Raw genomic sequence first — 57671 nt, 5'->3', positions numbered from 1 at the left:
ATTGGTGATGGACTTCTCCGATGGAATTCGCTCAAATGCAGATCCTCCGATATACCCCATTAAGTTCTCATTATTACTATACATATACTGAACATCAATTGGAGTTTTCACCGGACCACCATACACTAACTTAATCAGATCCGGCTTCAACTCATTGCATCTTTTAAATATCTTGTCCGCTTTAATCTTGGCAGCTTCTAGGGAAAATACTTTCTTGGCTCCTAATAATCCGCCTTCTGTTAAGCCTAAATGCGCGCATATAATATCAGCTCCCGCCTCGATCATCTGAGCCGCTTGAATTTCGTCAAACACAAAGGCCACGGTAAAGAGATCCTTCTCATGGGCTATTCTTATGGCTTCTACTTCAAGTAAATAATGATTCCCGTCTTCTTGAAGCGCCTCGCTAAATCGGCCGTCTATGAGTCCAACCGTAGGATAGTTATTTATACCGGAGAATCCCTTAGCCTTTATTTCACTTATGTAAGTTTCCATATCCTTTGTCGGATCGGTTGCGTTCAGACCAAATATAATAGGCATATCTCTTACTAAAGGGATGATCTCTCTAGATGCAAAGTCCATGACCATATCATTGCTATTACAAAATGGCAAAAAACCAGCGAGTGAACTTCTCCCCATCTGCCGAAATTTACCGGAGTTTAATGTCAGAATGAAATCCGCTCCACCCTGCTTCGCATACTTTGCTGTTATTCCAGCACCTGTACCAACTCCAATAATATGATTACCCATTTCTAATTGTGATTTGAGATTGTCTAGGATCTGATCTCTGTTCATACTTACGGAACCCCCTATCCCTAATAGTGAGTAGGCTACGATAGTGAAATGTTCTTAGGATCAACTTATATAGTTCAGTTCACAAATTATTATTATTGTAATAGATAGATTACTATACTTCGACTAACTAATATAAGGATAACCGATAACAACACTACTAATCCTGTATTGCTGTGAGTTTAGACAAACAATACCCCTGTTCCATTGTTGTTGTAGGGTAAAACCAACGATGCTTCTATTGTACTCCTTTGATTTTGGGCATACAAAAAAACTCATTCCTAACTCATGGTTCAAGTTGAAATAAGCTATGAGAAAATGAACATAACAAAAAACAGCTCAATCATGGCGGTATCTGACCATAATCGACCTGTTAAATGTAACTGTATAGTGTTATTAAGATATACTATTCAAGCATTTATGTGCGTACAAACGAAATAACTAAATCTTTATACGAGTATTATATCGGTTAAGTGTGTGATTGGTTGAATGATTGGTTCATTTGGCAACGCGTAATCCCCACAAAATTTATAAATTAAGCAGATAATTAACAGCAAATGAAATCAATAAACTTAGAGTCTCTCGAAGGTCTGAATCAGTTTATTGGATTATTATTTCTTTTACAGCTTTCAATTCTTTTCTATTGTACTTTCCATCTTCAAGAGGTTCGTATACCGAAATTAAAATTTTTATTTCATATTCTCCTTTGGATAGCTCCGTTTCATCATAATCAGCCACATTAATAATCATATACTTTGGAGTGTTTTCTGATATTGTATAGGTATACTTAGGCAGGCTTAATGTAGAAACAATAAATGAACCAAAAGTTGCCTCACCATCTTTATATAACATAATTTCTTTATAATCTATTTTATCAGAAATAATTCCTTCTGTTTCAGATGTTATTTCTAAAACAACTGGAATTGATTTTTCAGAAGCCCTATATACGAAACTTTCTAGCAAATGTATCTTTAGCTCCATTAACTATTGCCCCCTAAAGAAGTCATAATATTGTTGAAACCATTGAAGATCCTCGAAAGAAAGACCTAACCTTTTTCCTTGCCAAATATTTGTGGACGTTGCATATATCTCCGCTTGTTCAACTGGTAATGCCATAAATTCTTTACTCCCTAGCTTTACTGATTGTCTAAGGTGTTTTACCTCATGCAAAATAGTATTAGCCATCATTTTTGCATTACCAAAGTTTTTATTCAAATCCAAGATTGGCTCACCTTTTGGATTAAACTTAAACATTCCTAAAGTATCACCAGTTTGAGTAAATCCACGGTTTGTAGACTCATAAAGTTTTTTAATTTCATCTGCATATTTCTTACCAAATGCATTTTCAATCTCCTTAAATGCTAGTTCAACTTTTTTCATATTCCCCAAACCTGCAAAACTTTCATCAAATGTACCTGCAAAATCAGATGGGTTAAGTGGCTTTTTAGCATACCAAGCACCTTCACCCGTCCCATCAATAACATCATTCACCTTACTACCCAAAGAGTTTTTTAAAGTTCCTCCTCCTGGCTTTACCAATGATTTATATCCTCCAGTAAACATAGCTGCTAAATTAAAACTATTTAGCCAGTGTTCTTTAGAAAAGGCCTCTTCAGGAGCGAATGCACCTTTCACCATATCTGGAATACCTGCTATCCCCCCTGGGATACCTATGGCTAACCAATTAATAAAGTCATAAGGAGAATTCAACATCTTATTTGATCGATCACTTGCTGCTGTAATGATTCCACCCGATATTCCACTTGTTAAGTAATTGAAGAAGTCATACGTCGAATCCCACTTCTTATCTTCCAGTTCAACTGCTATATTATTGATATCTTGTACGATCTCCTTAAAGCTGTCAAACGATTTTTCAAATGGATTCTGTGTGTCTGGAACAACACACACTCCTAGTGGCTCTACCAATGCTGTTTGTTCTAACTTTTGTGCAAAATCATCGTAGTTCTCCTTCGCCCATTCCCTGTATTCCCTATCTCCCATGCTAAGTCGGATCATCGTGAGAAGTCGATTGTCTGTGGGTAGGATCGAATAATCATGCTTCAATGGGTTGTACAGACAGGCAGATAACGGCGTTCCGGTGTATTCAGATGTTAATTTTACATTCGCATCATAGAAGGTTTTACTGACTCCGAGCTCAGACAACAAGGCCCTTGCTTTCTCCGCCTCCCCATGTGCGACTTCCATATACGAGGTTCGTCCAAACTGCCTATAGATCTCATAGGCGGCTTGGCATCGTCCCACTTCGATTAGTGTATCACTGATCTTATCTAATTTCTGCTCGGCCTCCATCTGCTCTTGTATCGAACCATGCTGCATCATCTCCAGCAAGGCTGCAATTTCTGCATCCCCTTTATACTTTAGCATGCGATCGATTAATGTCTTTCTTTCCAGTTGCAATGTAAGACCGCGAAAGGTACCGAACAAAAAGGGCGGGATCGGCGTTGTTGTATACCATTTGGGCGAATCCTTCAATAACTGATTAGAAAAGCTGCCCCAGCTATTCCACGTATCCCGTTCGATCATAGGAAGAGCTTTCTCTTGGGGTGGTTTTCCCCATGACTCTACCCTCGCGCTCCCTTTCATGAGCGCTATCGCATCGGCCACATTTTGTAGCTCTGCTCCTTGGATTTTGGTGATGGCGAGTCGGACAAAATTTTTCAATTGCTCCGAATCATCCGCTAGGCGATTGATCTGAGATTGCGCAAGCTGAGCTTGTCCTGACACGCGGGAATACAATTCCCCATCCATTTGGGCAAGGAAACCACTCATCTTTGTACGCAAATAATTCGTATCGTCAGATATTTCTTGCAAATCCTTCTGTAATTTCCCCATCCGGCCCTCTTGAAACATCGATTTCTGAGCCACCTATTTGCTCCTTTCTTGCTCAGATGAATCACTCTCGTTGTGGCATAGAGCTCCGAATCTATTCGAAGCTCTTGTCTTAGGTGGAATGGATTACATCTTTCGTGTTTATTGCAGCACGGACGTCTGCCTTCGCCAATTCTTAAACGCGTCATTACTTTTATGTATTCTTTATCACCGATGGCATTATTGCTTTGAGCTACTTGAATATATGCTGTATACTTAGACCCTCTTTTTGTTATAATGCAAAACCGGTTACACTCACATCCATTTTGATAAACTCTGTACGACTTACGACTGATTTGATTTAAACGTCTGATCTACATGACCGCGTACATTTTCTATACTAAATGTTTCAAATACCATAATATTACATATTATCTTCGTAATATATCACTTTTTCACATTTCCCGTTGTCGAAATTTGTATTATAAAAAATTTTTTTAAGAAAATATCTCCTTAAAAGAGGTATGCACCTTTCATTTTCAGCCCCAACCCGAGATTTTTATAAATTCCGGACTATATTAGAGGGCAAAGCGGCTAGCCTTACAACGTTGCTTTAACTTTATATGTTGACTAGCACGTTACCGGATTTATATTCCAAAATTATATAATCGATGTAAGAAATCAGTCTGTGTTATTTGAACTGGTATCATGTATTATCTGAAATATTCCACTAGTTATATAAAAATAAAATCCATTCAATCTCCTTAATAAAATGTAGGAAAAGCGTAGAAAACAAAAAAACAGGTAATCATGGCGGTAACACATAATGAACTGCACCCCAATTGTTAGACACTATCAACAATTGGAGGTGCAGTTTTTTATGGCCAAATTTACAAACGAACAAAAAGTTGATGCAGTTATTAGATATCAGAGTCAGTTGGAAAGTGTAAAGGAAATTGCTAGTTCAATAGGGGCGAACCACGAAGTTGTACGGATGTGGATTAAACAAGCTGAATATCACGGATTAACCGTCTTTGAAAAATCCTATACATCCTACACTATGCAGTTAAAAAAGGACGAACTTAACTATATGAACGAAATTGGGATATCTCCTAACGAAGCGGCGGTAATCTATAACATTTCCTCTCCGGCATTGATTCGAACATGGAGGATACAGCTGAATGCTGTTGGGTTAGATGCGCTCATTTCAAAGAAAAAGGGGCGTCCATCCATGAGCAAAAAATTGAATAAACAAACAAAACAAGTACTAGCTGAAGGCTCCACAGAAGCACTCCAAGCAGAAATCGAACGTTTACGTATGGAAAATGAGTACTTAAAAAAGTTGAATGCCTTAGTTTAAAACAAAGAAAAATCACCAAGGAAGACAAAGTAAAGATCATCTATGAATTAAGGCATAAGTACCCGGTAAAGGCGCTTGTGGCATTCGCACAAATCCCACGTAGCACGTATTACAATTTAATAAAGAAGATGAATCGTCTAGATCCAGATCCTGATTTAAAAGTGGCGATTAAAGCGATCTACGATGAACATGAAGGTCTTTATGGCTATCGTCGCATTCGTGATGAGCTAGCGAATCGTGAGCAAATAGTGAATCATAAGAAGATTCAGCGCATTATGAAAGAGTTAGGTTTAAAGTGCTTAGTACGCATGAAAAAATATAAATCGTATAAAGGTACGGTTGGTAAGATTGCATCAAACATTTTAGATAGAAACTTTACAGCCGAAGTACCTGATGAGAAGTGGGTAACCGATATTACTGAGTTTAAATTATTCGGTGAGAAGCTCTATTTATCACCTGTATGCTTAGCGCATTTCAAACTAGAACAAAATTGATGACAACGCTCACTACTCAACTGGAGAAGACTACTTTAAATTTTTGTAGCAAAATGCAATAGTGTACATCAATTTCGATTATCAATATAACAATTCGTAAATCGTGGTTGCCGAAGTGGGGAAATCGCAAGAAAGAAAGGGAGTTATACGAAAGCGGCTCTGACGAATAACGAATAGCCCCCTTGGACCTGAACTGTGACCCGTAAGATGGAAACTTTGAAAAAAGTGACCCTCTTACGGGTCATTTGTGTTTTAATCGAACTATTGAAACAAAACCGTGGAAGAACTCATCAATAAAACGAGAGGTGATTTAAAGATGTTCAACGAAAATGAGATTAAACAGCTAGAGGGGAATCCAAATGTCGAGAACGTGACGGAGAAGAGTATTACGTATTCACCTACGTTTAAACTTGCAGCAGTTAAGGCCTATAAAGAGGGACAAACCCCGATGGAGATTTTCCTCAAAGCCGGATTTAATATGGATATTATCGGTCGTAAGAAACCCAAGCATTGCCTAAACCGTTGGCGTAATTCTTACCAGGCTCATGGAGAAGATGGACTGCTTGAGAATCATCGGGGAAAAGGATCTACGGGCAGAAGACCTGCAGGAGAACTCTCCACCGAAGAAAAACTAAAACGTGCGGAAGCACGAATCAAGCTACTTGAGATGGAGAATGACTTTTTAAAAAAGCTCGAGGCGCTCGAAAAGCAGAAAATGCTGAGGAAACGTTGACACCCTCCGAGCGCTTCCAGATCATTAACCACACCATCCGCAAGCACGGCCTACAGCGTATGACGCGCTACCTATGCAAGTTGGCCCATGTGAGTTTAAGCGGTTATTACCGCTGGCTTGCGGCTGAGGAATCCAGACAGTTACGAGAGGAAGCAGATGAGCGTGACGCTTTCCTTATCCAAAAGCACTTTGACGATTTGAATGGTAAAGCTGGAGCCTTAGTAGTGAAGATGAGACTTGAACGGAAGAGCAGCGTTGTCATGAACCACAAGAAGATTCGAAGATTAATGCGAAAATATAACCTTATTGCTACGATTCGGCAAGCCAATCCCTATCGTAAGATGGCGAAAGCTACAAAAGAGCACCAAACATGTCCAAATCTACTAAAGCGTGAGTTTGACCAAGGAGAGCCTGAGAAGGTACTGCTGACGGATATAACCTATATGCACTATGGGCATGGACAATGTGCCTATCTGTCCGTGGTGAAGGATGGATCGACGAGACAAGTTTTGGCTCATTATCTCTCCTCCTCTTTGGCCCTATCGCTAGTGGAACGGACTATGGAAAGGTTGCTGGATCGACTGGATAGCAATATTCATCCTGAGGCCATTTTACACTCTGACCAAGGGATGCATTATACTCACCCAAAGTTTCATCTTCTCGTCAATAAGGCTGGCATTAAGCAGTCCATGTCCCGCAAAGGGAATTGCTGGGATAATGCCTCGATGGAGACATTCTTCGGTCATATGAAGGATGAGCTAGAGTATAAATCGTGTACGACCATTCAGGAATTACGAGTTCGAGTAAATGACTATATGGAATATTACAATACGGAGCGTTACCAGTGGACATTAAAACAGATGACTCCTGATGAATTCAGAAGTCATCTGTTGACTGCCTAACGAAAGGCTCTTTTTCAGAACTGTCTACAAATAAGGTCACAGTTCAACCTTCCAAAAGGGCTGTTCCTCTTGCGGTTACGGTGATTCGCCTGTCGTGGCAGCTGGCGTCATTAAGCCTTGAACGGCGCCGACAAACGGGCGGATTGACTTGATCATGCCGTACCCCATCTTCATGACCGGGAGAAACCGTTGAATCATGCCGAACAGCCGTATGCCGCCGCCCAACGCACCTCCGAGCGATCCTGTTGCAGCGCCGCCAAGCCCGCCAAGCCCACCTAATCCCCCGAACAGCGAACCTATCATCGGTAGCAAGGCCGATACCTGGGCGTCCGGCTTATGGGAGCGGGGACGGACCGAAGACTTGCGCGATCGGGAACGGATGGATGGCTTGCGCGAGCCGCTTCGACGACTGCCGGATCGGCTGCCCGAGGCACGGGAGCCGGCTCTGTCCTGCATAGACCGCCGGGAGTTTTGCTTCCCGGATGAGGTGCTCGGCTGAGCTCCGGCGCTAGCCAGCGTCAAGACGCTACTGTTGACATCGGTAATGTAGCCGACGTAGGTCTTTCCGCTGTGCAGAGTAATGCATACCGGTCGACCTTGCAGCTGCTTGGCCCGTGCGAACACCTCTTTGGATTGTGCCATTGAAGTTCACCTCGCCTCACTGGTTTTAGTTCATTGTACGCCAGGGGCGGGCTGCCTGCTTGTGCGAATGCAGGATGAGCACAAGCCCTCTTCCAAGCCCTCTTCGCTGCTCCAACGTCGATTCCAGGGGCCCTGTGCGTAAAACCACTCTCCCAATCAGCGCCATTCTTAACGTGCAAACTTTAACCGCCATCTGGGGCGGTTTTTACGTGCATCGTCTGAATTTCACCATTACTTGTGATAAGGTTCCCCGTAACATTCCAACGGCGAAACTTTCTAGCATTTGCATCTCTGCAAAACTCCATAGAGGCATTCCTCCCTTCGGGGGACCCTAACAGATACCAGTCTCTGTCATTGGATTCTTCCTCCTTTTACCCTATAATAGAGTTGTCGAATATTGTCGAATTATTAGATTAATACTAATCAAATATCAACATTAAGCTACTTCCATGAAGAGATCTTATTCGCATTATCTTTTTTATTTGTAAATAATAAAATGAATTTTAGATACAGGAGAGACATCTTATGCAACGCATTCCTTTTAGTAACACTTTGACAATCGGATTCATGCTTTTTGCCTTGTTCTTCGGAGCAGGAAATCTCGTATTCCCCGCGATGATGGGTCAGAACGCAGGTGATCAGTATTGGCAAGCCAATTTAGGCTTCCTGATCACGGGCGTCGGCCTGCCCTTGCTTGGAACGTTGGCGCTCGGATTTTCCGGCTCGAAAAATTTGCTCGCATTGATTAATCGCGTGCATCCTTGGTTTGCCTTCGGCTTCACAACTTTGCTTTACTTAACGATCGGACCGTTGTTTGCCATGCCGAGAACCGGTAGCGTTTCGTACGAAATCGCTGTTAAGCCATATATCGAAGCGGAGCATGGTCCGCTAGCAATGGCGGTCTTCACTGTATTATTTTTTGGAGTGACCTTGCTCCTTTCCATTAACCCCGCAAAAACGGTTAATATCATAGGAAAGATACTAACTCCTATTTTGATCGCCTGCATCTCATTGTTGGCCATAACTTCCTTTGTGGCACCTCTGGGCGAGCCTCAAAAACCAGAATCCGGTTATGCCTCCCAAGCCTTCTTTAAAGGATTTCAAGAGGGGTATTTGACGATGGATGCGCTCGCGGCATTGGTATTCGGCATTATCGTCATAAACGCTATTCAAGCGAAAGGGGTCTACGAACGTAAAAGCATTCTGAAAGTCTGCTTCCAAGCGTCCTTGATTGCAGCGGCAATGCTCGCCGTTATTTACACATCCCTGACTTATATCGGAGCAAGTAGCGTATCCACCTTCGGTATTCTGGCCAATGGTGGCGAGGTGTTGAACCTAGTGACTAGCCAATACTTCGGCACGTTCGGAGGATTTGTACTCGGAATCATTGTGCTGCTTGCCTGCCTGACGACAAGCATCGGTCTGACCACCGCTTGTAGCAGCTATTTTCAAAAGATCATTCCAGGCATCTCGTATAGAAGTTTCTGCGTCGTCTTGAGTGTTATCAGCGCCCTACTTGCCAATATCGGTCTAGAGCAATTAATCCACTTTTCCGTGCCTGTTCTGACGATACTGTACCCGCTAGCTATCGTGCTCATCTTACTCACATTCTTTCATGATTTGTTCAAAGGTAAGCGCACCGTATACGGTGTTAGCTTATTGCTGACTTTTCTCGTCAGTCTGGTCGACGGTCTTAAAGATACGCCGCTAAATATTGAGCTACTCCATGACTGGTTTACTCAGTACTTACCTTTGTATAGTTTCGGATTGGGCTGGCTTATTCCAGCTTGTGTGGGATTGCTGATTGGACTTCTGCTGCCGGAGCGACAAAAGGGACATCAATCTTCTAGACTCTTGGAAGACTGATGATTCGGCTAAGCCGCTTCTCCTAATAGAGAGGCGGCTTTAGCTTTATACAATATCACTAATTTGTTTCATCTAAGCAACGGTACGGCTCACCTTATAAGTTGATCACACAATAATCACACTCAGATTTCGCCCTACTTGTGATACGGTTCTCCGTACCAATAAATAGGGCGAAATTTAAAAGGCACTCATCTGAGTGCCTTAATGGGGGGCTGATTTGGTGCATAAGATACGGATTGCAGTGTTACAACAAAACGATTAGTCTAGTTACGCGATCGAGACTACAAGCTTATCACCCACAGCTTGATCGGACACTTGAATCAGAAGCTCGTCAGTAGACGGGTTATGCGTCCACCCTTCCGCTCCGGCAACTAGCTGTTCTGCCGTAAGGCGTTGTAACCCCTCTACACGACCGACTGTAAAGTCAGGGCGACGGAATGAGAACTGAAGCAGCTTGCGCTCAGGCTTAAATCCTCTAGCTTCATTATATCTCCATTGAATCTCGACAGTTCCCGCACCTCCAACCACATTCAAAGATAGCTCGGAGTACCCCCCCTGACGATAATCGAAACTGACGCCATCATCTTCATATAATGTATAAGCGGATTCGAAACCTGTTGATGCAGAAGCTCCATAAATGTTGAACGTTATCGACTCATCCGATGCGTCATCTGCGCTTTGTTTAAGCGGCCCCTCGGCAATGATGGCCCCTGCCCGAATGTACATCGGCATAATTTCCAGCGGTGCATGCGCTAGAATAGGTCGACCTCCAACAAGTGCCTCACCAGTCCAGTAGTCTATCCATGTTCCGGCAGGTAAATAGACGGAGCGGTGATCAGTATCCGGACGATAGACAGGCGCGATCAAGATATTTTCCCCGAGCAGAAACTGATCGCACATGTTAGTCACGTTCGGATCAGACGGGTATTCCAGCAGCAGAGGACGAACAATCGGTAAGCCATCAGTCGCCGCACCGTGAAACAATTGATATAAGTGTGGCATAAAGCGATAGCGTAGCCCGATGTAGTTGCGTACGATTTCCTCGGTCTTTTCGCCGAACGACCATGGCTCCTGACGAATGGTTCCGATAGCGGAATGGTTTCGGCAATAGGGGAAGAATGCGCCCATCTGCGTCCAACGAGCTAACAATTCTCCCGTGGCATTGTGTCCGAAACCGCCGATATCCGGACCGGCGAACGGAATACCGGACAATCCCATATTGAGAACCATCGGCATCGCGAGTGCCATATGCTCCCAGAAGCTGCGGTTATCGCCTGTCCACACTGCAGCATAACGCTGAATCCCAGCATAGCCGGCACGCGTAAGAACAAATGGCCGTTGCCCGTCCAATTGACGGCTAAGTCCTTCATAAGTTGCCTTTGACATCAACATTCCATACAGGTTGTGTAGCTCTTCATGGGTCTGTGGCTTGCCATTATTCCCGTGCATCGCGTCGAGATCCATCGTCTTGCTCTCGTTGAACAAAGCCGGCTCGTTCATATCGTTCCATATACCTTGAATACCAAGATCTGTATAATAACGATGCTGCTCCCCCCACCATTCCGATGTGCGATCCTCCGTGAAATCCGGGAAAGCACTTATGCCCGGCCATACTTCTCCAAGGAAGATATCTCCTTCCAATTTCTTAATGAAGTGATTCTCCCGAACACCCTCTTGATAAACTGTATATTTCGGGTCCTTCTTCACACCCGGATCGACAATAGGGATAATTCGAATGCCAAGTGACTTTAACTCCTCCATCATCCCCTCAGGATCAGGGAACCGAACCGGATCGAAGGTAAATACGCGATACTCGTCCATATAATGAATATCCAAATAGATGACATCGCATGGGATTTGTTTCGTACGGAATGTCCGGGCTAGCTCAAGAACCTCTTGCTGATTCATATAGCTATAACGAGATTGGTGATACCCGATTGCCCATTTCGGAGGAAGGTCAATCCGTCCGGTCAACGCCGTATACCTAGAGACAACATCCTTTAACCCAGGACCATTAATAAAGTAAATATCATATGCTCCTGTAGCACAGGAAATCGAGAAGGTCGTTTCCGCTGAACGCATATCGAAATCCGACCGACCAGGGTTATCGAGGAATAATCCGTAGCTCCGCTCTTCAAACATATGAATTAATAGTGGAATCGATTGATAGATAGCTTCAATCTCAGGTACATGCGGAGCATAGACATCCGTATTCCAGTTCGTATAGTGCTCTCCGCGCTTGTCCAAAAAACCGGTCTTCTCGCCAAAGCCGTAGAAGTGGGATTCCGCTGGCATATCATAATCAGCACTATGCTCTCCGCGCGCATTCCAGCCTACCGGATTCTGCCGCGCGATCAAATGGCCTTCATGATCCTCGATCGAGAAGCTGCAGTTGCTCTTGTCTACAATCAGCCGAATCGTTGTCGTAGCGAAGATGAATTGACTCTCGTTCTCCAAAGTCTTAACTTCTACCTCGCTTACTTGAGGTAATACTCCAACTGTCGTGGAGAGATCCACGTCAGCTCCCTGGTATATTTTAATCCGGAACACATCGTCCGTTAGAAATACAATTGCTGCATTCCCCTTGTCTCCATGGCAAATGTAAGTATTGCCAACTCCACTATTCTCTACCGTCTTAAAGAACCCTATGTGTTTACGTAATGCTTGTTCATCTGATAGCCCGAATTTATCCGGGCGTATCGCTACGCTTCCTTCCATTTCTGTTACCTCCGTATCATTATGAAAAAGGCGTCTACCGAGTCCCTCAGAGACAACCTCTTTCATGTTTTCTATGTTGAGTATGACTCTTTACTTCGTTTTTAAGCTATCCCATGCTTTTTGTAATTGTTCAAGCAACTCGTTCGGATCGGATTTGCCCGCAACATAGGCTTGGATTTGGCTTCCGAATTCATTCATACCACCATCAGGGAACTTGTTGAAGTTCCAACTTAGCGCTTTACCCGTTTGGCTGTATTTCACAACTTCAGCACCTAGATCACCTAAGTCCTCACTCGTCGCTTCGATGTTCTTAAAGGCAGGAATGAATTTAAATTCCTTCGCAATATACTTCTTGCCGGCATCCGAAGAGACAAGCCAGTTCAAGAATTCTTTCGCTTCTGCTTTTACCGTAGAATTCTTATTCACTACCCAGTTATTCGGAACGCCAACGTACAATTTATCATTAGCTTCTGCATCTTCATTAATTGGCATTGGCAAGAGGCCAATATTCAAATCTGGGTTAATGCCATCGATTTGGACTTGTGTCCAGTTCCCTTGTTGCGTCATCGCAGCTTCACCGTTAGCGAACATCGTCATTTCGGTATTATAGTCAGTCGTCAGCGGATTCTTGTTCCCATATTTCAACGTCAAGTCGACCAGCTTAGTCCACTCTAAGAAGCTTGCGTTGCCTGGAATTTTCTCCGTGCCCTCATTCAGCCCTTTAACGAAGGCGTCCGGGTCATTCTGGTGCGCGAACGCAACGTTTACGGTGTGGTTTCCAAGGATCCACAGTTCTTGATATCCATTCGCAAATGGGGTTACGCCGATTGCTTCCAACTTCTTCGCTGCTTCTTCCAGTTGGGACAGTGTTTTTGGAGTTTCCGTAATCCCAGCTTTAGTGAATAGATCTTTGTTATACACAAATCCATAACCTTCGAGGTTCATTGGTTGACCGTATATTTTACCGTCTTTCGTCATTGGCTCTTTCGCTACGTCAACGGCATCAGCGACCCATGGCTGATCGGACAAATCTTCGAGTCTATCAAACCATGTCTCCAGATCTCTGTAACCGCCGTTATTGAAGATATCCGGTTCTTCGCCGGAAGCGAATTTCGCTTTTAGCGCCGCGCCGTAATCCGTGCCGCCGCCTACTGTCTTAATATCTAGCTTGATGCCTGGATGCGTGCTCTCGTACTCTGCTTTAAGTCTATTCAGCGCTTCAGCAATCTCGACTTTAAATTGGAAGATCTTGATCGTCTTCGTTTCCCCTGTACTGCCAGTCTCTGCAGTGTTACCTTTGTTGTTCTCAGCTTCTTTCGATCCGCAAGCGGCTAAAATAATTGAGAACGCGAGCATCATCACTAGTGTAAACTTGGTGTACCTTTTCATAGTAGAGCCTCCCTATTGATCTGTTTTTGTGTAATTATCTGAAATCGTTTACATGTCTATTGTAGTGAGTCTAAATCCGTTATTATAGGCAGGATATTGATCAAACAGGTAGACGAATGTGATCTCATCTCAACCCTTTACAGCGCCTGCAGTAATGCCTTCAATAATGTATCTTTGCATAAATAAGAAGAAGATAATGATCGGTAGAACTCCCATGACAAGGGCCGGTAGAGCTAGATCCCACTGCTTAGTATATTGCCCAAAGAAAGCAAAAGTGGCAATCGGAATCGTGCTAAGATGATCCGACTGCAGAATGAGCGACGGCAACAAATAATCGTTCCAAATCCAAAGCGTGTTTAGGATGAACACCGTTACGAGCATTGGTTTCAAGAGTGGGAATACCACGCGATAGAATACGCCATAAACATTCGAGCCATCGACCGTTGCCGCTTCCTCAATCTCAAGCGGAATAGACTTGACGAATCCATGAAACAAGAAGACGGACATCGGTACACCGAATCCCAGATAACAGATAATCAATCCTGGGATACTGTCCATAAGCCCCAACTTACTCGTCACCTTCACAAGTGGAATCATGATCGATTGAAATGGGACGACCATCGCGGCTACGAATATAATGTACAGTAAACGGTTGAATCGGTTGTTATTCCGCACCATGTAATACGCGGCCATTGCGCAAATGATAACTAACAACACATTGCTACCGACCGTAATGAGAAGGGAATTCCCAAGCGCGGTGGGAAAATTAGTGATATCAAAAGCGCGGGCGTAGTTGCCCCATTCAATGGTTTTCGGTAGAGAGGCTGCGTTTGTGAGTAGATCTCCAAAGGTTTTCACCGAATTCACGAACAGAAAGTAGAAAGGGACCAGAAAAAGGATTCCCAGCAAGATCATGATGATTTCCGTCACGATCGTTCCAACGCGATATTGTTTCTTGATGTCCACTAGGCTTCAACCTCCTTGCTCTTCGTAAACTTCACTTGAAGGCTCGTAACGATAGCCACGATTACGAAGAAAATGATCGCTTTCGCCGTTCCCAGACCATATCTGTTCTTCGAGAAGGCTTCATTATAGATGTTCATCGCAACCGATTCGGTAGAGCCGAAAGGTCCGCCCTTGGTAAGGGACAAGTTCAGATCAAACATCTTGAACGACCAGGAGATAGCTAGGAACAGACAGACTGTGGCGGCTGGCATGATAAGCGGAATAATGATCGAGCGCAGCACCTGCATTCGGCTAGCACCGTCAATTTCAGCAGCCTCTAGAATATCTTTGGGCACATTATTGAGGGACGAGATATAGATCACCATCAGATAACCGGCCGTCTGCCAGACGAAGACGATGACAATCGCCCAAAAGGCCGTATTCTCCGTTCCTAGCCAAGGGAGATTAAAGAAAGATATTCCCGTTGCACTGCCGAGTGCGGAGAAGCCTTTGACGAAAATAAACTGCCAGATAAAACCGAGCAACAATCCACCAATTACGTTCGGCATGAAGAAAATAGTTCGTAATAAGTTTCGGGTCTTGAGCGGTTTCGTTAGAAAATACGCCAAGAAGAAGCCCGCTACGTTCGTAATCACGACGCTAAGAACAGTAAACCTGGCCGTAAACCAGAACGAGTCGCGAAACGAGCTATCTTCCATAAAAATTTGCTTATAATTATCGAATCCGACCCCCGCCGCCTTACCCGATACCCCGTCCCAATTCGTAAAGGAATAATATAATCCCAATACGAATGGGATTGCGATAATCAGGATGAAGAATAGGATAGCTGGACCCACGAACACAATCTGGTTCGTAAGTCGTGAAGTTTTTTTGCGATTCATCCTGTTTTCCCCCCTTGCCCATTTTGTTTTTTTGCTTATAATAAATATACTTGTAAGCGTATCAACAAAAAACGGACGATTTTGAACCAGTAGGAGCACGATATTGATATCTATACGCCACAGACTGATCAAATTTATGCTAATCATTACGATTATTCCTTTAGTCCTTTCCTTGGTCATTACGCTAATCCATACCCGCGAATCCGTTAAGGAGCAGTCCATAAACGAGAATACCCGGCTTATTTTCCAAGGGAAAACCAATCTCGTCAATTATCTGAACAACATTAGCCGCGCCTCTATCATTGTCTACTCGGACCCGCATTTCCTTAATAATTTATCAAAGAGCACGGACGACTACCAAGCCATTGCCGAGATCTATACGACGCTGCAGAATCTGCAAGGGTCGCTCCCGGACATCCAGCAGGTGTACTTGCATTCCAGTCAGACGAATCAGTCTACGCTTATTACGAACAGCATTCCAAGTCGGGGATATCGTGATGCCCCTTATGAAAGCACGCTCAAATACGCCACATCGACAACAAGCATCGAGCCGCCGCATCCGGCTCATAGCTATGGATTTCCACCATCTCCGAACGATTATACGGACAGACAGGTGTTTACTTTCTATCGTCCGGTTGTACGCATTCCATCCTCAACTCAGCTAGCGATTATGGCTATCGACGTGAATCTGGACAGTATCGTGGCGATCTGTAACCAGCTCTACGAGGCTGATGATGAACAACTGTACCTGTTGAATGAAGACGGGATCGTCATCTACAGCGGGATCCCCGAAGAGATCGGCAAACCGCTCGCGAGCGGCGATATCACTATCCGAGCAACGAATGATCATACGGGATACGCGGATGGTGACAACGCGATACAAGTGTATGAGAAGCTTGATGTTCCCTTTGCAGACTGGACATTAGTTAAGCAGATTCCCCATAGCGTTCTCTACCGCAAATCGACTGAGTTAATCACGATTAACGCTATCATTGCCGCACTTGCGCTTCTTGCGGTTATTTTAGGCACACTATTCATTTCCTTCCGAATTACGAAACCCATTAAGCAGCTCGCAAGCTACATGAACCAAATTCAGACAGGGAACTTGGATATCGATATCGAGGTCAACAGCCAGGATGAGATTGGCTTTCTGTCGCGGAGATTCCGCCAAATGATGGATACGATCAACAATCTGATCCTGCGTAAATACAAGCTGGAATTAGCAAACAAGAACAATCAGCTTCGGGCTTTGCAAGCGCAAATCGATCCGCATTTCCTATATAACACCCTGCAATCGATCGGTACGGTGGCGCTCCAGCATGACGGAGTTCGCGTCTACAGCCTTCTCACTTCTCTCTCAGATATGATGCGTTACAAAATGCGTAGTGACGAAGCGATGGTAACCCTGCAGGAGGAGATAGACCATCTCAAGCTCTACCTGGATTTGCAAAAGGAACGATTCGACGAGCAGTTTGATTTCACATGGGATCTGGATCCGAATAGCTTGTCCGCGACGTTGCCAAAAATGACGTTGCAGCCGCTAATCGAGAACTATTTCAAGCATGGACTGAACCCGAAGCTCGGTAAAGGGCAACTGTCGATACGCAGCCGAGTTACTTCTTCGAAACGGCTCGTTATTGAGATCGAGAATAATGGGACTTCCATTCCGGAGCATGAGCTTCGGCAATTGCAGGAAGAGTTGGCTATGCTGAAAGAGGAGAATGAGGAAACCGGTATTCAGAAACACGCCTCAATCGGCATGTATAATGTGCTTATGCGACTGCAGCTAAACTCCATGGACACGGCTAGCCTCATCATTGAGAACGTAGAACCACACGGCGTGAAAATCACCATAGAATACACTTGGGAATGGAGTGATCCAGCATGAAAGTATTAATTGTGGACGATGAGAAGCATGTACGCAATGCCATTAATCTGCTTGCAGATTGGACAAGTTACGGCATTACCGAAATATTGGAGGCATCGGACGGCGAAGATGCGGTAGCCCTCATTCAGGAACAAGCACCGCAGATTGTCCTTACCGATATGCGAATGCCCCGCAAAGATGGAGCGGAGCTGTTAACATGGTTACATACTTATACGCCGGACATTAAAGTCATTGTCATTAGTGGATATGACGACTTTGAATTGGTTCGGCACGCGGTTCGCAATGGCGGGATGGACTACATCTTGAAACCCGTTAAGGCCGATGCCTTAAACGAAGCCTTGGACAAAGCATCAGCATGCTGGCGCAAAGAGGAGGACGGTCGGCAACGGTTCACGCAGAAGAGCATCGAAGTAAACGAAATGAAACCGCACTATGCGGATAAACTGTTGACCAATTTCATTTCGGGACATGGCCGCAGAGAACTTCTCAATCAACTGCGCGAAGAATTCAAGTTTCCTTTATCCCTTTCTTCCTGCTCTGTTGCCGTGCTCTCCGTTTCGCAGTTCGACCGCAAGCTGCTCGCCAAGTTCAGCAGTCAAGTTCAACTGATTTTCTTTACGCTGTGCAATATATGCAATGAAATATTGAAGATGAAGGGAATCTCCTTCCGCCATCTGAACAGCCCAGGACAAATCGTCATCCTATTCTGGGATGAGCGAGGTTCGTTCAGTTCCATGCTAGAGGAAATCAATAAGGGGATCTACATGACGCTGCATCGTCATGTTCATTTCGGCATCTCCATGAAACGGGCATTTCCGGGTGACTTGCCGCGAGCCTATTTCGAAGCTTCTAAAGCTTTATGGAACCGCAATTTGCTAGATTCCAAGCAACAGCATCTTTTCCTTGAAGAGGGAAGTCCATCGATCCCCCCTATCCATCTTACTGCAATAGAAGAGCAACTTCGCCTCACTGCTCTCAGCGGTAACCGTGAGAAGATCGAAGACTTCACCAAACAGTGGTTAGATGGCGTAAAACAGACTGGATCAGTTACACCGGAGCAGCTCATTCAATGGAATAAAGAATGGGATTGGATGCAGACACGTTGGATTGAAGGTGATCACGAGGCGGAGGGAATTCTCGAGGAGAACGAAGAACCCTATGCAGAGTTGTCCATACGTTTGCCCTTAACAGAAAAGGGACTGCTCGCCTGGGATGATCTTAGAGTCGAGATCGAACACCGCTTGGGAGTAGTCTCCAAGCATCTCATCCAGCAACATTCCAAAGATCAGTTCTTTATTCTTGACATTGCGAAGTACATCGAATCCCATTACCATGAGGAGATATCACTTCAGGATATTGCGGCGCGCTTCTTCTTAAGCCGGGAATATATTGCGCGTAAGTTCAAGCAAGAATACGGAGTCACTTTGCTCGACTATCTAAGTCGGATACGGATCGATAAAGCTAAGCTCCTACTACATAATCCCCATCTTCGGATTGCGCAGGTGTCGGAGATGGTCGGTTACCATGACGAGAAATATTTCAGCCGGGTGTTCAAGAGGCTGGAAGGGATCAATCCCGGAGAGTATCGCAAAGAGCAGACGATGGGGTAGGAGTTACTAGTACCCTCTCTTTGAAGAGCGACAACCAAATAGATAACAAGCGCTAAAACATCAGAAGACCCCGTGAGGGGTCTTTCACTTTTTCCGGGAGAGAATGGGAAAGTTGAAAATGACTCATAATGGGTATTGTTACAGACTCAAATTGAAATGCAATCGTAGGACTGATCACACGAACCAGGAGATATTAATAATCTAGTAGACGTCCATTATCGTTCCATTGACCGTACATTTTATTTTCTCTCGTGTTTGTTATGAATTTGTCTAATCTGCTCTTAAACAATTCTGGCTGATTCTTATTGCTTTGTATCGTGTCGATCCGAACTCTTGTATAAAGATCTGGAAATGCCATGAAATTCTCATATACTTGCTTTTCCTCTTTTAACCTTTGCTCTATAACTCTATCTATTCTGAAAGCATCGTGATCCATATCAGGAAGAACCTTTCTTCCTTCGTCTCTCATGAACCCCAACTTTTCGAGGCGGCGGACACGTTCTTTATTTAATTCAGTCCATGAACTTTTTTTGCTTCTAGGAGATAGTCTCTGAGCCAGCTCCGTTTCAGAAATCTTCTTTTTGACTCCATCGATCCATCCAAAGCACAAAGCTTCCTCGACCGCGTCCAAATATAACAACATATCAGGGGTGGGCGTCATACTAACCAAGATCCAGCAAGACTTTTCAGTCTTACAATTGTTCTGCAGCCAAGTCCTTAAATCTTCTCTTGATTTTACTGGAATTAATTTTTCAATATCCATAGATAAAATACATTATCCCTTCTAAAAGAAATATTAAAAAAATGGCCTTTAATTACAAGACCATTTTTTTAAATGAGTTACTGTTTGTTGGAAATGACTCTATCCAGGAACTTATCAGCGTCGCTATTAAATTTCCAGGAAACTCCGAACTTATCAACTAGCATTCCAAAGCACGAAGACCAAGGAGTATTGGATAACGGCATCGTAACTTTACCACCAACAGACAAATGATTAAAATATTCTTCCAGTGTTTGTTTATCATCAATGACTAGACTAATAAGTACATTATTTCCCTTCATCAACTCACCTGTTACCGCCTTCATTGAAAGCAAAATATCCGACATCATTATTTTTCCACCTGCGAATTCTATTGAAGACTCCATGATCATATTTAATTCACTTTCTGGCAATGGATAGTTTGGATCTTGTGGAAGATCCTTAAATTTTACTTTTTTTACTTCATGTGCGTTTAAAGCTTCCGAATAAAATTCAATCACTTGTTCTGCGATTCCATCAAAGTTTAAATATACAATAGCTGACATAAAGTCATACCTCCTTCTTCTGATAGATGTAGTATAATTTATAAAAGGTGACAGATGTATGTCACCTTTTATAAATAAAGCACAAAAAAGAGGGAAGATATGGAGAAGGCTGAGCGATTAATATCTATAATCATGATATTGCTGAAAAAGGATATCGTTTCAACAACCGAGTTCTCACAATTATTTAACGTGTCTAAAAGAACGATTCTTCGCGATATGGAAACACTGAGCTTATCCAACATCCCGATCTACTCTATCAATGGAGTTCATGGTGGCTACGGCATTATGGATGAATACAAGTTTGATAAACGTCTTTTAAGTAGCTCCGACTTAGAGAATATATTGACTGCGCTTGGCGGATTGAAACAAATTCTAATTAGCGAAGAAGTTGCAGCGACTATTAAAAAAATAGAAGCCATGGTTAGCCCATTGTCTCTGAAAGGTTCAATCCAACTGTCATTTTATGATTGGGAGGGTCGGTCTGAGATTCTTCAAACCTTGAAGGCATGCCAAGAATCCATATTAAAGAGAAAGTTAATTTCATTTGATTATATTGATAAAAATGGCACTACAACAAATAGAATTGTCGAACCATATCAGCTTCATTTTAGCGAAACGAGTTGGTATTTGAAGGGATTCTGTTTACACCGTCAGAGATATAGAACATTTAAATTATCTAGGATCGATAATCTTAATGTGGATGAAACAACATTTAACCCTAGAGATTATTTATTAGAACAAGAACATGAAGCAAGTTATCAACCGCAACTAGTCGCTATTAAGGTGATGATTTCACCTAGCATAAAAGATCAATTCATTGAAAGGTACGGCCTGAAGAGTATTGAAAACTATAGTTCTGAATATTTCTTAGCAACCATCTATGTTCCTCAAAACAGTATTGGATTTCAATTCTTAGCAAGTTTCGGTACAAACCTAAAAATCGTAGAACCCAAAACATATGTTGAAGAATTTCGAAGTTATTTAATTAAAATGTTGGAGAAATATTCTTAAACCATGATCGGAACCCGTGCGATCCCGGCGGGGCGTCGTGTCTCTAATCAAAAATCAAAAAGCCCCTGAAACTTAAAGTCTCAGAGGCAATAAATCTTTACTATCACATAAGTCGCAAGGGTTATGTCGTAAAACTAGGTCCGTATGCCTCAAACTCATAAATCCTTGCTGCGGGGTTTCTGGTCTGTGTAGGCGTCGTTACGTTCAGCTTAATATATCGAGCCTTTACTTCAGTTATTTTGTCTACGGTAATGCCGCTCGTATTGTTGATTATGTTGACCACCGTGTTCCAGTTCGTACCATCGACGCTGACTTGGATATTGTAAGCCTTCGTGTTGTAGGAGGCGGTCTCTCCACCTTCCGATGCGTGCTTGATGACAAATTGGTTTACTTGCTCCACGGACCCGAGATCGATCTGCAGCCAACGGTTACTGGATTTTGAGCACCATTTGCTATCATCGACAACTACGCCGTCCACGGCTTTGACCGCGGTTTGCGAGGCGTTGCACGTACTGTCAACCGTCGCAGGTTTATTTAATGCCACATTTGGAGGTCCGTAAACCTCGAACTCATAGATTCTTGCTGCAAGGTTGGTGGTTTGCGTAGGCGCCGTAACGTTCAACTTGATGTATCGAGCCGGTACAGTAGTTATATTGTCTACCGTAATGCCGCTTAAGTTATTGGTTACGTTTACGACCTTATTCCACTTCAGACCATCCGTGCTAACCTGGATATTATAAGCCTTCGTGTTGTAGGAGGCCGTCTCTCCACCTTCCGATGCGTGCTTAATGACGAATTGGTTCACTTGCTTCACGGAGCCAAGATCGATCTGCAGCCAACGGTTACTGGATTTGGAGCACCATTTGCTATCATTGACAACTACTCCGTCCACGGCTTTGGTCGCGGTTTGAGAAGTATTGCATGTACTATCAACCGTCGCGGGTTTATTTAATGCCAAATTGGGTGGGCCGAATACCTGAAACTCGTAGATTCTTGCTACAGGATCTGTGGTTTGCGTAGGCGTCGTAACGTTCAACTTGATATACCTTGCTGATAATGCAGTGATATTGTCTACCGTCGCACTATTTTTATTATCGGTTACGTCGACTGCCGTTTTCCAGTTCGTACCATCTGTGCTGACCTGAATATTATACGCCTTCGTGTTAAGGGAGGTTGGCTCTCCGCCTTCCGATGCGTGCTTGATGACAAATTGGTTCACTTGCTCAACAGCGCCGAGATCGATCTGCAGCCAACGGTTGCCGGATAATGAGCACCATTTGTCGTTATTGGTTACGCTGCCGTCCACGGCTTTGGCCGCTGTCTCCGAGGCGTTGCACGCACTGTCCGCCTTCGCGAATTTATTTAACGCTAAGTTCGGAGAACTCACCGTTATCGTGTACGTCACCTTATTCGTACCGGTTTGCGCGGTTACGATGATCTTCATGCCCGTCGCTAGCGTCGTCGCTTTCGTTATTCCGTCTGCATTGTAGATCTCGAACGATGCATTCGCTGACGGCGTGATCGCGGCCTTCAACGTGGCTAGCTTGACGTCACTCCCGACAATGATCGTCTCATTTACCGTCCCGCCAACGCTTACCGTACCGATCGTCGAGGTCAATGTCAGTGTAGCTGCGCCGCACTGCGCGTCTGCACTTGAGGCCGCCCATTTCGCATATAGCGTTAGGTCATTATTGATTGAATCTGACGTATTGTAGGCTTGCGTCAGAGCACTGTCGTAGAACCAGCCCTCGAAGCTGTAGCACTCCTTCACCGGAGTTTGTTGAAAAACCACCTTACCTCCGGGTGACACAAAGTCAGGGGGAATCGTTGAGCCGCCGTTCGTATTATAAGTCACGACCTCTTGGGTGTCGCCCCCTTGATCTCCTCCGGCAAATGACGAAGATCCAAATGTCAGTAACGAAACGATGATAGCTGCCACCATCAAGTGACCTCTTATCCTCGCTTTAATCCTTTTCTTGCCCCGACTAAGACCTGACCCTTCCATCATTCTTGCCCCTCTCTCCTACCCTAATAATTAACGCTTTTGATACTGCGAGCTCTCTATCAAAAGTAGTCCATAGCGTTTCGTTCGTACAACATCGTACAGCGCCTTTAACTAGCAAGGAATGCGGAGGATGGGGCGTATTCAAATCATACGGCTGTTGCATCATTCATTATGTTATTCAAAATACGCGAAAGAATGTTTGCTTATTGTTACTTCTGCTTTAATAAGGTCGAAATTACGCTCTTTTCCTAATTTGCTTTGTTATCCGAGCAACCTGAATACTGTAGATTAAGATTTCGGCATTATCGAATGCGGGTGAAACGCACTTTATGGAATCTGAAAAGGGGCGCAAAAGCGGCATCCCACATCGCACTGCCCATAAGCGTGGTCGCAAGGTTGAGATTTCTTAGGGCTTAATTGAATAACTCAAGCCCAGAAGCTCGTCTTACCGAATAGCAACAATTCTTACGAAAACAGCGAAATAAAAAGACCTCTTTAGGTGGCTTTCGCTTTCATTAAACTGCTGAAAAGGGCAACCAGATAATGATAAGAGGGCGAGGATTGGTGGCATATAACCACCGGTCCTCACCCTTTGTCTTTCCCCAAAACCATGCCCGGCAAGCGGTTTTCCAAGCACGTTGCAGGAGATCCGAAAAATTTCACCGCACTTGTGATAAGGTTCTCCGTATCATCTATAGGGCGAAATTAAAGGGCACCCGGTCGGGTGCCCTTTAGCCTTTAATAGCCGCTAGCACGATGCTAGCACGTCCTCTTCATAATCATTGGAAGTCGCTTGGATAGCTCCATACTTGGTTCAACCTCTTCATTATTCAGATAGAGTCGTCACTTCTACAGGCTCAAAGTAAATAGGAGGTGTCGTTACCGAATAATTGGCTAACGCTACGATCTCTTCATCGCGATTAACCGCAATTACACGCAGATTATAAACCGTCTCCGGATTAAGACCCCTAAGTGAAACATGGGTGGTTGGGGTGGTTTCGATCAGCTCCTCATTCATATAAACGTGATAGTTGATCCCCTCTTCCCCATACTCATCCCAATAGAGCTCAATGAAATCGGGCTGGACTTCAGCCCTCATATTCTGTATCTCCCCATAGTACGCGAAACGGAAGGAGGTTTCAGTTAGTCCGCCTTTTCCATCATCGGCCGTCATACGAATTTCTGTTGAACCGATACCAGTTGGGCTAATGCGCATACTAGCTCCTTCCACATCTACCTCTGCAACTGCCGAATCACTCGAACGGGCTGTGAATGTTAATGAATCGCCATCCGCATCATGGAAAACCTCGCTCATATTGATTTCAAAAGGCTCCTCAGAGTTTACTATTCTATCGGATATTGGTTTGACCACCTTAGGAACGGTATTGGTTGGTGTTGGTGTTGGTGTTGGTGTTGGTGTTGGTGTTGGTGTTGGTGTTGGTGTTGGTGTTGGTGTTGGTGTTGGCGTCGGTGTTGGCGTCGGTGTTGGCGTCGGTGTTGGTCCCGATGGTCCTGATGGTGTCGATGGTGTCGTCGGCGTTGGTGCTTGCGGCCGCTGAGCTTGTTCTTGCTGCTGCTTCATCTGCTCCAAAGCTTTTTGTTGCTCCTCAAATTTTTTCTTCTCAGCATCCGAAAGTTGTTGCTTCAACTTCTCCTCCGCTTGTTTACGGGCTTCTTCAAGTTTCTTCTTGTTCTCCTGCTCTTGTCGCTCTTTTTCAGCTAGAAGCTTATCTATTAGGGCTTGCTTCTGTGCGTCTAGTTGACGCTGCTTATTTTGCTCCTCCAGCTGCCTTTTTTGTTCTTCCTCCAATTGCTTCTGTCTTTCCTGTTGCTGCTTTTCCTCATCCGATAATTGAAGCGGTGGGACATTATCCAAATCGATCTTATTATCGGATTGCTTATTGGCCTCATCGATAAGTGCCTTCAATTTGTCTGGTTCTATTAAATTCTGATCACGAGCCTGCTTTAAAATATTAGCAAGCAGATTTTCCAAATTACTCTGGTATCGATCCAGATCGCTTTGAGACAAGCCACCCGGATTCCCGCCAGAGATAGAGCCGGAAGCTTCATTCCTCATTCTCTCCAGCATTTCCGCATTTTCCTGATCTATTTCCTGCTTAGCCCTTAATAGGGCTTCGATAACAGCAGGTGAAGCTTGATTAACGAGACCGGATAGGTCAACCATATAAGGCACATTTGGTGCTTGGGAATTTGGTAAAAAGTTCAGTTGCTGCGAAGGATATACGAAGGCTGGATTCTGGGCATTTCCGTTGTCGCTTCCCTGAACCAGTCCACTGTTTACAAAAAGGGTCGGAATCCCCGTAACCGGATCGATGGCCACAACAAAATTCGTGCCGCGAACATCAGTCACAGCCGTCGGCGTCAGGATGTTAAATGTATCCTTGGCATTTACCAATGAGGACACATTGGCCGCAGCCAGCCCGCTCCATAACATAAAGCTCGTATGCTTTGCACGGGACGCATCACTTAAATTTGAAATGTACAGCTCCGAGTTTTCGCTAATCGTAATTTCATCCTTACGGTCGACCGTCTTTAATATCGCGCTCGTATTCTTTTCCGTAAGAATATGATCACCTTGATGAAGAGTCATGCCATTATAGGCCTGGTAAGTCAAAGAACCACCCGCCTGAGTGATCCAGACCTTTCCTTTTATCTGTTCAAGAACCACCGTACGCGACTTGCCATCTGCTACAGGCAGCTTATCAACGGCTTCTGTTATTTCCCGCAAAATAACCGTCCTTGTGTTCGGATCCCATTGTACGTCTGCTCCGAATGCCTCACTGAAAAACCTGACCGGAACATAGGAACGGCCATCTTTCGTATAAGGCGCCGCTTCCATTACCCGCTGCTCTTCCGCATCCGCCGCAGTATTCTTGACCGTAATCACTTGACTCCCCATTTGTAGCTTGATTCTTGCTTCGCCCTTTGTCAATTCAATGGTACGTTGATTATCCAAAAATCCAACCTTATAGCCCATCATTTCACTTAAGGCTCTCAAAGGAACCATCGTGTGCCCCTTCACAATTTCGGGCTGCGCGTCAAAGCTGATAACCGAATCATCCACTACAACCTTCACCTGATCATTGCGGGACAGATGGGTTGGAAGCCGGTAATACTCAAGCTCGCGGATTTTATTGTTATAGCTGTCCGCAATGAGCAAGCCGCCATTTGGCAGAACCGCTACATCGGTAGGATTGTGAAGCAGGTTGTGACCGTTAATGCCATCTACTTGACCAAACTGCGCAGGTACACCAGCAATTGTACTCACATGTCCATCAACAAGGTAACGAATCGTGTGGTTCAAGCTGTCGGCAATAACCAGTCCATTCTCCTCCGTTATAGCGATCCCTCTAGGAGACTGAAAACGTGCTTCCGCAGCGGCCCCATCTGCATAACCGCCTTCGGCATACAGAGTTCCACTCGCATACACTGGCTTCTCTCCCGAAGATAAACCTACCGCAGTTGTGACCGTACCTTTTGCCAAATCAATATATCGGATCACATGATTGCCTGTATCACTTACATATAAATTGCCTTTATGGTCGATTGCAATGCTGGTAGGCTCATTAAACTTGGATGCCGACAATGCACCGTCCGCATAATCACCTGCAGGAACCACGTAACCGGCTTCAACCTCAACGACCCGATCCGATGGAGTGTTAAGCGTAGTGACTTGTCCATCCGGTGTTATTCGCCGAATCAAGTGATTCAAGGTATCCGCAACATACAAGGTTCCGTCTGCAGCAACAGCCACATCCTGAGGGTGATGGAATCTCGCTCCCGCGCTTGTGCCGTCTTCATCGCCGATCATGCCATCTCCGGCAACCGTTGCTACCATTCCATCTTTAGATATTTTTCGTATCCGATGATTTTCGGTATCTGCTATGTATATATTACCTTCCAAATCCGTGTCCATGCCCGAAGGACCGTTGAACACTGCGGCTTCCTTAGCACCATCGTTCCAAGCCCCCTCAGGGGTTACGTTGTCTTCCGCGTCAAGCATGAAGCCCGCATAAGTAGAAACCTCTCCATTCTTCACTTGACGGATGAGATGATTTCGGGTGTCCGCCACAAGCACAGAACCATCTTTCAAGACAGCGATACCTTGAGGCATACGAAAAGATGCCTTTGATGTCTCTCCATCCCAATCGTCAAAATTACCACTTCCAGCAAATAACGTTACTCTTGACAGAGCTTCATGGCTGCCGCCCAGAGACGGCTCGCTTTGAATTCCAGCAGCCCCTGTGGCTGTGGCTCCAATAAGTGTGGAAATCATAACAGCGACTAACAAACGACTAAATACTACCCTCATATTGATCCCCTTTCACCTCATAAGTTCAAACTTATTTCAAACAATAATATACTGCCGCTATTTTAACTAGTGACAATTGTCACTAGTTATGTCATATGACAAGTGGATATATTTGTAAAAAAGCATTACACGCGTTACGCCTGCTCCGTCAATACCTACCATTCGCAAGTCGCTTGGAATCCCCCGCTATACTCTGAACCAATTACTTCTCCTTCAATTTGCCTACTGCAATATTCTGAATAAACATAACTGCTTCCTAAATTTAACTTCACAAAAAATAACCTCCCTACAACAGGGAGGCTATAATATGATCGCCATCTATGCACTAAACATACAGAACCTAATTATATCTATAATAGAATGTGAACCCATAACAACAAAAAAACTAAACTCGCAAACTTCACATTTTTCACCGAAAAAGCCTGATACATTGGTATAATCCCCTTTATGTAGACACCCAGGTGTGACATAAAGCGGCTTTCAAATGCTGGAATAGAAACAAAGGTATCTCCTTCGTGATGGAGATACCTTTGTTAGATAAGACCTATTTATAATACGAAGTAGTCAATGGTACAAAGACAACAGTATCACTTTTTACATCTCCGTGAATGTACAATGATTTAACGCCAGCGATATCCGCTTGGACAGTGACCAAGCCTTCCTCAGCTTTGATCACATCTATCTTTTTCAAAGTAGTATTGGTATCGCTGTCTTCTATAGTAAGGTCCGTTATATCACCGTTAACAGCTGCTATCTGAAGGTATAGTGTTTGATGCTCTTTATTCGGATAGAGCATAAAGCTAGTGCTGCGGTTGCCAGGTCCATCGTTGAAATAAGCCTCTTTATAATCCTTGCCTTTATAGGTTGTTTTAGCTGAGTCTTTCGTATAATACATATCTTTAAATCCATCAACAATAGAAACGCCGTCGACTTTCTCGCCTATAATAATAGTTTGGGTAGTCTCATCATAATCGACTGCTATATCAAGTGCGTCGGAGATGGCGCGAATAGGAAAATAATTTGCTCCTTGATAGGAGATTGGTGCAATAACATTTCTCTTGACATCACGCAAATCAACATGACTTCCATTGACCTGTACCCTTACCTCAGTATTAAGGTAAGCTTTAATTTCCTGCAGCTTAGTTGCCGCTAAAGCGCCAGTTCCCATGCTGACCAGCATTGATGCGCTTATAATAGCTACAAATGCTTTTTTCTTCATTTAATTCACTCTCCTCATGGAAAATTATACAATTGTTAGTGGGTATTATAGAGAGATTTTTTGCTGCAGTCTATAGTTCTTTTGGAATATTTTATTTAAATTTGAAATAAAATACCGTTTATATTCATTTAAACAGCAGATTACTCATATTCACCTGAATCCGTGACATCTTCAAGGTGAGCTAGACAAACTGACCACTGACAGGACCAGACTGGAATGTGAGCTTAGAGATGACAAGGTGCAGACGGTCTCTTTCGAACGAGTCCACGCTCAGATATGAACAGAAAGAGATTGAAAGAGGTTGAGCTAACCTTTGATAAAAACATAGAGGAATACTTCCAAACCATTCCCCCTTCTGCTGATGAAGCAGAGGGGGATTTTTGTGTTTCTAGCAAAATAGCTCGTAGTAAGGAGAGGATTACGATAGCGATCTAATATTTTTACATCGTATAATTTTTCACATGCAATAAGATTTCACAATGATAAGCTTAATAATGTATACCTTATTACATTTTTTAGGAGGATAATAAAATGAGCAAGTACTCCGAAGCCATGAAGCTGCTGGACGAACAAGTGGGCAACAAGGACGGCCTGATCACTCTGTCCACCATCGCGCTGGAACCGGGGGCCGATGGCAAAAGCCGTCCCGCCGCCCGTATTGTGGACGCCTATTATGAGGACGGCGCGTTCTACACTGTCACCTATGCGACCTCAGGCAAGATGCTGCAGATCGCCCAAAACCCCGAAGTAGCCATTTGTATCATCGTCGAAAACTTTACAGCCGATGGTATCGGTGAAAACCTTGGCTGGGTGTGTGACGAGAAAAACACCGAGATGATGACAAAGCTGCGCACAATATTCGCTGAGTGGTATAACGAAGCCAATAACGACGAAGACCCCAACACATGCCTGCTGCGCATCCGCCTGACAAAGGGCCTGTGGAATGACGCCCATAAAGGGATCAGAAATGAGATTGATTTTGTCAATAAGACGGCAAATTAAGTGGCCTATGTAGTTTTCATATATTTTCATATTAGGTTGCTTCCGCTGGGATATAAGCATACTGCGTGGTTCGCTTATTGGAAAAATGTGAAGTAGTCATTTGATAATAAGCAATGTTAGCACAAAGGGAGTGTCTACACACTCCCTATTTTTCGCCGTTACTTATGGTAGGGATGTACGGTATTTGGTTGCTCTTTTCCTTCATTGCCAATTACTACGGATGGCTTATCGGAGCGGCTATAATCATTTTTATTTTAGTAGCAGTTGGAAAAAGTAAATCAAGAAATAATGAAGAGAGCCAAACAGATCACATCCAATAGTTATCACAAAATGAGGCCAATAAATTGAATACGAAAGTTCAGATGTTAAATGAATTTCCTATTGATGTTAACCTAATCCGAGCAGAAGTAGAATATAAGCTAAGTAGGTGGGGACATATCTCATCATTTTTCGCCATTTTCTCATTCTCTACAATTGATTTCATGGTAAAATATTCTTATATAAGATAACTTCAGGGGGTATGTTGTAAGTGAATAGATTCCGATGTAATTCCATGATTCTTTTTATACTAATATTAATCCTTCTTCCATTCGGTAGCATTACGAGTGCCAGCGAAACAGCTACCACAGAGAAAAGCAACTATTACTTCGTTTACAATAGCTCAAAGGTCGACACTAAGGACCTCGCGACCATCAAGCAATACGTAGCTAAGTTCAAGAATACCAATAACGTTTTGTTCGACGCAAAAAACTACAAGGAAGCTCCCAAACTACTAGATGCCCTGAAAGCCCAGCAGAAGAAGATCGGCGGTAAAGTCGCCGGAATCCAGATCTTTGGTCTGGCGAGTGATGTCCCTTCCTTCTCCTACCTCCATAAGATGAAGCCTACGGAAGGTAATTTTGAATGGAACGGAATCGAGTATGATAAGCGCGAAAAACCCGAGAAGTTCGTGTCCGACCTCTTCTACTCCAATTTCAACAGCGACAGCAAATACCTGACCGACATCACCGTCTACGGAATCATTCAGGAGAATCAACAGGTCAGTATCATTCCAGAATGGCCTGTGTCACGCCTTCCATTAACGAAAGGTGAAATCTCCAAGTACATCAACACCTATGAAGCTTACCGTAAGCAAATCGAAGGAAAATCCATTTCAACCGTTGCCCTTTCAGCCCCTGTCGAGTTTCAAAAAGGACTGGATGAAGCTCAAGATGACATCGTATTCTTTATGAATCGAATGAAAGAAGAAAAAGAAGAATTCGGTTACTTCAGTAATACTGATCTTCGTACTTATTATAAGGATCTCGCTGTGAATCTGACAAAAGAGAATAAGTCCGGAGTAATGGATCTTGTAGTAGGTAGCGATGGAGACACTGAAGGAGCCACTCTGAAAAAGGATAGAAAGAATTACTTCTTCGATCGCAAAAGTGCAGCCAGCCTGAACTCCAACTACTACACAGCCTTTTTCTGGGGATCGGGTACAGCCAAGGGACTAAATGCAAACAGTATCATTCACGATGGAATGGCGCAGGGTAAAATGATCAATCCTATTGCTTTCACTATTTCGACTTACAGCAGAGACGTTGCGAACTACTTGTGGCTTCCAGTCCCAACACCAGAGGGTGAGACAGGTGATGACTGGAATGATTACCTCGCAGTGGATAAAGAACTTTTGGAGAGAAATAATCCATTCTTTTTCGTTTACAAGTACTATGAGGCGATTGATAATGGTAAGACACGTCTACAAAGCTTCTACGATGCACAAGTAGCGTACGCCAATCTAAGCGTAAGCAATAAGCATAATCTGCGGGCGGCGATAGGCTACGAGAATGTTATCTCGCTGCACTATCTCGGACTGGCAGATTACTAACGGCCGGTGGGCCTATCGGATTCTTTCGATAGGCCCTTCTTTTTTTTCCAAGGTCACTTGGGGCTATTACATTTGATTAGCCCACGAACAAATGTGTAAATAAATGTATATGATACCTATGAATGACGCCGAGACGCTCGGCGTGCGGCACAGGAACATAGAAGGAACGCATAAATTATTGCATGAATTCTAAAAAGGAAATGATGCTTCTTTTGTCAAACGTGATCACAGGGAATATGCTAGTTTAATTTTATACTTTTTAATATATCGTTTAAATCGGCGTTGACTTGTTTGCTGACCTGCGATGGAGAAGCTAATAAGGCTTTGGCTGTGAAGGTCACTCAGAACTCAAAGTTAGAGGATGAGGAGTTAGCCAAATTCGAAGCAGTCCAGAAGGCCGTTACCTCTGAAGTAAATCAATACTTAGTGCTCTCATACAAGAGTTTTCGATTTAAGTCATGAATATAGCTTAGGGATATCCTCGGACCTATCAAAGATCAGTTTCCCCTTCTCCTTCGCGACTTTTACCATTTCATCCGCACCCGTCGACGGACCTCCTACCCTCAACACTGCATCACAGTGGTTGATTAGCCGCGTCGATGACGGGTGAAAAATGCGATTGAACGTCTCGTCACCAATTTCGGTTGATCCTGCGGTAGCGATCAGCGGCAGCGCGTACCACTCCCCAAGAACCGGCATATGGCCAGCTTCGTAGATGTTTAAGGCGATCTCGTTCATGAACCGGACGTTCTGTTCGATTTTTTCTGGATCATCGCCGGTTCCCGACCGATACGGCCCTGCGACAAGAATATGCAGCGATTTTCGCTCCGGCTCACTTTCTGCCTTACGTTCAAGCAGCCCGTGCAGCTCAGCGTACTGAAGCAGCAGGATCGTCTTCCCATCCCGAATCTCGCCGGTCCGTATCATCTCTAGGGCTTGGTGGAATGGCAATTCGAGTACCTCGATGTTTTCCTGTTCCTCGTCCAGACCGCCTCCCCTTCCCGACGCCATGGTTGCGTCGTACTCAGCGACATAAAAATGCACGATCTCCGTAACAGACCCCGGTGACATATAAGCCTCTCCGACTTTTTGTACCTTCGCGAGCTTGTAGCCTGTCTCTTCCTCCGTTTCGCGAATAATGGTTGCTTCCGGCGCCTCCCGATCCAGCAATCCGGCGCATGTTTCGATCAGCATGCCCGTAGGATTTTGATTTTTATAGCTTGGCATCCGAAATTGGCAGGTCAGTACAACGGTTTGATTTTCCCGATTATAGAGGAGAATGGTCGCACCGTTGCCGCGATCGTACACTTCACGAGCCTGCTTCTCCCATACCCCGTTATCTTTCCGGTACTCGAAGGTGACCTTCTTCAGCACATACCAATTGTCCGACAGAATTTCCTCTGTAACACTTCGGATTCTGGGGTTGTTCGTCTCCATCATGCTTACTTCCTCCCTTTGTAAATACAGTTTTCTTTCGTAACCAGCAGTACACCTTCACGTTTTAGGATTTCTTCAACATAGGCTCGAAAGTGATCCAATACATGACCCTGCAGTCGTAACCGCGCATTCATGGGAGTAGAAATCATATAGTCAATCAGAGGTTCTACTTCGGTGATTCTTAGGCTGTCCTCATAAATAAACGGTTCAACCTCACGGAAATAGGGCGAGAGCAGCCCGGCCGCATTGTCCAGATGGAAATTCTCAATAACGCGGTCCAGTACCTCCATTCCAGGGTCATAAGATGTCCCCAGTTGCTCCACCTCCTGCAGGTGCCGCAAGCTCATCGTCGTGGCGTAGAAGTGGCCGTCTTGTTTTATGACACGGTGTATTTCCTGGATAGCCTGCTGAATATTCTGCACATGGTAGAGCATGTTGTTGGCGATTACTTTATCGAATTGTCCTTCATGGAAAGGAATTTCTTGCGCGTCCACCAACAGGAACTTAAATTGGGGCAAGCCTTTGAGGCGGCTCCGCGCCTCCTCCAGCATCCCTTCAGACACATCCGTTAACGTGATGCGCCAACTCTTCGGAATACGATCAGCATTGCACACCCACAAGGAACCGTCTCCGCAGCCTAGCTCAAGCAAATGAACATCCGGCTCCTGCCCAAGCTGCTCGAATACCCATTTGTGCCACCCGTGTGGATTGGTACAGAATCGGTTATAGAGGTGTATTCTGGATTGTAACCGAGATGCATTCCGATACTGCTCCCCCCACTTCTGCTCCATCTGTACGGCCTGAATAATGTCCGCCAGATGACTCCATCCCCCCTCGCCTAACCCGTCGGCGTCCTCCAACACCCCTCGGATCACCTTCACGACATTCTCGGTATGGAGCATCTTCTGCCGCACCACATCTAACTGAGCAAGAAGCGAGTTCCGAATTTTCCAACCTAAACCGGCCTCCGCAGCCAGTAGATCCCCGATCTCATCCAGTGACAACCCCACATACTTCAGCGTCTGAATTTGCTGCAGCCGTCTTAGGTCATCCACTCCGTACCTTCGAACAGCTCCTGTATGCTCTTTGTCTGGAGTCAATAGTCCTATCTGGTCGTAATACCTCAAGGTTCGAAGCGTTAATCCCGTCCACTTAGACAACTGTCCAGTTGTGAAATATGTAGTTTCCTTCATGTTTACTCCCCCCTCCCGTTTACAACTAGTAACGTTAAACCTAGTATATCTGGTTACGTGACGTTACCTGCAAGAGATTTATGTGAAACAAGAAAGACCCATTACAACACAAAGTGCAAACAGAAAAAATCTGAAAATAATTTCTTCAGTTACCCCTGCTTATAAGGCATCATCATTAGGGTCCATATCCTTCTTCAATTTAAAATATGGAAGTATACCGACTGCGGTGTTATCGGCATACAATCAAATGACAAAAAGCCCTTGCGAAACGGAGCTCACGGGGGCTTTAAGGGCTAGTAAATTCTACTGTTATACCTCGTATTTTTTTTGCGTAACGTACCTGAACAGTATGTAGATAGGCCTTGAGTTTTGAACATAACTGCTCGAAAAAAACTAAATATCTCGTTTCTCATACTCAAAAGGCTCTTCACAAGAGTAAATTTTATCGAAAAATCCCTTAAACGGGATATCGTCTTCCATACATTTTATGAGATACGACAGCACCTCGTCACACTCCGGTTCCTCACCATTGTTCTGCATCACCTCGAATGCATCAACAATATTTTCCATGAAATTCGCCTGAATAAGTAAAGGCAACTTATCCAACATCGAATCTTCAATCTTGGTCTCGGATCTGTATCCCGCGAGAACGGTTTCAAAATAATCATCCATAAACTTTTTGCGTTTACCGGCGTCTGGTTCGAATTGTATCCAGCCCACTCCGGATGTCCATAGACCTGCTAGGTCAAACATATACCAACCAAAACATGAGTTATCGAAATCATATACGGTTATCTGCCCATTATCAAAATCTATCGAATAATTCCCATCGTTGTAATCAAAATGGATCATACCGAAAGACTCACGATCCCTATCCAGTCCTTCTAAGGTATTAAGGAGCTCTACCAGCTTCTCCTTAAGCAAAGATAATTTGTTGGGGATCAGTTTATCTATATAATCAGCATTGTATTTGTCAAAAAAACTATGCCGGCGATGGACAGGCGTATAGCTTTTCGATATTTGGTGCAGTTGTCCCAGTACTTTACCGCAATTATAATAATATTCGGTAATCGGAGCATCTTCCCGGTACCGATAATTATTTTCTACCAGCAGTTTTCCCTTAGCCTTTTCAAACAGGCAGACAAAAAAGGTGTGGTTATTGTAGGTGATCTCCTCCAGCAGATTCCCCTTCTTGGAGCTGATTACATCCGAGACACTTCCTCCATGCTCGAATAAATACCTGATATACTCAACTTCTCCCAGAAAGTCTTCCCGACTCCTGTCAGGTAAGAAAGCGATTCTGAGTATCTTAGCGCCCTCGCCCTCGCCCTCTTTCTCACAGGTATATACTACATTACGCCCTCCGTCATGTGCCGGGATCAACTGGATTTCATAGCCTTCTAATCCGAACAACTCCGATACTACTGTAAGTAAATAGGTATCTCCGATTGCAACAACTTCGTTATAATTTATAACTATCGCTCCTTTTCGCACAAACATTTATATTTGTTACTGTACAACAAGAACATACCAGATTAGCGGCACGCTTAATGGACTTTTTTGATCATTTTAAGTGTAGTTCACTCTAATGGGCGCAAACCATTCCATTTGACAATACTCGCCATCATACGCATCCGTATCGATTTTTTCGAAGAAAAATTCGCTATCCAATAACTCATATTTCCCTTTGTGCTCTTCTGCAAGCCTATCGATGGCATGATATAGCGCTTTTGCACGTAGTTCGTCAATCTCCTGGTAATGATGGTTCCCAATATAGCGAAAGCCGACGCACAAGGACGCAGGGACAGTGTCGCCTGTAAAGCCGTCAGGAATATCGTTCAGATTCTTTACACGCATAGACGGTAGATAGTACGTCCAACTAAGCGATGGATCATCTGTCCTCGTTAGACCGTAATAGATATTGGGTTCTACTGGATTCGGCACTTTATGCCGCTTGTTCCACCAGAACTGCTTGGCAACCTCGGGCGCTTCTGTCGGCGATTCAGCGATCTCGATTCGATACTTTTGCCCAATTAGATGAAAGGACGGAATCATGACCATATCCGGCCCGTACACCAAATTTCCGCAAACATTGTTCTTTGGAAACAGATGTAGAGGAGGTGTTACTTGAATGTTACTGTCAGAAATTCTGCATTCGCCAGGCGTAAGCCCATACTCTCTTTTGAACGCGCGTATATAGGTTTGCTCATGTTCATAACCGCATTCGAGTGCAATGTCCAGGACCCGTTTCTCGGTTTGCATCAAAGTCTCCAAGCTGACAGCTAGCTTTCGAGAGCGGATATAGCTTTGTAGCGGCACACCAAAAGCGAACTTGAAGATCCGACGTAAATGAACATTGGAGACCTGAAGATCGGCCAGATATTCCGTCTCCCTAGTGCCTGAAACATGTTCTTCTATTCGTGATAGAAGCAAAGATAGAATCTTGTATGGCTCGATAACCCATGCACACTCCTAGGATAATTTTTCCTTATAGTAAGCATAATAGCAAACTCTGTCGGTTACGTAATTAACATTTGTGGAGATTTACGGTCGTTAAATCATGCCGAACAGCCGTATGCCGCCGCCCAACGCACCTCCGAGCGATCCCTTAACAAGAGTCGAAGCAGTTACCGCGCTTATGAAACTAGTTAAATATGGACAGGCAACTATTCGTAATAAAGTACAGTTCAAACAGAGGCTTTGCGTATCAAGATGCAAAGCCTCTGTTTTTTGGTGCCATTGAACAGAGACGTGATCACAGGGAATATGCTAGTTAAATTTTATACTTTTTAATATTTCGTTGAAATCGGCGTTGGCTTGTTTGCTGACCTGCGATGGAGAAGCTAACAATAGGGTATAGATTTCATTATTTTGCTCGCATAGAATCATTCGAAATTCTAACGTTTCATTTTTGTTGCTTAAACTATAGGTCAGTTGCTTCGCATCGATTTTCCCCACCTTCACGGACTGCTCAGTGATTTTTACCGCATTTCTGTCCGTTAAATCTTTCTTGGCGAAGCTAACATATTGTTCAAAGTTCATATCTAAATCGCTCTTGCTATGATGCTGAATAACCATCGTGCTCTTCTCGGGTGAGAATAAAATAAGCTGATGATTTCCTGTATTCTCAATGGAAGATGTTACGTCACTCCAGTCGCCGTAGGCTGTGACTTGGACTTTTTTGTCTTTGGTCGCAGATGGCTGTTTCGTATAAATTGTGGCTGCTTGAATCTTAGCCAACCAGTTCACCTTCGCATCCACTGCTTCGCCGATAAAACGTAATGGAACGTAGGTGCTGCCCTTGATAGTAGAAGGGGCTACTGTCAGTTTTATCTGCTTACCATTGATCTCAGCAGTAGTTGAACTCACTTTAAGCTTGATAAGCGTACCTGGTTTACTTCCCGTGATCGTTTGCGTTTTTGGATCCCAGTCAACCTTCAATCCCAATGCTTCGAAAATAGACCGGAACGGAACAAGTATAGATCCATTTTGCTGGATGGGTGGGACTTGGAAATTAACTATCTCCCCATTCAACAGCACCATGATTTCGTTAGGATCTGAAGGTGGTATCGCTTGTTCATCTTCTTCTTCAAGCACTTTGACGCCTCTGGCAGCGAGTTCGGTCAGAATTTTCTCTGCACTCGCATCCAGAGGGTTATTGCTGAGTGAAACCTCCTTGAGCTTCGGAAGACTTGTTAAGACGCTAATATCTTGGACCTGATTATTCTCAAAGTATAAATGTTCTAATTCCGGGTGATCTCTTAGCGGTTCAAGAGACTGGATTTGGTTATCGCTTATGATCAACCAATTCAGTTTGACTAAGGATTGAATCGGCGACAGGTCCTTAAGCTGATTATTGCCGATTAACAAGTCCGTTAAATTGGTTAATCCCGCTAACGCATCAAGCTTCTCGATGTTGTTCGAATCGATAACAAGCTGCTCCAGTTGGGACAACTCTTGTAGCGGCTCAATTTGAGTGATTTGATTGCCGTCCAGAGCTAGGAAGGTGACTTTATGCAGATTTTTAAGTGGCTCAATATTGGTAATGCCAAGCCCTGAGAGCATTAAGCTCTCTAAATTAACAGCATACTCTAGTCCGCTTAAACTGATAATTTTCTGCTCAGGATCATCGGGATAGAGCGACGTCATGGTCTGTAGATCTTCTTTGGTAATGGGGCCAGTCGGTTTCTTTAGCTCCACTCGAATCGCTTGTTCCAAATTTTTGTCTGAGATAAGCGAGCTCTCTGCAAATGCGGATGGAATAGAAACGAAGCTTAGCAAGAAAGCAAGTACAGTGATTAGTTGAAGTTTGATCGGTTTACGCAAAATGGGTTCACTCCTCGATTTGTCATAGTGACTACATTCGGCATTTGTAAACCATTCCCTTTTATAGCAAAAAAATAGCCCTACAGGTTATCTATTGGTAGGTCTATCATCTAGCCTTCGCAGGAAGATGCGCCTTCACCGCCTACATGGCTTCTTCAATCGTTTGTACCTCAATGACAAAGCATTCCCCTCGTATTGGCTCATCGCATGGGTATATCTTGGATCATAATAATGCTCTAGCAGCATAACGGCGCTTTCGAATTGTCCGATCAAGAGATTCGCTTCGATTTCCTTCGCGATCGGCTGATAATCTTCGAGATTATGGCTACCCGTCCCTCAAGCGCCAGATTGATGAAAAGCTGAGTGCCGGATTCTTTCGTATGCACGACACGGTCAGGCAGGACGGCATTGCCGACGCGATTGCTCTCGCCCTCCATAAAGACATAAGAACGCTGCAGCTTGAGCGCCTGTTCAACGAGCAGCACCTCGAAGGACTTCTGATTGTTCGCACAGACTAATATGCCGAAGATCGATCCGCGATGCCTGGCTCTAATCACGGCAACCTGTTACATCTTTGTTTGCTGATATCAATAGGCCCTCATCCAAACGGGCAAGATACAACACCTCCAACCAGCAGTGGTGATTCCTTCCTAAATAGCAACTTAATGCGAAATTTCGTCCTATTTATGACAAGGTTCAGCGTAGCATTTATAGAGCGAAATTGAAGGCACCTAAACGGTGCCTTGAATGATACAAGATGATTAGTAGAGTAGATCTTCTAATCAGAATACGAATGGGGACAGGTGTTATGAATACTGGATGAAAGGAGATGTTCAGTTGTGAGCCCGTGCATCCACTGCTCGTTCAACCACAATATATGACACCAGTTAGCCAATAACAAGCTCATGTGAGGGAACTTCTTGGATCTGGCCTCCTCCGCGCAATCCCTCATCCATTCTAAGGGCGTCAGGCTTCTTCCTAAGTGGCTGATACCCCCTGACCGTTGAGCCCAGTCTCACCGCCTGCCTATTCTTGCGCCTCCCATTCTCTTCCCGCCCGCTTCTTATACAAGGCCATCTGTTGGCTGAAGTCATAATAATGAACCAGATCGTTCTCATCATATGTCCTAAATTCCGCTTTCTATTCAGCGCCGTATCATCATCAAACCGATGCCACAACGCGCCCGCAGAGGGATGGAAATTAACCGTCAGACTTTTTCAAGTTAGTTGAGGTCGAGTATGAGAAAGTTCGGAAGAATGAATGCAAATAAGAGCGGGACGAAGGGCATTGCCTTTGTTCCGCTCTTATTTAAGTTGGAGAAAATATAATTAAACTTGCTGTCCGTTAACTTGTTATTAATTGTTTAAGGTCGGTCTCGTCAGAAGTTTGGCCCCCAGGAAAGGTCTTTCCCCAAAACATAACTTTATTATTTTGGGCAACATGATTTTATAAATAAAATTTCCATCTTATCCAAGATACACAATAGCTTACAATTAATCATACTCATTCATCAACCAATCAGGTATATTCCATTTTGTCCTAGCTATATTGAACCTATCTTTGTAACTAAAATTATCTGGGTCCGGTACTATGCTATACTTCACTAACCAACCAATAATTAGGTGTCCTTCGTAATCATTCTTCTTTTTAGCGGATTCATACCACCAACTAGCCGTGCTAGTGCACTTAAATAAATTTTTAATAAGTAAATCTGCGTACTGCCAATTGGCCTCAGCTGAATCATTATCAGTAATTATTGTTAAAGCTAAGTTTATAACTGCTGTATCACTATTGACTTCTAAAGAATTCTGTAAAAGTAAATAAATATTATTAAATGGTTCTGTTCCCCTTATTTCATTTCTTCTAAGCATATATGCTAATGACGTACCTGAGTGATGGTTACCTTTATTAAAAGCTCTCGTAAATAATTCAGTTGCAATCTCATAATCATCAAGTTTATATGCCAGTATGCCGAATGCATGGCAATCATCTGAAGAAATACTTTCTAACACTTGTTTAATGAGGTTATTACCCTTATTTACATTCTTTCCAACTTTCTTCCCTTTCTTAAGACGAATTCCATACTCTAGCATTGCTTCTTTCACACCATTATCAGCAAGCCTTTTTAATCTGTTAACCCCGTCTGAAACGTGCTTCTGTAATCCATCTCCGTCTATTAATCGTGAAGCATATAAATGGGCTGCTTTCTGAACTCCTTCTTGGATCAATTGACGAATCAATTTTTCTCCCTTGTCTGCATCTTCTTTCAAGTAGAATCCATCAAGCAAAAGCTCAGAGTATTCTAACATCCCCGATCCATTTTGTTCTATTACTAACTCTTCGAATAACCGAATTGCCTCCTCGGTGTTCATTTCAATTTTATCTCCAAGAGCTAATGATTCAGCAAGAAACAGCTTTGCACTAGAATAACCATCATATACAAGTTGCCAAATCATACGCAATCCTTCTGCATACTTATTTGCAATCATTTCACCTGATAAATAAATTTTTGCCAAATGATATTTCCCTAAACGATACCCTCGAGAAGCTGTTTCCTGTAATAAGAAAATTCCTCTTTGGACATCTATATTTATAGGTCCACCATATATTAATTTCAGCCCATATTCCACCATGCATTTTTTATCTTTCCCTTTAATTGACCGTTCAAAAAGTTCTATCGCATATTCTAAATTATAGCTGACCTTTTGACCTTCTAAATAATAGTTCGCTAAAATTTGCATTGCTTCCGGATCATTTTCTTTAACAGCTTTCTCTAAAAAATTAATGCCTTCGGTTTTACTTGACACCTTAATAAAATTTTCATTTATTAATTTTGCTAAAAGTCTACGAGCATCTTCGTCATTCCTGTCTTCTGCTTCTCTTAGTAATTTTTCACCTTTTCTAAGATCTTTTGGGACATCTTCAGGGCCAAATATGATAGTCTGAGCTAAGTAGAACATAGCATCTAGATTACCATTATCCGACAAACCATTTAACTGCTTTAACCCCTCTGCAATATTTTTATCTAATCCGTTTCCAGAAATCAGTCTCCTAGATTCTTCAATAATGGCTTCCTCGTGATTTATCTTAATCAACTCATATAATATTTTTTTACCTTCTTCTAAATTTTTCTCGAAATAAACCCCGTCCAACATCATTTTGGCAAGCTGCATACCTGCCTCTTCATCACCTTTGTTATAGGCATTTTTTAATAATATTTCTCCTCTTTTTTTATCTTGAATAACGCAATCCCCAGAAACCAACATTAAACCCATTATCCTCATTGCATTAATTTCTGCGTTTGCTGCTTCCTCTAGTAATTCAACTCCATAAGTAACACTCATATCTAATTTACCAAGAATTATCCCATGGCCTAGAATTGTTTTAGCTAATTTATTATCAAGATAAATTGATTTTTCTAACAATTCTAACCCACCATTTTTGTTAGCAGGTAATCCTACACCATGCAAATATCTGTAACCCAATTCTCGCATTGCTTCCGAGTTATTTAGTGATATAGCATCATTTAGATAGTTTAGACCCCTTTCTATATCTTTAACGACATACTCACCATCAATATATATTTCTCCTAAAAGTATCTTTGCCTTTAGATTACCTGACTTCTCTGCCTTCTCCAAAAGGCGAACAGCTCTATCCATATCAATTTCATTTATGTTTTTATTGGATTCAAGTAATAATTTTGCAAGGAAATACTCTGAGTATGTATCTCCAAGGTTTGTTAACTCGCTAAAAATGTTCATAGCTTCATTAATATCTTTATCTAATCCATAACCATATGCATATCTATATGCTAATTTTTTCTTGGCATACTCGTCACCACTGTTAGCATTTTCAATTAGTAACTTTAATCCTAGTTGAACATTCTTATCATAATGCTCCCCGTCAATGAGCATCTCAGCATATGTTGTTTTTGCATTTGTATAGTTTTGTTCAACAAGTTTAGATAAAATATCTTTTGCTTCCCTAATATTTTGTTCGATATACTCTCCATTAAATAAATATATAGCAAAATCAAGTTGGCATTCTTTTATACCTTCATTAACAAGCTCCTGAAGCAAAATCAATCCAATCTCCACATCTCTTATGGAGATTGGTCCTGTTAACAATATTTTCGAGTAGTAAATTTTAGCATCTTTATTATTATTAGCTACCAAGTCTTTCAATAGATTGATTCCTTCGATTAGCTCCTCTTCTGTATTACCAATGCTAACTTGATATCTCGCCAAGGCTAGTTTTGCTTGAACACTACCTTTTGAAATTGCAGTATTCAATAGGTTCTTCCCTTCAGCTATATCTCTTTCAATCCAGTGACCATATAAATATCTTGTCCCCATGATTCTAAGCGCATCCACATAGTTTTCCTCTATAAGTTCGTTTAGGAGATTATCTGCTCTTTCAATGTTTTGCACAAATTTGTTGCCAATTAACAGCCTAATAGCCAATTGCATTTTCCCTAATTTATTCCCTAAGCGAGACGATTCCTCAAGTAATTCTTTAGACTGGTTAATTTTTTCAATATTATCATTTTCCTCAACCAATACCACCCCTAACATCGCCATTGCTGTAGCATCCTTTAGATCTGATGCTTTTCTTAAAAATTCTTCTGCTAGTTTCAAGTTTTTCTGAACCTTTTCTCCTTCAACATATGAAAAACCCAAAAAAACCATTGATTCCACGTTATTAAATTCAGCGGCTTTAGTTAGAAATTTTATTGATAAACTTACATTTTTATTAGATTCCCTAAATATATGTTTTCCTATTAGAAATAATTTATGTGCATTTTGTTTATTTAATAAATTATCCATAAAAGAATCAATTATTACATTAATTGATTCGATTTTAATTATTTGTTCATCTTCCATCTTCCTCAAGAATTCACCAATGAATCGTGCATCTAATTTTTCTTCATTTGATATCCAATCAAAGATATACTTAATGAATTGTTCTACATCTCTGAATGAAAAATAGGAAGTCAAGAGATAATTAGATAAGCCTGGTTTTATGAATCTTATTCGGCCAAATTTCATATTACTTAATTGACTTTCAATTTTTGTTAATTCGTATCTTATCGTTGGCATTCTGACAGTAATCCCTCTGAATTCTAAAAAACTTTGAATATTATCCAAAGATAACGGCTCGATATCTTCGAAAACAGAAAATAAAAGTAAGGACTCTTCAAGGATAGTGTTATTAAGACTTACCTCTTCAATGACAATGAATTCTTGATCTATAAGCGATATAACATTACTAATACTTTCAATGCTTTCTTCAGTAATAGGATTACCAGAACCAGTTATTTTATTTAATTCCTCTATTTTACCTTTAGTACTCTGATATATTTTGTCGTTGAGAGCTTTCTCATTAGGTACTGAGTCCTTTAAACTTGTGAATAATGGTATCACGTTCCTGTCAAACGGTTCTATCTCTATTACGCTCGCTTGATTTTGATTAATAAGCCAGTTTACACATTCATTATTGCTACCCGTAACCATTATCGTGGAACATATATCTACAGTATTCTCCAATAAAAACTTTATCTGATCGTCTAAATGTGTAACTGACTCAAGAGAATCTATAATTATACATACTTTCCCGTTTTCTTTTATTGTTCGCTTTATTGCTTCTTTGAAATATGGTTGTAATATTATATATTCTGGAAATTTAGAAGCTTCATTTTCTTTATTATCTTGCCTAACTTCTTCAGCCAAAACTTCCATATCAATATTGTTAATTATTGTAAGATTACATTGTTCTATAATACTGTTAATGAACTCCAAAATGTTATTTGAATATTTAAATGAAAATATCAAAAAGGATATATTTCCTTTAGTTTTCATCTTATCCATAACTGAAGAAATTATTGCTGATTTACCTATACCTTTCATACCTTTAACGATGGTAAATTTATTATCTTCCACACTATTAATAATTGAATTAACTTCCTCTTCTCTACCTTTCAAAGGGGTTTTATAACTAGAATATTCCTCCTTAGTTAACTTTAATATTTGAATTATTTCTTTTGACTGAATCAAATTAATATCGCTACTAGCCCCTATTTGTCTAAACGCTTCTATATTCGTCATTATAGGTAATGCGAAAAGAAGAATTATCTCCATTACCAAGCTCTGTTTACTTTTTAATGTAAGTCGCATCTCACGATTTTGTCTAATAAATGTAATAGTTTCTTTTGAAGATAGTAAAAGCATTTCTACAATATCGTCATCAGAGTAACTATCTATATTAGAAAATACTAATTCAAAGATATCCTCGTCGTTAGATATTTGCTGATCTCCCTTGAGATTATATATTTCAAGTAGCCAAATTCTCGTATTTTCAAATGATTTCTCTAAGTTTTTTACTAAGTCAATATCTTCTTCAATATGAAGTAAGGTTTGATCTATACTTTCAATATAGTCAATAATATTAAAATCATTTGAATTTATTAGTATTTTATCCATTATTAACAAACATAATTCTGCATTTCTTCTGTAATCTGAATACTTATCACTTTTCTCAAAAATTTCATCTATATATTTATTAAAATAAGTGCTTTTTGAAAACCTTAATGCTTTACTGTTACTAATTTCAAGCTTATTAGTATTAAAATAGAGGTATTTCTCAGTGCTAATTTCGCTTAAATAGTTATTCTGAATTAATTGGGGATTCATCGAATCGAACTCTGACTGGTTATAATCACGTTTTCCTTTTTTATTTAGCCTCTCTTTTTTTTTTATGTCATAGGTTCTAACACCATTATCCGGTGCTAACTCAACGTTTGATAAATACCCTTCATGATCTATAGAGTATTTTCGGTTGCTCACAATGATAGTACCTTCGTCGTCATTATAATCTACAATTGCATAACCATTTAAATAACGTTGATCATTGTTCCAAATGTTATCAGATGTGTTCGAAGGTGCAATTGACATGAACATATCTCCAAAAATACCGCTAAGATTATTGTTACTTCCCCGATGAACATGCCCACAAAATACCATGTCATATTCTCTCTCAATAGATGGTTTAACTGCATCCATATCAAAGGGCTTAAGAAAATCAAACTGATGATGCATCAATGCAATCTTAATGTCGCAATTTTCTATAAAGTCACGAGACTCTGTTATTTGACGTTTACCTAACAAAATAATACCATGGTCTTTATTACTGTCGTAGCATCTCCAGGCAGTATTAAAGGCTGTTATCCCTACTTTAGTACCATTTATATCAACAATATAATTTGAATGAAAATTTGTTATTTTACAGTTAGATTCCACATGAAATTCTTTCTCAAATTCTTTAAATGGAAGTACTCTTTTAATTCCTTTAGTTTCGTTTTTATCTATGAATGAAGAGACCGCCGGTTCATTAGATAAAACTGTAAGGAGGCCATTCTCGTCGTATATATCATCAGCGTATCTATCAATGTCATGATTACCTGGAATAAATATAAATCTATTTTTGTCTATATTGATACAATTAGTCAAAGGGAAAATAACATTTTCTTCAAATTCTAGAAATGCTTGATTTATACTTTCAAAACTCCTTCCCCCTTGATCAATTAAATCACCAGTAAAGAGAATGAAATCAATTTTCTTGGAAGAATTAAATCTGGTTAGATCCTCTGAGAGCGCTTTAATTAATTGTGATAAATCCTTCATACCCTCTTTTTTTATATGAAAATCTGACAAATGAATAAATCGCATATCTATCCCCCTGTATCCTCACAATTTTTATGCATGTCAATGCAGATTTTAAATCTCTATCAGTTCTTAATATAAATCTGGATACGTACTCTCCATTGCTCCAACGCTACTTTGTAAATAAGCTTGGGTCGATTATATTCCATTATTTAGGTAAGGTAGTCTAATATTATCACATACTAATAAAATATACTCATTAAAAGACAAATCTCATCTATATAGAAGAACGTTTTATTGAAAAAGTTGGTATTTAGCTATCTTATCTTAGGTACTTTATTAACTTTATTATTTGCTTCCTACATTAATAAACTTTATTATTTGCTTGTTGATAATCAATCTTTCATTATCCATCATATTTACCAACTTCTGTTAATACTTTATGACAATATTTCGCCCTACTTATGATAAGGCTCACCCCGATTAATCTTCACCACACGGTAGAACTGCTCCGTCAATACCTATCAATCGCAAGTCTCTTCGAATACTCCGCTATACTCTGAACCATCTACTTCTCCTTCAATTTACCTACTGTAATAATCTGAATAAACAAATTTAACTTCACACAAAAATAACCTCCCTACAATAGGGAGGCTATAATATGATCACCATCTATGCACTAAACACACAAAACCTAATTATATCTACAATGGCATGTGAACCCATAGCTGATACCAAATCACGCTTGCGTTGAAGCCATGCAAATGGGAAGCCAAATAATAGAGCTAACACAATTACATTTACAATATTGAAAGTGCTCAATTCAAAGTGAATGAATACATGAGGCAGCACCATAATCAAATAACATAAAACATTTTGAAGCCTAGTAAACTTGTGGTCCCCCGCTATTACAACACAAAGTGCAAACAGGAAGAATCTGAAAATAATTTCTTCAGTCACCCCTGCTTTTAAGGCTTCCATAATAAATGACAGTTGGAATGAGGGATTAATCGCTGTACTGCCCACAGCAAGTAGGACATTGATCGCACCCAATACCACGCCCACCAACACCAAAGTTACACACGAGATCACTACATCTTTCTTTGTACTATTTTTAATTAAAATAATTTTATGACTAGAACCCTTCATCATACTGGTCGCACCAACATATATGATAACGGACGCCACGCCCATAAACATACTAGCCGGCATAGCTATCATTCCAAGTACACAACCGATAATAACATCCGTTAATTTGGTGTTCTTATTCTTTATAATATAAACCACTGAGATAATTCCAAATAACAGAAACCAAATAAAGATCATCTTAAATAAAGCTGCGAATACCCACAAGCACGATAAACCTACCAATAGCAAAGTCAGTTTGAATGCTACCTTGTCTTTCATATTAAGCACATCTCTCCCACCTTCAGATAAAATAGAACTGCCGCCATTATATCAATATCTGGAAGCCAGCGACTGTTACAAACATCATCTTTAGGTTCCATATCCCTCTTCTTTTAAAATATGGAAGTATACCACTTGATAGGAGAGTTAGTAACTCTGGAGGAAAGTCGACATAACAACTCGTCCACTCTCCGCATAAGTCTCTGAAGTTGCGCTGCGCTCATATTCTGTATCCAAGATGTACTTGGACAGTTCGCAAGGAACTTAACCGATTCAATTAGATTAACGGAGTCCAAGTCAGTACCCGTCTCACTCCGTGTCAGATCTAATAGATCTTCTAGGGGCAAATTATACGGTGGAAAAATACTCCCTCGTTCTTGGATATATAGAGTCTTGAGCATGATTTCTAATGACCAGTCGCTAAGGATGAGGCAAGGTTTGGGGAGGTTGTGATGCAGGAACATTGGGGTGAGGTTCATGTAGGTTTGAACCGTATTATACTCAAGCTTCAGGCCACACTCAATTCCCATTATGTATTCTCCTAAAATTTAGAAGTATACGCATATGCGTACCAGTTCATAATTTATTATATGGTACGTTGTTGCGTATAGTCAAACTTCTAGAGGTGATTGTTCATGACGAAAAAAATCATCGTCAAAATTCCAGAATTGCTTAAACGCCACGGCATCTCATTACGTGAACTTTCACGCCTATCCGACGTACGTCACGCTGCGCTTAGTGAACTTTCCAATGGCAAAAGAGAAAACATTAATTTCTCTCATATCGAAAAAATCGCCGATGCACTTAGCATCAGCGATATTAGGGAGATTATTGATTTGGTTGAGGTAACTGACTAAGTAATAATCCTACATAACAAGTGCTAGATCGTAAATTCCTATATCGGAATTTATGATCTTTTCTTATGAGCAATATATAGTACTCTTTACTCCTAAATTTTCAATAGAGTATGGAATATTATCTGATCTATTTCGATTATGTATCTCACATTGATTTCCCCAGTGGATTAAGTTCCTTTGTATGCCTACACTGTGGAAACTTACTACAACCCCAGAAACCAATGCCATTCTTATTCTTACGCTTCACCATCGGTGCTCCACATTTACAAAAGTCGGATGTGCTGGAGTCAGCCATCGACTTTGCCACTGCAACCTTAGATTGCCCCTTATCAACTGGCTTCACCTTTTTATTCGTAGGTTGCCATTTCCCCCATACCTTTAGCTTTTGTTCAATAATTCCTCCGTGCCAATATTCAATCGTACGCTGATCAGCTTCCTTCTTCGCTTCTGAAGTTAAATCTGATGTTGTAACCAATAAGCTAAGAATACAGTCGTGATTGCGTTTAGCGCCAACCAATTCACGAACGGTCTGCACGTTCACCTTATTATAATCCGCATAACACTTGGCTTGAACTGCCGTCTTCTCACCCCGCCGATCCGTAATGACTAGATCCACACCGCCATCTTTACCTCCGACCCCAACCTCTTTGACAACATATCCTTGGTCTCGAAAATATAACGCAAGTAAACGCTCAAATTCCGCACCGTTCAAATCACTTAAATGCCTCGATAAAATGACTTCATCTGGACGACAGATCATAGATGAGCGTTGTACTTTTCCCGATGCTTGTCTTGCGGTACTTTTCTTCTGCGTATTTGTTGATTTACTCACTCTATTCCTACTATTGCTTTTAATTTTACGCTTATTTTTCTTGTTAACAGTGCCTTTAAGCAGCCCTGCAATTACTCCAAGTAAAATAACTATTCCAAAGAATCCTACAACAAACCAAGTCATTTCCTTAAACCAAATTACTTCTCCCATTTGCATTCTGTTCCCCTGCTTCCTTATGCTCTCTCCGCTCAAAATATAATCTCTACGGATACGATAGTAAGGACTGCTACAAACATTATTTGTAGCATCAAATAAATCCTTACAAGAATATCGCTATTTGTTTAGTTTTATATGAACTTGATGTCCATACTCTTGGAACATATAAACTAGATTCGAGCCATCAATAAGAGTTATTGGTTTATTCTTCGCAAATTCTCTCGAATCGGGACCAAAGTAACTGGTGGTAACAAGAATTCCTTTCGTTGCACCTTCGGATAGAGTTGTTCCATAAAGGTCACGCACTGCGGATACTGGTACTACATTATTATATCTTTTTGCCTGAATTACGAATTTCCCACCTCTAATAGGATCAGGATCAAAAGCGATTGCGTCAACGCCGCCGTCACGGCTTGCCCTAGTTACTTTTACTTCACCCTGCTCAGAAGAAAATACACTTGAAAATAGCTCCCTCACCAAGTGTTCAAACTCTTCCCAGTCCATTTCAGCCAAGTTAGTTGAAGAGTCAAGATACTCTAATACACTATGTGATTCTACGAATCTTGTATCATCTGTTCGAAGTTCAAGTATAGGTCTGACAGGAGCTAAATGGGCTAAGGGGCCCGCAGCAAGCCCCTTCAGATTTTTAAAACATTCCTTAGGTTCCACTCTTTCAAGGTTATATACAAGAAACTCCGCCTTGGAGACATGGCAAGAAAGAATACAGGAATGAAAGTCGTTCCCAGTCTTTTTATCTATCCCTTTTACCCAACCATTAAACACAACGTTCTGAACATCATCAATATAGACAGATTCAAATACTTCATGAATTGTTCGTAGACAAATTTGATAGAGAACATCCTCGTAATATACATTAAACTCCTTATCTTTCATTTCGACGATATCAATTTCTTTTCTTGATGCCACATATTTATGCTGAAGTATTTTCGGGACAAATTCCATGCCAGGTAAGTTGTAGTTCACTATAACTGTTCCGCTTATAGGATCATATTGAAGCTCATAGTCCTGTTCGAAACCTTCTGGATATTGAGATCGTTCTAATACCATATATACATATTTTTCAATTTCTTCCCCATGACCTTCTTCAAAATCCCGCTTGAATTGATCGATACTCATATTATGTTCGTTTTGTTTCTCCAAATACTCTTGCTTGCGTTGTTGGTGTTCATTCCGCGCATCGTTATAAGCATTTTGAGCGGCAGCTTCTTTAGTCAATCTTTTTTCTTTCAAAGATTTGATGATTACTTCAAAAAACTTTTTCTCTTTGGGAACACCAAATGACGCATACAAAGTTTGAAGTTCAGGTTCCTTCTCACTAAATGCCTTTTTATCAATTAAGGAATTCCAATTCAATTTATCATTAACACGAAGAGTGTCCTTTAGAATATTTCTATATTCTTCTATACTATTCAGTGCGGATTTCGTATCAAATTCCGCTTCTTGCTTCAAATCAGCTATGAACTCCCTTTCCCTTGCTTTCCGTTCTTGTTCCGACCACTTTCTTATTTGTTCTTCCGCCTTAAAATGAACTTCCGCTCTCGTCATCCCCTTGACTTCTTTATTAACGCGCAAGTAATCATTTTTAATGATCAACGAATAATTATAAGATCTAGATATTAAAATCCCTCCAACCTTGGATTAATATTTCAAAATTTCCCATTATATTATAGTTAGTTATTTCGACCTATTGTATCCGAATTCCTTTGATTTCGAGTAATTTTCTCCTTTTATTACACGTTTGAATTTTAATTATATGTACATTACTCATGAACAGTCGAAATACATTGAATTAAAAATACCTTTCCCACTTTGAAAGAGTCATTAATACTATTCTATCTGCACCCAATGTGCTGAGAGATTGAAGTTCAAATCGAAAAAATCGCGATGCACTAGGCATCAGCGATTTTCGAGAGATCATTGTATTGATTGAGGTGAAAGATTAGATAATTATATTAAATCGTTTTCTTGCCTTACTCCAGTTACATATGGCACCGATTCCTCTGCCGCGATAAGGACCTTCTCTTCGTGTAGCGGATATATTATACTCCGTGAACGAGACAATCGATCTATAAAATACTCCTTCAACAAAGGATCGACACAGTAAATATAGCAACCTTTCATCCCTCTTGTGAGGAGTGTACGGTAAGTGTTTTTAATGATCTGATCTGCAATCTCCACAGCCTCAATGTTGTCTTTCTTGTACATTTTTTTGAATCCAGACAACGATTTATCCGTCTTCGCACGTTTAAAGGGATCCGTGACTATTTCTCCATCTAAATAACGAAGGTCTTCTCCTATGATAATTCCTACATAATCAAACTCCAGCCCTTGTGAAGTGTGAATACAACCAACTTGCTCCACCGATTCAGGATCGATTGCCCATGTTAGTGTATTGTTCAGATTCCAGCTCATAGAGAACTGATGATCTTCCAGATAAATATCATGAACCTCTGGATTGCTTTTCCCTTCCGTCTTCCAATACCAGCAGTAACCCGCTAGCATCCTAGCTTTATTATTAAGTTGATTCTTATTAAATATCTCATTGCGTAGTTCATTAGGGTCATCAAAAACTTTAAAATCATACTGAAAATCAAAACCATCTGCATTTGCTGTTTCCCGAAGCTCCAATACATCATCTAACCATGCCAAGTAACCATCGGAACCATTACAGCGAAATTGAGATTCTAGCTTCATCTCTACTACTTCAGCACCGTATGACTCGGCAAATTGTTTGATCTGTTCCTTATTCCCTACGTCATGTATCGAGATTTTTTGATACTCATCAATGAAAAAAACAGAACATTTAGCAGCTCGAATGATCTCCATCATCTGATTTTCACCTTTGTTCTTGAATAAGCCTGATTTCTCGTTAAGTCGATGGGCTTCATCCACGATTAGAACATCCAATTCATTTGGCAATGCCTCATGATAGACTCCCGAACTCTTGAACAGGTTATTAATAACTGTCTTCTTATAATTTTGCTGAAGCCGCTTAGTATATACTTCTCTTGGGGCGCTGTTCTTGGTGACGTACTGGCAGACCATCTCTTTGGAGGTTAATTGGACTAATAAATTAATTCCTAAAACTGACTTCCCGGTACCAGGTCCGCCCTCCACGATCAGAACCTGCTTACGATCCGTAGATAGTGCTCTTTTGGCCATTAATATAGCCTCTTCATAGACTACCTTCTGTTCTTCGATCATAATAAACTCTTCATTTCCATCTAACATTTTGACTAGTGAGTCCTGCAAAGACTTAGACGGTCTAATCTTTCCTAGTTCAATCAGATATAGTGATTTTTTACGGTCTGTTTTTTTAATATAAGTAGATATAAAGCCCCTTAACTTTAGGGCATCGCCCTTAATAAACACCGGGGCCTCCGATATGTAGTTATCATATAGAGTATCCGTAAGTGGATCATTTTCTTTTTGGATATAGTTATGTAAATAGGCACAGGGATATAAAGATATGGACTCGTTCTGAACCGATTCATTATAGTCTGTGATTAGCTTTGCATATGACCAAGCTTGGTACGATGGATGAGTATGTTTGACCATTCTTCGATTCATAGCCGTCTCAACAAGACCATCTGAATTTTCAACTACGTTTACGGAAGACCATTGTTTTAATTCCACAATAACGACAGAATAACGGTCCTGTTCATCCAAACCTGTTAACATAAAGTCGATCCTTCTTGAAGTCGTAGGTACCTTATATTCAATAGCAACGCCTACATCATCAGGAATGATTGAAGTGTTCAGGACCTTATACATATAATTCATAGAATTATTCCAGGAGTTAAACTCACTCTCCGAGATTTTACCGATTCTCTTTAGGTAATTCTCATGAATCTTAACAGCGATGCTATCATTAGTAACATCATTCATGAACTCTTCTTTGGTCGCTTCGTAAATTATCATAGCTGCCCCACCCCGTTATTCAGCTTCTGTATATTTTTTTGATGTTCCCTTAAATTTGTCTACGGGATACTTTTGTTCATTTTTCTCTAATTTTTGAGAGATAGCATCCTTAACATCGATGCCCAGTTCATGTGCAAGCATCAGTGAATAGATTAATACATCCGCTAATTCATCACGAATATCGTTAAAATTAACCTCAACCGCCTGTTCACTACTCTTCCACTGAAAGTTCTCTAGCAATTCGCTAGCTTCTAATGTCAAAGAGATTGCCAGATCCTTAGGGTTATGGAACTGCTTCCAATCCCTTTCGTCGCGAAAGGCTATGATTTTATTTATTAGATCGTCCATGTGGGCACCCCTTGGTGGTGGATTATGTATCTATTATAGAACTTAAAGAATTAAATAGATAACGTTTGTAAAATTCAGGTATCATCAGTTTTTTATGATTATATTAATCGTACGACAGTACCTCATCCAGTTTCATCTAATTATTTATTCCCTATTGCTTCCTGTTGTCGGGAATCTGATGAGAGGTAAATCATGTTTAGAAAGAATGCTGTTTTTAATTTATCACATAGTAATTGTTGGGGGTTATCTCATGATAGCTAAACCCATCTACTTCAATTGACTAATTGCCGAAAAGGTTTATTGTCAAATCATGTATAATAATGTAAACTGAACTTGTTTAGTAGTAATTTTAACCTAGGAACTAATCTGTTATTATAGTGCATGAGCACTAGAATGGGGAGATTGTATGAAAAAAAAACATATTTCCGAACTTCTTAACCATGCTCGAATTGGACATTCTCACTTTGAATTTGTGGATATCAACGTCTTAGATGACCAAGCATTATTTATTGACCCTTGTTTAATAGAAACTCAACGAGGACTTTGGTACAGTAATGCAACCAAATTGTTGGATAATTTCTTCAATAAATTTTATGAGTCGTACCGTAACAATGATACACTTAAAAAACTAGAGTTACTATCCTGTGCAGGAGAAATTAATTTTACAAAGTTAGGTTATGGAAAGGGAGATAATGGGCACGGAAATACAGCAAAAGGTCTATTAACAACTTTCAAAAATCTGGAAACACTGACAGTGAATATACCATCTATTACAAAAGCAATGGACTTACCTGTTACTATATCAGGCTTCAGTGAAGATGGACTTTCAGATATGATAACTAATATTTTGCATCTCCAATTGAACGAGTTTACACTAGAACAATTAGCTATTACGAATGTAAAGCCTAATTCCGAAGACACCTTTAATACTTGGGATTTCGCCTCTTCATCTTGGAAGGAAGTAACATCCCCCTGCTATCGTTATGGAAATAATAAGATTCTACTAACTCCAAAACATATCGTTAGAAAAAAGTATCATTTTGGTGCAAATCAATATTTAATGCGTATAATTCTAGAAAGAGCTAAAAAAGAAACCGCATATACTAATCCCAAAGGAAAAACTCGTTATCGGACCACCAAGAAAGAACTCAAACTTGCAATACCAAAAGAAGATCATAACTGGAAATATAAATTTATTAACGAGAAAACAGAAAGTGACCAGTCTTTCTTAATTGACTACCATGATACCATCCCTTACTTGTACAGCGATAAAGCAATGACTGATGCTGAATTAGACAAATTTATTTACTAGTCAGTACTAATATATAGTTTGAACTTGAAACCAACTTAATTAACGCAATTACTTGACGATTGAATAACAAGAAACAGCCCTCGACCGCCGAATAAAGCGGTAGAGGGCTGTTTCTGTGTATAGTTACAACGAAGGATTAGACATCCTGTTAATTGAATACCCGATGCAATGATACTACATACTCCACATGTGTCGTGACTGGATTCAACTTGTATAGTAAACATCTCGTCTACAATGAGTCAGTAAATCCTTCTTCTGCAAATCACTTATCTATGAGCGGTCTACAATTTCGGACAAAACAAATGCCCTGACCGCATGAGGTAGGGCTTTTCATGGTGGAGCCAAGGGGAGTCGAATAAGCCATAAAGTCATGAGAACCTTTTTGGTGCCTATCATATGCACTCCACTGGATGAGCGCGCTTCGCCAAAGCCCACCGTAAGTTGGTAGGCTTTGGTGAACTATGGCTTAACAATTCCCGTTCCAGTATTCGGTGGTTTCCCAGGGGTTCCTTGCCCTGGTTGATGGCCATTATCTGGTTTTGGTTTTTTGTTTTTCATTTACTTCACCTTCTTATTATTTCCCAGGCTTTTGAACACTGGTCGAATTTGATGGCGGTTTTCCTAAATTACTCACTGGTCCCGGTTGTAAACCCTTCTGTACCGTTGTTGGTTTGTACCCTTCATTTAAACTTGTCAATTTGGGTTGATTATTTTCTCCCATGGTTACTCACCAACCTTCTCGAACTGAATAAATTCTATATATCTAAGTTCTTCTTTCGGTATCCAAACACCTTTTGTACGGACATTTAATTGCCACTCTCCCGATTCCGGATTTGGAGTGTAAACTTTTTCAAGGTAAATGTCTCGTTCCTCAGGTACCGACGAAGCAAATGAATCACTTGAATAAACCCCATAAAAAATTGAGTCATCCTTTAAAGTAATCATAACCCAATTACCACTACTCATAACGTAATCCCAAGCTGTCGGAATGGGATGTACAGGATTAATACCTATGTAACCAACTAATTTTCTAATCCATTCTTTTGCCGTAATAACACCATAAAAAAAGCCAAGAAATAATGGCGAAATACATAATACTCCGAAGAGAATAAAAATCCATAAAACCGGATGTTTATCCCAGTATCGTTTGTCAATTAAGTCATTGATAAGCCAAAACCAAATTACTGCATTTAAAAAGCTGAACGAAATAAATCTTAAAATTGCACTTTGTTCACCAATTACCCTTTGAGGGACTAAACCCGAATAGGCACTACTCATAATGAAACCTGGAACGATAAACATTGCGATATAAATAATTGTATCCGCTGTAACTTCCATTCTAGTATCCCCTTTATTATGACTATATTCTCAATTGAAAATATTGTCAAACATATCCACATTAAATAAAATCTACTCATGTTCCTATCACCTGTAGTTCATCTATACTCGTCGGGAATACTGGGTACAGGAGGTGGAGTCCATAGCAAAAATAGGTAAAATCAAATTGAACCAAGATACATTGTAAGAACAAGAGGTGTACTATTGCTACTTATACATTAATGATTCCTTCGCACTCCCTTGCCTATGGAACATCCCAATCTGGTCAAACCGTCTTATGTCCAACCAAAACAAAAAACGCAGCCCCGAAGTACTGCGTCGATTATTCGCTACCAAAGACGAGCCATATTCAAGTTCATAAAAAGTTCAGATACTAACTGCGCCTGAGCTGCGACAGATAGGTGGTAACTATGGATTCAACATACTAACTCCTAATGAGCGACACACAGCACACACATTCGCCAAATGGGGTTAATCCCCTTTAGGCTGGTTTCTCCCACAGTCCGATAAAGCCTTGATATTACTTGTCACTATATATTCAGACTAATCCAATATTCTAATGAATCCTTTCTCTTGGGAATAACGTTAATATTTAATTCAGATATATACGAACTTGTGCTGTCTGTTAATTTGACTGCAACTACAGGCTTTCCTATGCTTTTCGCAAACTTAATTTCATCGAGTGAAATTCCCGTATTATTTGCCGGTCGATTTGAACATATAACAACATTGGCATATTTTATTTGCTTCTGTATCTGGGGGTCAACATTGTATCTTCTATCAATACTATCAAATGGTGAACTACTTGGTACTGAATAATCTCTAATATTGAATTTTGTGCGATCCAATAGGGCACTAATCTCAGTGTAATCAGTGTTATTCCAGCGATGTGGTATAAATACGTTAATTTTCATTTTTACCCTCCTATATAATTCTAAAATCTTGTATCTTTAGATAATTTCCAGTAATGCAATCCTAGAGCTGTCAGCTTGCATGACTTACTCTTCATTGCTGCAAAATACATATGTTCTTCATCAACAGGTTCAACAAGTC

42 protein-coding genes and 1 pseudogene (2 of these 43 cut by a window edge) are annotated in these 57671 nt (G+C 41.4%); 12 read left to right on the top strand and 31 right to left on the bottom strand.

The genetic code is table 11. The features are described from left to right. From NST85_RS06185 to NST85_RS06175, 3 genes are all read right to left on the bottom strand, one after another. Positions 1-792, bottom strand: partial view of a phosphoenolpyruvate hydrolase family protein gene (locus tag NST85_RS06185; protein ID WP_127194905.1) — the 5' portion only. 408 nt of this gene lie to the left of the window's left edge; the window shows 792 of its 1200 coding nt (coding positions 1-792); its start codon is at positions 790-792; its stop codon lies beyond the left edge, outside the window. Between the two features lie 597 nt (positions 793-1389). Further along, on the bottom strand, positions 1390-1770 hold the full coding sequence (locus tag NST85_RS06180; protein WP_127194904.1) for a hypothetical protein: 381 nt from the start codon (positions 1768-1770) through the stop codon (positions 1390-1392). A gap of 3 nt (positions 1771-1773) precedes the next feature. After that, positions 1774-3675 carry a hypothetical protein gene (locus NST85_RS06175; protein ID WP_341188845.1) on the bottom strand — a complete coding sequence of 634 codons (1902 nt, stop codon included), beginning with the start codon at positions 3673-3675 and terminating at the stop codon, positions 1774-1776. Positions 3676-4498: 823 nt separating this feature from the next. On the opposite strand from NST85_RS06175, the pseudogene NST85_RS06170 reads away from it, so the two are divergent. The 3 genes and pseudogenes from NST85_RS06170 to NST85_RS06160 all read left to right on the top strand — a co-directional run. Then, a pseudogene (locus NST85_RS06170) lies at positions 4499-5439 on the top strand (IS3 family transposase); the annotation flags it as partial. 349 nt (positions 5440-5788) lie between these two features. After that, the gene (locus tag NST85_RS06165; protein WP_246054465.1) at positions 5789-6205 is read left to right on the top strand and encodes an HTH domain-containing protein; all 417 of its coding nucleotides are present in this window, start codon (positions 5789-5791) and stop codon (positions 6203-6205) included. Next, the gene (locus tag NST85_RS06160; RefSeq protein WP_246054466.1) at positions 6202-7107 is read left to right on the top strand and encodes an IS3 family transposase; all 906 of its coding nucleotides are present in this window, start codon (positions 6202-6204) and stop codon (positions 7105-7107) included. Before NST85_RS06165 ends, NST85_RS06160 begins: the two co-directional genes overlap by 4 nt. A 75-nt stretch (positions 7108-7182) precedes the next feature. Here NST85_RS06160 and NST85_RS06155 read toward each other — a convergent pair whose 3' ends face one another. Both NST85_RS06155 and NST85_RS06150 read right to left on the bottom strand, forming a co-directional pair. Continuing rightward, positions 7183-7749 carry a hypothetical protein gene (locus NST85_RS06155; protein WP_127195216.1) on the bottom strand — a complete coding sequence of 189 codons (567 nt, stop codon included), beginning with the start codon at positions 7747-7749 and terminating at the stop codon, positions 7183-7185. A gap of 182 nt (positions 7750-7931) precedes the next feature. Further along, positions 7932-8054 carry a hypothetical protein gene (locus NST85_RS06150; protein WP_307394808.1) on the bottom strand — a complete coding sequence of 41 codons (123 nt, stop codon included), beginning with the start codon at positions 8052-8054 and terminating at the stop codon, positions 7932-7934. A 220-nt stretch (positions 8055-8274) separates the two neighbouring features. On the opposite strand from NST85_RS06150, the gene brnQ reads away from it, so the two are divergent. Further along, the gene (gene brnQ, locus NST85_RS06145) at positions 8275-9615 is read left to right on the top strand and encodes a branched-chain amino acid transport system II carrier protein (protein ID WP_341188844.1); all 1341 of its coding nucleotides are present in this window, start codon (positions 8275-8277) and stop codon (positions 9613-9615) included. A gap of 267 nt (positions 9616-9882) precedes the next feature. Here brnQ and NST85_RS06140 read toward each other — a convergent pair whose 3' ends face one another. From NST85_RS06140 to NST85_RS06125, 4 genes are all read right to left on the bottom strand, one after another. Continuing rightward, positions 9883-12333 (bottom strand): glycoside hydrolase family 31 protein, encoded by a 2451-nt coding sequence (locus NST85_RS06140; protein WP_341188843.1) that lies wholly within the window; start codon positions 12331-12333, stop codon positions 9883-9885. A 90-nt stretch (positions 12334-12423) separates the two neighbouring features. Further along, positions 12424-13722: an ABC transporter substrate-binding protein gene (locus NST85_RS06135; protein WP_341188842.1), complete on the bottom strand. Its 1299-nt coding sequence runs from the start codon at positions 13720-13722 to the stop codon at positions 12424-12426. Between the two features lie 129 nt (positions 13723-13851). Continuing rightward, positions 13852-14637, bottom strand: a complete 786-nt coding sequence (locus NST85_RS06130; protein ID WP_445671172.1) for a carbohydrate ABC transporter permease — start codon at positions 14635-14637, stop codon at positions 13852-13854. A 50-nt stretch (positions 14638-14687) separates the two neighbouring features. Then, on the bottom strand, positions 14688-15569 hold the full coding sequence (locus NST85_RS06125) for a carbohydrate ABC transporter permease (RefSeq protein WP_341188840.1): 882 nt from the start codon (positions 15567-15569) through the stop codon (positions 14688-14690). A gap of 136 nt (positions 15570-15705) precedes the next feature. Between NST85_RS06125 and NST85_RS06120 the strand changes: the two genes are divergently transcribed. Then, positions 15706-17457 (top strand): cache domain-containing sensor histidine kinase, encoded by a 1752-nt coding sequence (locus NST85_RS06120; protein WP_341188839.1) that lies wholly within the window; start codon positions 15706-15708, stop codon positions 17455-17457. Continuing rightward, complete coding sequence (locus tag NST85_RS06115; RefSeq protein ID WP_341188838.1) at positions 17454-19067, top strand: response regulator transcription factor; 1614 nt, start codon at positions 17454-17456, stop codon at positions 19065-19067. Before NST85_RS06120 ends, NST85_RS06115 begins: the two co-directional genes overlap by 4 nt. Before the next feature lie 193 nt (positions 19068-19260). Here the strand turns inward: NST85_RS06115 and NST85_RS06110 are convergent, their stop codons facing one another. Both NST85_RS06110 and NST85_RS06105 read right to left on the bottom strand, forming a co-directional pair. After that, the gene (locus NST85_RS06110; protein ID WP_341188837.1) at positions 19261-19830 is read right to left on the bottom strand and encodes a YdeI/OmpD-associated family protein; all 570 of its coding nucleotides are present in this window, start codon (positions 19828-19830) and stop codon (positions 19261-19263) included. A gap of 77 nt (positions 19831-19907) precedes the next feature. Next, on the bottom strand, positions 19908-20372 hold the full coding sequence (locus tag NST85_RS06105) for a VOC family protein (protein WP_341188836.1): 465 nt from the start codon (positions 20370-20372) through the stop codon (positions 19908-19910). Between the two features lie 99 nt (positions 20373-20471). On the opposite strand from NST85_RS06105, the gene NST85_RS06100 reads away from it, so the two are divergent. Next, positions 20472-21383: a helix-turn-helix transcriptional regulator gene (locus NST85_RS06100; RefSeq protein ID WP_341188835.1), complete on the top strand. Its 912-nt coding sequence runs from the start codon at positions 20472-20474 to the stop codon at positions 21381-21383. Positions 21384-21504: 121 nt separating this feature from the next. Here the strand turns inward: NST85_RS06100 and NST85_RS06095 are convergent, their stop codons facing one another. From NST85_RS06095 to NST85_RS06085, 3 genes are all read right to left on the bottom strand, one after another. Further along, positions 21505-23391, bottom strand: coding sequence for a discoidin domain-containing protein (locus NST85_RS06095; RefSeq protein ID WP_341188834.1), 1887 nt, complete (start codon positions 23389-23391; stop codon positions 21505-21507). An 823-nt stretch (positions 23392-24214) separates the two neighbouring features. Then, positions 24215-27721 (bottom strand): stalk domain-containing protein, encoded by a 3507-nt coding sequence (locus NST85_RS06090; protein WP_341188833.1) that lies wholly within the window; start codon positions 27719-27721, stop codon positions 24215-24217. 544 nt (positions 27722-28265) lie between these two features. Beyond that, a complete protein-coding gene (locus tag NST85_RS06085) occupies positions 28266-28940 on the bottom strand; it encodes a stalk domain-containing protein (RefSeq protein ID WP_341188832.1) in 675 nt (224 codons plus the stop codon). 276 nt (positions 28941-29216) lie between these two features. Here NST85_RS06085 and NST85_RS06080 point away from each other — a divergent pair, with 276 nt between their 5' ends. From NST85_RS06080 to NST85_RS06070, 3 genes are all read left to right on the top strand, one after another. Then, positions 29217-29375: a hypothetical protein gene (locus tag NST85_RS06080; RefSeq protein WP_211350297.1), complete on the top strand. Its 159-nt coding sequence runs from the start codon at positions 29217-29219 to the stop codon at positions 29373-29375. Positions 29376-29471: 96 nt separating this feature from the next. Further along, positions 29472-29942, top strand: coding sequence for a pyridoxamine 5'-phosphate oxidase family protein (locus tag NST85_RS06075; protein WP_127194854.1), 471 nt, complete (start codon positions 29472-29474; stop codon positions 29940-29942). A gap of 529 nt (positions 29943-30471) precedes the next feature. Then, a complete protein-coding gene (locus NST85_RS06070; RefSeq protein ID WP_127194855.1) occupies positions 30472-31812 on the top strand; it encodes a hypothetical protein in 1341 nt (446 codons plus the stop codon). Positions 31813-32268: 456 nt separating this feature from the next. Here NST85_RS06070 and nudK read toward each other — a convergent pair whose 3' ends face one another. From nudK to NST85_RS06020, 10 genes are all read right to left on the bottom strand, one after another. Further along, entirely contained in the window at positions 32269-33252 is a 984-nt protein-coding gene (nudK, locus tag NST85_RS06065) for a GDP-mannose pyrophosphatase NudK (RefSeq protein ID WP_246054434.1), read from the bottom strand. 2 nt (positions 33253-33254) lie between these two features. Beyond that, positions 33255-34442: a MerR family transcriptional regulator gene (locus NST85_RS06060; protein ID WP_127194856.1), complete on the bottom strand. Its 1188-nt coding sequence runs from the start codon at positions 34440-34442 to the stop codon at positions 33255-33257. Between the two features lie 393 nt (positions 34443-34835). Beyond that, positions 34836-35942 carry a phosphotransferase enzyme family protein gene (locus tag NST85_RS06055; RefSeq protein WP_127194857.1) on the bottom strand — a complete coding sequence of 369 codons (1107 nt, stop codon included), beginning with the start codon at positions 35940-35942 and terminating at the stop codon, positions 34836-34838. A gap of 69 nt (positions 35943-36011) precedes the next feature. Beyond that, positions 36012-36875: a helix-turn-helix domain-containing protein gene (locus tag NST85_RS06050; RefSeq protein WP_170220301.1), complete on the bottom strand. Its 864-nt coding sequence runs from the start codon at positions 36873-36875 to the stop codon at positions 36012-36014. Between the two features lie 336 nt (positions 36876-37211). Beyond that, positions 37212-38768, bottom strand: coding sequence for a stalk domain-containing protein (locus NST85_RS06045; RefSeq protein WP_341188831.1), 1557 nt, complete (start codon positions 38766-38768; stop codon positions 37212-37214). Between the two features lie 269 nt (positions 38769-39037). Continuing rightward, entirely contained in the window at positions 39038-39253 is a 216-nt protein-coding gene (locus NST85_RS06040; RefSeq protein ID WP_341188830.1) for a hypothetical protein, read from the bottom strand. 402 nt (positions 39254-39655) lie between these two features. Then, positions 39656-39946 (bottom strand): hypothetical protein, encoded by a 291-nt coding sequence (locus NST85_RS06035; protein WP_341188829.1) that lies wholly within the window; start codon positions 39944-39946, stop codon positions 39656-39658. A 315-nt stretch (positions 39947-40261) separates the two neighbouring features. After that, a complete protein-coding gene (locus NST85_RS06030) occupies positions 40262-46492 on the bottom strand; it encodes a metallophosphoesterase (protein WP_341188828.1) in 6231 nt (2076 codons plus the stop codon). Between the two features lie 606 nt (positions 46493-47098). Further along, positions 47099-47833 carry a CPBP family glutamic-type intramembrane protease gene (locus NST85_RS06025; protein ID WP_341191079.1) on the bottom strand — a complete coding sequence of 245 codons (735 nt, stop codon included), beginning with the start codon at positions 47831-47833 and terminating at the stop codon, positions 47099-47101. 113 nt (positions 47834-47946) lie between these two features. After that, entirely contained in the window at positions 47947-48363 is a 417-nt protein-coding gene (locus tag NST85_RS06020) for a hypothetical protein (RefSeq protein ID WP_341188827.1), read from the bottom strand. Between the two features lie 105 nt (positions 48364-48468). On the opposite strand from NST85_RS06020, the gene NST85_RS06015 reads away from it, so the two are divergent. Beyond that, on the top strand, positions 48469-48690 hold the full coding sequence (locus NST85_RS06015; RefSeq protein WP_341188826.1) for a helix-turn-helix domain-containing protein: 222 nt from the start codon (positions 48469-48471) through the stop codon (positions 48688-48690). A gap of 145 nt (positions 48691-48835) precedes the next feature. On the opposite strand, the gene NST85_RS06010 is transcribed toward NST85_RS06015, so the two are convergent. The 4 genes from NST85_RS06010 to NST85_RS05995 all read right to left on the bottom strand — a co-directional run bounded on the left by NST85_RS06010 (position 48836) and on the right by NST85_RS05995 (position 53968). Beyond that, the gene (locus NST85_RS06010) at positions 48836-49672 is read right to left on the bottom strand and encodes a restriction endonuclease (RefSeq protein WP_341188825.1); all 837 of its coding nucleotides are present in this window, start codon (positions 49670-49672) and stop codon (positions 48836-48838) included. A 123-nt stretch (positions 49673-49795) separates the two neighbouring features. After that, the gene (locus NST85_RS06005) at positions 49796-51292 is read right to left on the bottom strand and encodes a restriction endonuclease (RefSeq protein WP_341188824.1); all 1497 of its coding nucleotides are present in this window, start codon (positions 51290-51292) and stop codon (positions 49796-49798) included. A gap of 354 nt (positions 51293-51646) precedes the next feature. After that, the gene (locus tag NST85_RS06000) at positions 51647-53620 is read right to left on the bottom strand and encodes a DUF2075 domain-containing protein (RefSeq protein WP_341188823.1); all 1974 of its coding nucleotides are present in this window, start codon (positions 53618-53620) and stop codon (positions 51647-51649) included. A gap of 15 nt (positions 53621-53635) precedes the next feature. Beyond that, positions 53636-53968: a nucleotide pyrophosphohydrolase gene (locus tag NST85_RS05995; RefSeq protein WP_341188822.1), complete on the bottom strand. Its 333-nt coding sequence runs from the start codon at positions 53966-53968 to the stop codon at positions 53636-53638. A gap of 406 nt (positions 53969-54374) precedes the next feature. On the opposite strand from NST85_RS05995, the gene NST85_RS05990 reads away from it, so the two are divergent. Then, entirely contained in the window at positions 54375-55280 is a 906-nt protein-coding gene (locus NST85_RS05990; RefSeq protein ID WP_341188821.1) for a hypothetical protein, read from the top strand. Between the two features lie 723 nt (positions 55281-56003). On the opposite strand, the gene NST85_RS05985 is transcribed toward NST85_RS05990, so the two are convergent. The 3 genes from NST85_RS05985 to NST85_RS05975 form a co-directional block, all read right to left on the bottom strand. Continuing rightward, positions 56004-56618, bottom strand: coding sequence for a DUF6338 family protein (locus tag NST85_RS05985; RefSeq protein WP_341188820.1), 615 nt, complete (start codon positions 56616-56618; stop codon positions 56004-56006). 530 nt (positions 56619-57148) lie between these two features. Beyond that, positions 57149-57532: a hypothetical protein gene (locus tag NST85_RS05980; RefSeq protein ID WP_341188819.1), complete on the bottom strand. Its 384-nt coding sequence runs from the start codon at positions 57530-57532 to the stop codon at positions 57149-57151. Between the two features lie 20 nt (positions 57533-57552). Then, positions 57553-57671 carry the final stretch of a caspase family protein gene (locus NST85_RS05975; protein ID WP_341188818.1) on the bottom strand. It continues 841 nt past the right edge of the window, so 119 of the gene's 960 nt are visible here — the last part of the coding sequence; the start codon falls outside the window, past its right edge; its stop codon occupies positions 57553-57555.

The sequence above is a fragment of the Paenibacillus sp. FSL K6-2524 genome, from assembly GCF_038005525.1.
GTDB lineage: Bacteria > Bacillota > Bacilli > Paenibacillales > Paenibacillaceae > Fontibacillus > Fontibacillus anaericanus.
This window is presented reverse-complemented; position numbering and strand designations above follow the sequence as displayed.

What these genes read in the sequence shown, in the direction of transcription:
- nudK (WP_246054434.1), bottom strand. Translation starts at nt 33,252, where the DNA reads ATGATGGAGACGAACAACCCCAGAATCCGAAGTGTTACAGAGGAAATT.
- NST85_RS06110 (WP_341188837.1), bottom strand. Translation starts at nt 19,830, where the DNA reads ATGGATATTGAAAAATTAATTCCAGTAAAATCAAGAGAAGATTTAAGG.
- NST85_RS06085 (WP_341188832.1), bottom strand. Translation starts at nt 28,940, where the DNA reads ATGAAGAAAAAAGCATTTGTAGCTATTATAAGCGCATCAATGCTGGTC.
- NST85_RS06155 (WP_127195216.1), bottom strand. Translation starts at nt 7,749, where the DNA reads ATGGCACAATCCAAAGAGGTGTTCGCACGGGCCAAGCAGCTGCAAGGT.
- NST85_RS06020 (WP_341188827.1), bottom strand. Translation starts at nt 48,363, where the DNA reads ATGGGAATTGAGTGTGGCCTGAAGCTTGAGTATAATACGGTTCAAACC.
- NST85_RS06025 (WP_341191079.1), bottom strand. Translation starts at nt 47,833, where the DNA reads ATGAAAGACAAGGTAGCATTCAAACTGACTTTGCTATTGGTAGGTTTA.
- brnQ (WP_341188844.1), top strand. Translation starts at nt 8,275, where the DNA reads ATGCAACGCATTCCTTTTAGTAACACTTTGACAATCGGATTCATGCTT.
- NST85_RS06135 (WP_341188842.1), bottom strand. Translation starts at nt 13,722, where the DNA reads ATGAAAAGGTACACCAAGTTTACACTAGTGATGATGCTCGCGTTCTCA.
- NST85_RS06015 (WP_341188826.1), top strand. Translation starts at nt 48,469, where the DNA reads ATGACGAAAAAAATCATCGTCAAAATTCCAGAATTGCTTAAACGCCAC.
- NST85_RS06125 (WP_341188840.1), bottom strand. Translation starts at nt 15,569, where the DNA reads ATGAATCGCAAAAAAACTTCACGACTTACGAACCAGATTGTGTTCGTG.
- NST85_RS06140 (WP_341188843.1), bottom strand. Translation starts at nt 12,333, where the DNA reads ATGGAAGGAAGCGTAGCGATACGCCCGGATAAATTCGGGCTATCAGAT.
- NST85_RS06165 (WP_246054465.1), top strand. Translation starts at nt 5,789, where the DNA reads ATGTTCAACGAAAATGAGATTAAACAGCTAGAGGGGAATCCAAATGTC.
- NST85_RS05995 (WP_341188822.1), bottom strand. Translation starts at nt 53,968, where the DNA reads ATGGACGATCTAATAAATAAAATCATAGCCTTTCGCGACGAAAGGGAT.
- NST85_RS06095 (WP_341188834.1), bottom strand. Translation starts at nt 23,391, where the DNA reads ATGATGGAAGGGTCAGGTCTTAGTCGGGGCAAGAAAAGGATTAAAGCG.
- NST85_RS06130 (WP_445671172.1), bottom strand. Translation starts at nt 14,637, where the DNA reads ATGATCTTGCTGGGAATCCTTTTTCTGGTCCCTTTCTACTTTCTGTTC.
- NST85_RS06100 (WP_341188835.1), top strand. Translation starts at nt 20,472, where the DNA reads ATGGAGAAGGCTGAGCGATTAATATCTATAATCATGATATTGCTGAAA.
- NST85_RS05990 (WP_341188821.1), top strand. Translation starts at nt 54,375, where the DNA reads ATGAAAAAAAAACATATTTCCGAACTTCTTAACCATGCTCGAATTGGA.
- NST85_RS06115 (WP_341188838.1), top strand. Translation starts at nt 17,454, where the DNA reads ATGAAAGTATTAATTGTGGACGATGAGAAGCATGTACGCAATGCCATT.
- NST85_RS06120 (WP_341188839.1), top strand. Translation starts at nt 15,706, where the DNA reads ATGCTAATCATTACGATTATTCCTTTAGTCCTTTCCTTGGTCATTACG.
- NST85_RS06105 (WP_341188836.1), bottom strand. Translation starts at nt 20,372, where the DNA reads ATGTCAGCTATTGTATATTTAAACTTTGATGGAATCGCAGAACAAGTG.
- NST85_RS06075 (WP_127194854.1), top strand. Translation starts at nt 29,472, where the DNA reads ATGAGCAAGTACTCCGAAGCCATGAAGCTGCTGGACGAACAAGTGGGC.
- NST85_RS06030 (WP_341188828.1), bottom strand. Translation starts at nt 46,492, where the DNA reads ATGCGATTTATTCATTTGTCAGATTTTCATATAAAAAAAGAGGGTATG.
- NST85_RS06060 (WP_127194856.1), bottom strand. Translation starts at nt 34,442, where the DNA reads ATGAAGGAAACTACATATTTCACAACTGGACAGTTGTCTAAGTGGACG.
- NST85_RS06180 (WP_127194904.1), bottom strand. Translation starts at nt 1,770, where the DNA reads ATGGAGCTAAAGATACATTTGCTAGAAAGTTTCGTATATAGGGCTTCT.
- NST85_RS06010 (WP_341188825.1), bottom strand. Translation starts at nt 49,672, where the DNA reads ATGGGAGAAGTAATTTGGTTTAAGGAAATGACTTGGTTTGTTGTAGGA.
- NST85_RS05985 (WP_341188820.1), bottom strand. Translation starts at nt 56,618, where the DNA reads ATGGAAGTTACAGCGGATACAATTATTTATATCGCAATGTTTATCGTT.
- NST85_RS06055 (WP_127194857.1), bottom strand. Translation starts at nt 35,942, where the DNA reads ATGTTTGTGCGAAAAGGAGCGATAGTTATAAATTATAACGAAGTTGTT.
- NST85_RS05980 (WP_341188819.1), bottom strand. Translation starts at nt 57,532, where the DNA reads ATGAAAATTAACGTATTTATACCACATCGCTGGAATAACACTGATTAC.
- NST85_RS06080 (WP_211350297.1), top strand. Translation starts at nt 29,217, where the DNA reads ATGAACAGAAAGAGATTGAAAGAGGTTGAGCTAACCTTTGATAAAAAC.
- NST85_RS06150 (WP_307394808.1), bottom strand. Translation starts at nt 8,054, where the DNA reads ATGGAGTTTTGCAGAGATGCAAATGCTAGAAAGTTTCGCCGTTGGAAT.
- NST85_RS06090 (WP_341188833.1), bottom strand. Translation starts at nt 27,721, where the DNA reads ATGAGGGTAGTATTTAGTCGTTTGTTAGTCGCTGTTATGATTTCCACA.
- NST85_RS06000 (WP_341188823.1), bottom strand. Translation starts at nt 53,620, where the DNA reads ATGATAATTTACGAAGCGACCAAAGAAGAGTTCATGAATGATGTTACT.